The following is a 55705-nucleotide window of genomic DNA, read 5'->3' on the forward strand; positions in this document are numbered from 1 at the left end:
GACGCCGTCGCCCCGGGCAGACCGGTGCACCTGGTGGCGCACGACTGGGGGGCGATCCAGACCTGGCACGCGGTGACCGATCCCCGCGCCGACGACCGGTTCGCCTCGTTCACCTCGATCTCGGGTCCCTGCCTGGACCACGCGGGCCGGTGGATCCGGGACAAGCTCCGCCATCCGACCCCGGCCGGGCTGCGCGCGCTGCTGACCCAGCTCGTCCGCTCCGGCTACATCGGCTTCTTCCAGCTCCCGGCGTTGCCCGAGCTGGCCTGGCGCTCCGGGGCGCTGCCCCGGCTGCTCCGCGCGCTGGAACGGCCCGACCGGCGCGCCGCGGCGCGCCCCGCCCGGCCCGCGCTCGCCGACGGGGTGCGCGGCCTGGCGCTGTACCGGGAGAACATCCGGCCCCGGTCGGGGGCCCGGCCGCCCCGCCGCACCGGGCTGCCGGTGCAGGTCCTCGCCCCGGTCGGCGACCCGTTCGTCTCCGCCCCCGTGCAGACCGAGATCGAGCCGTGGGTGCCGGACCTGCGCATCTCCCGGGTGCCCGGTGGCCACTGGCTGCCTCGCAGCCGCCCGGCGCTGGTCGCCGAGCACGCCGCCGAGCTCATCGACCACGTCGAGACCCACCGCCCGGCCAAGTGAGCCCGGCCGATCAGCCCGGGGCGTCTTCGACGGCCAGCGAGATGAGCATGGCCAGGCGCTTGTCCGGGTCGTCGAGCGGGAGCTCGGTGATCTGGTGCATCCGGCGCATGCGGTAGCGCACGGTGTTCGGGTGCACGTCGAGCAGGCCCGCGGCGGTCGGCAGGTCCCCGTGCGACTGCAGCCAGGCGCGCAGGGTGGGCAGGTACTGGGTGGCGTAGGCCGCGTCGTGGCGGGCGAGGTCGGTGAGCGGGCCCCGGGACGGGGTCCGACCCGACGCGGCCGCGCGGCGCAACCGCTGCAGCAGCACCTGGTCCCAGGATTCGTCGTAGCTGATCGGCGGGCCCGCGTGCCTGCTCGCGTGCAACGCGAGGCACTCGTCGGCTTCGCTCCTGCTCGCGGGCAGTTGGTCGGGCGTGGCCGGAGCACCGATCCCCGCCACCGTCGTGAGGTGGCCGGGGAGGTGCGCGGTGACGTCGTGGAGCCAGTCCCGCGCCGGCCGGGGGTCCTCACCGCACGGCAGGATCGTGTACACCGTGCTGCCGAACAGCGCGCTGCGGCTCAGGCGGGACCAGCCGAACCCGGTGGTGGCGCGTTCGAAGGCGAGCAGGGCGGCGGCGTGCTGATCACCGTCGGCGTGGGCCTGCAGGGCGATCACGCGGTACCGGCTCTGCGCGAGCCCGAGCTTCCCGAGCGTCGCGGCGGAGCCGGGCCCGGCCTCCAGCAGCCGGATGACCAGTTCCGATTCGACGTGGCGCTCCAGGTCGGCGCTGACCCGGGACCGCAGCAGGTGCAGGGCCACCGTGCGCGCGCTGTCCTGCAGGATCCCGGCGCGGTGCCGCGGCAGCGGGGTGTCGCAGGTCGCCCACAGCGAGCCCAGCAGCTCCCGACCCGCGCGAACGGCCACGACGGTGCGCCCGCGCAGGCCGTGCTCCGGTGAGGGGGCGACGAACAACGGCTCGTCGGATTCGGCGAGGTGGGCGAACACGCCGCGCCGGGTGAACAGCGCTCGGATCTCCTCGGGCACCGACCGCGCGAGGATCGTGCTGTGCCGCACCTCGTCGACGTCGTGCTGCCGGCTGGAGTAGGCGACCACCCGCGACCGGCGGTCCTCGATCGTCACCGGCGCCTCGGTGGCGGCGGCCACGGCATCGGCGAGGGCGAACAGGTCGCTCGGGCCGCGCCCGGATTCGGTCTCCCGGCCCTCGAACACCAGCCCGTACACCAGCTCCGCGAGCAGGCTCCACGACAGGGCGCGGTCGGCGGCCAGCACGGCGATCCCCTCGCTGCGCGCCGCGGCCGACCGGACCTCCTCGGCGGCGTCGGCGTGGACCAGGACCGCGACCGCTTCGGCGGCGGCGGCCAGCTCCACGGCGCGGACGGCCGTGGCGACACCGACGGCCAAGAACACATCACCCCGGGTCGGCGTGGCCTCGATCGGATCGTGCATGGCGACGCTGCGCAGCTCGGCATCGCGTCCGGCGGCGACGACCAGCTCGACGCCGTACCCGCCCAGCACGGTGACCAACCTGTCGAGCTTGATCACGCGCCTTCCCCTTCACCGCCCGATTCCGACGGTCCGGACTGTACGCAAGCCCGCCCCCGCGCTCCTCGGCCCTCCGCCGCCGCCCCGCCGCGAGGACCGCGGAGCGCGGGGATTGGCGGGAGCGAACAAAACAGGCCGCCGCGATTGTCCGACATCGATAACCGCTCGTGGCGCCGGACTGGTCATCATCGGGGTGCGGGGTGCGTGCCGGATCGCGGAGGCCGGTCATGCCCCCGGACCCCAGTTCCCACGAGGACGCCGGTCCGCTCCGCGAGCGAGCGGGAGCTCCGCCCCGGCGCGCACCCAGGCAGGACGTCGCCATGAACACCTCTCAGCCCGTCTGGCTCACCCCCAGCGCTTGCGAGCGCCTGCGAGCGGAGCTGGCCGAGCTGCGCGGCGATCCCGGCGCCGGCGCGGACGGCTCGGACACCGCGGTCGCCGATCCGGAGCACTTCGCCGACCACGCTCGCCGACGCGCCCGGATCCAGCAGATCCAGGACCTGCTCGGCCGCGCCGTCGTCGGGGAGGTGCCACCCGACGACGGGGTCGCCGAGCCGGGCATGGTCCTCACCGTCCGGTTCGACGGCGACGGCGACACCGACACGTTCCTGCTCGGCACCCGGTCCGGCAACGATCCGGACGGGGTGGAGGTCTGCTCCCCGGAATCACCGCTGGGCGCCGCGTTGCTGGGGGCGCGGCAAGGGGACCGGCGCAGCTACCTCGGCCCCGATGAGCGGGCGGTGCAGGTGACCCTGCTCCGCGCCGTGCCGTACGACCAGCACGGCTGACGGTGCCCGCGCGGAGCGGGACCCCGAGCGGTGCGCGCGCCGCCGGACGCGGCGGCGGCGTCCGGCGGCCCAGGACCACGTTCCGCCACCGGCGGCGGTGCGGGACCAGCCGAGCCGGCCGGAACGCCCGGCCGGGAGAACACCGTTGTGCGATTCCACGGCGAGGACGCAGATGAACGCGACGCATTCCCCCCGACTCGTGACGCCCGCGATGCTGTTCCTCGGGGGCGCGGGCGTGCTCCTGGGCGACCTGCTGTTCGGCCGAGGTGGTGGCCACGTCTGGGACGAGCTCGGGGTCGGCATGCTCCTGTTCGCCCTGGTGGGGGCGAGCTACGAGCTCGACCGGCGCCGCCGCCGGTAGGCGTCAGCCGGTCCGCTCGGCGAACTCGACGAGCCCGCCGCCGGTCTCGGCCAGCAGCGCCACGAAGATCGCCCGCAGCGGCCGGTCGTCGGTGCGCACCAGCCAGGAGTGGACCGCCGCGCCGAAGCAGGCCATCAGCGTCATCGTCCACGCCGCCGCCCGCGGGTCGTCGGTACCGGTGCCGAGGCGCTCGGCGACGACCTCGGCGATGTCCTGGACCCAGCGCTGCTTGAGCAGCTGGAGCTCGTAGTCGCAGCCGGACTCCAGGTTGTCCAGCAGCCGCGCCCGCATCAGGTGCTGGGCCCGGTCCGGTTCCATCCGGTCGGCGGCGTCGAGCATCGCGGTGGCCACCGCCCGCAGCGGCGGGACCTCGGCGGGCAGCTCGGCGATCACCTCGCGCATCCGCTCGGCCTCGTGGGCCGGGTCGCCGAACAGCACCGCGTCCTTGCTGGGGAAGTGGCGGAAGAACGTGCGCGGCGCGATGTCGGCGGCCTCGGCGATCTGCTCCACCGTGGTCGCCCCGAAGCCCTGCGCGGTGAACAGCTCCAGCGCGGCCGCCTCGATCGCCGCCCGGGTGCGCTGCCTGCGCCGATGCCTGCGGTCGGGTTCGGCGGATGCGGGGCGTTGCGGCGGGGCGGCGGTCATGACGCCAGGTTTCCCCGGTCCCGGGCCCCGGTCAAGCGTGACTGCCGTCATGACTGACAATTGTCAGGACTGACATAACCTGGTCGCGACGATCGTCGAACCGAGGAAGCTGGAGGCGGCCACGTGCCGAGCGGAGTGAACGCACCCGAGCAGTTGACGCCGGGGGAGCAGGCGGCCCTCGACGAGGGCATCGACCCGGGGGTCTACCGGCGGCGGTGGACGACGCTGCTGGTGCTGTGCCTGGCCCTGTCCGCGACGATGCTGGCCAACACGTCGCTGGGCGTGGCGCTGCCCTTCCTCGCGGTCGACCTCGGCGCCTCGATGTCCGAGCAGCAGTGGTTCAACAACGCCTACGCCCTGGTGTTCGCCGGGCTGCTGTTCACCACCTCGGCGATCGCCGACCGCTACGGCCGCAAGGCGATGCTGCAGGCCGGGATGGTGCTGTTCGGCATCGTGTCGGCGTACGTGTGGCTGTTCGTCGGTTCCAGCGCCGAACTGATCGTCGCGCGCGGCCTGCTCGGCCTCGGTGCCGCGATGATCATGCCGGTCACGCTGTCCATCCTGACCAGCGTGTTCCCCAGCTCCGAGCGCACCAAGGCGGTGAGCCTGTGGGCGGCGGTCTCCGGCGGAGGCACCGCGCTCGGCCCGGTGCTCGCCGGGCTGCTGCTGGAGGTGGCGAGCTGGCACTCCGTGTTCGTGATCAACATCCCGGTGGTGGTCGTCGGCGTGCTCGCCGCCATCCGCTACGTCCCCGCCCACCACGGCCGCCGCGACGAGACGCTGGGCGGCATCGACCTCGGCGGGGCCGTGCTGTCCACCGCGGGCATCACGCTGGTGGTGTACGCGCTGATCGAGGCCCAGCACGTCGGCTGGACCGCACCGCGCACCCTGCTGATGGTGGCGCTGGGCCTGGTGCTGGTGGCCGCGTTCGTGCTGTGGGAGCGGCGGGCCAAGAACCCGATGCTCGACGTCTCGCTGTTCACCAACCCGCGCTTCTCGGCCTCGGCGGTGGCGCTGACCCTGGTGTTCTTCGCGATGGTCGGGGTGTTCTTCGCGCTGAGCCAGACGCTGATCCTGGTCTTCGGCTACTCGCCGCTCAACGCCTCGATGTCGATGCTGCCGATGACCGTGGTGATGGTCGCGATCGCCCCGCTGGTGCCCCGGCTGGTGGCCCGCTTCGGGCCCCGCAACACCATCTCGACCGGCCTGGTGCTGTCGGCCGCGGGCATGGCCGTGCTGAGCACGCTGACCGCCGACTCCGGCTACTGGCACCTGCTGGGCGGGCTGTCGCTGACCGCGCTGGGCATGTGCGTCGCGATGGCCCCGGCCACCGATCAGCTCATGGCCTCGGTGCCGAGGGAGCGCGCCGGGATGGGCTCGGCGACCAACGACGTCACCCGCGAGGTCGGCGCCTCGCTCGGCGTCGCGGTGCTGGGCAGCGTCGTGGGCAGCGCCTACGCCGGGCAGCTCGCCGACGCGGTGGCCGGGCTGCCCGCCGAGGTGCGGGAGATCGTCACCGGGTCGCTGGCCGGCGGTGTGCAGGTCGCCACCCAGCTCGGCCAGGCGGGACAGGCGCTGCTGACCGAGGTGACGACCGCCTGGATGGACGGCCTGCAGGTGGCGCACTGGGTCGGCGCCGGGCTGATCCTGCTCGCCGCCCTGATCGCGTGGACCTGGCTGCCCCGCAAGCAGGCGGAGGACCAGGGCTGAGCCGTTCGGGTTTGACGGCTGCGATCACCGGGTAGTGCCTGTACCGCGAACAGCGGTAGGGGAGGAGACCCGATGGTGGAGTGGTTGCGCTGGCCGGTGCTGCGGCAGCTCACCGGCTCGGACCCCCTCGGCCGGGGTGCGGCCGTGCGTTCCCGCAGCACCGACGCGCAGCGGGCCCGCACCGAGGACGCCGACGAGGTGGTGCGCTCGGTGTGCCCGTACTGCGCCGTCGGCTGCGGTCAGCGGGTCTTCGTCCGCGACGGCGCCATCACCCAGATCGAGGGCGACCCGGACTCGCCGATCAGCCGGGGGCGGTTGTGCCCGAAGGGATCGGCGAGCCGGGAGCTGGTCACCTCGCCGCACCGGGAGTCCGCGGTCCGCTACCGGCGCCCGCACGGCACCGAGTGGGAGGACCTCGACCTCGACACCGCGCTGGACATGATCGCCGACCGGGTGCTGGCCACCCGGGACGCCACCTGGGAGGACACCGACGCCGAGGGCAGGGACCTGCGGCGCACGATGGGCATCGCGAGCCTCGGAGGAGCGACCCTCGACAACGAGGAGAACTACCTCATGAAGAAGCTCTACACCGCCCTCGGCGCGGTCCAGGTGGAGAACCAGGCGCGTATTTGACACTCCTCCACGGTTCCCGGTCTGGGAACCTCCTTCGGGCGCGGCGGCGCCACGACCTTCCAGCAGGACCTCGCCGAATCGGACTGCATCGTCATCCAGGGGTCCAACATGGCCGAGGCCCACCCGGTCGGCTTCCAGTGGGTGATGGAGGCCAAGCGGCGCGGGGCGACGGTCATCCACGTCGACCCGCGGTTCACCCGCACCTCGGCGGTCGCCGACCAGCACGTCGCGCTGCGCCCCGGCAGCGACATCGCGTTCCTCGGCGGCCTGATCCACCACGTGCTGTCCCACGACGCCTACTTCCACGACTACGTGCGGGCCTACACCAACGCGGCGTTGATCATCGGCGAGGACTTCGAGGACACCGAGGACCTCGCCGGCGTGTTCTCCGGCTTCGACCCGGTGGAAGGCAGCTACGACACGACGAGCTGGCGCTACGAGAGCAGCGGTACCGGCCCGGCGCCGCGTGAACCCCGGGCGGGCGGCGGTCCGTCGACCGCGCACGGGCGCGAGCGGCAGGCCAGCAGGCCGGAGCGGGCCGGATCCGGCGGGCCCGTGTACCACGGCGAGGCGGCGACCGACCCGACGCTGAGCCACCCGCGGTGCGTGTTCCAGCTCCTCAAGCGGCACTACGCCCGGTACACCCCGGAGATGGTGGAGCGCGTCTGCGGCGTCCCGCGGGCGGAGTTCCTCCGGGTCGCCGAGGCGCTGGTGGCCAACTCCGGCCGGGACCGCACGTCGGCGTTCGCCTACGCCGTCGGCTGGACCCACCACACGGTCGGCGTCCAGTACATCCGGGCGGCGTCGATCCTCCAGCTGCTGCTGGGCAACATCGGCCGCCCCGGCGGCGGCATCCTCGCGTTGCGCGGGCACGCCAGCATCCAGGGCTCCACCGACATCCCGACGCTGTTCAACCTGCTGCCCGGCTACATCCCGATGCCGCACGCGCACACCGACACCGACGTCGACAGCTTCGTGTCCGACGACGAGGAGGCCCACGGCTTCTGGGGCAACATGCGCGCCTACCTGGTCAGCCTGCTCAAGGCGTGGTGGGGCGAGCACGCCACGGCCGACAACGACTACTGCTTCGACCGGCTGCCGCGGCTGACCGGCGACCACGGCAACTTCCAGACCGTGTCCGACCAGATCGACGGCCTGGTCAAGGGCTACTTCGTGATCGGCGAGAACCCGGCGGTGGGCACCGCCAACTCCCGCCAGCAGCGGATGGGCCTGGCCGCCCTGGACTGGCTGGTGATCCGCGACCTCAACCTGGTCGAGACCGCCACGTTCTGGAAGGACGGCCCGGAGGTCGAATCCGGCGAGATGTCCACCGAGGACATCGGCACCGAGGTGTTCTTCCTGCCCGCGGCCTCGCACACCGAGAAGGACGGCACGTTCACCAACACCCAGCGGCTGCTGCAGTGGCACCACAAAGCCGTCGAGCCGGCCGGGGACCGGCGCAGCGACCTGTGGTTCTACTACCACCTCGGCCGCCGGTTGCGGGAGAAGCTGGCCGCCCGCGGGGAGCTCGCCGAACGCGACCGGGCGCTGCTCGAACTGACCTGGGACTACCCGACCGAGGGGCCGCTGGACGAACCGAGCGCGGCCGCGGTGCTGCGGGAGATCAACGGCACCGGCCCGGACGGCGGGCCGCTGTCGGCCTACACGGAGCTGGCCGCCGACGGCTCGACGAGCTGCGGGTGCTGGATCTACTGCGGGGTCTACGCCGAGGACGTCAACCAGTCCGCCCGCCGCCGCCCCGGCGGCGAGCAGAGCCGGGTGGCGCCGGAGTGGGGCTGGGCCTGGCCGGCGAACCGGCGCATCCTCTACAACCGGGCCTCGGCCGACCCCGAGGGCAGGCCGTGGAGCGCGCGGAAGGCCTACGTCTGGTGGGACGAGGACAGCGGGCGCTGGACCGGGCACGACGTCCCGGACTTCGAGGCCACCAAACGCCCCGACCACGTCCCGGAACCGGGCGCGACCGGACCGGCGGGCCTGGCGGGCATCGATCCGTTCGTGATGCAGAGCGACGGGAAGGCGTGGCTCTACGTGCCTTCCGGCCTGGTCGACGGACCGCTGCCCGCGCACTACGAACCGCAGGAATCGCCGCTGGCCAACCAGCTCCACCCGACGCAGCAGCGCAACCCGGCGCGCCAGGTCAACTCGCGGCCGGAGAACCGCTACCAGCCCAGCGGGGACGAGCCGGGGGCCGAGGTCTACCCGTACCTGTTCACCACGTTCCGGCTCACCGAGCACCACACGGCGGGCGGGATGAGCCGCTGGCTGGGGCACCTGTCGGAGCTGGCCCCGGCGATGTTCCTGGAGATCTCGCCCGAGCTGGCCGCCGAGCGCGGGCTGTCCCACCTGGACTGGGCCACCGTGGTGACCGCGCGCAGCGCCATCGAGGGCCAGGTGCTGGTCACCTCGCGGATCCGCCCGCTGCGCCACGGCGACCGCACCGTGCACCAGATCGGCATCCCGTGGCACTGGGGCCCGAACGGGCTGACCACCGGCGACGCGGCCAACGAGCTGGTCGGGGTCGCCCTGGACCCCAACGTGCACATCATGGAGACCAAGGCGGGCACCTGCGACCTGCGGCCCGGCCGCAGACCGCGCGGGGCGGACCTGCTGGAGCTGGTCGAGCAGTACCGCCACCGGGCGGGCATCACCGAGCTGACCGGAACCGAGTTCGCCGATCACCCCCGGCGTTCGGGAGAGGAGGAGAAGTGACCGCCAACCGGCTCAGCGGGCCGCTGCCCGACCCGGCGGGGGAGGCGGGGTACCCGGCCGACCACCCGGAACGCGTCGGGTTCTTCACCGACACCAGCGTGTGCATCGGGTGCAAGGCCTGCGAGGTGGCCTGCAAGCAGTGGAACCTCCTCCCGGAGGACGGCTTCGACCTGACCGGGATGTCCTACGACAACACCGGCGAGCTCAGCGGCACGACGTGGCGGCACGTCGCCTTCATCGAGCAGCGGGTGCCCGCGGTCGACCTCGGGATGCCTTCGGTGGGGCCGCAGGACGAGCAGGAGCAGCCGCCCGAGGACCAGATCCGCTGGCTGATGTCCTCCGACGTCTGCAAGCACTGCACGCACGCGGCCTGCCTGGACGTGTGCCCGACCGGTGCGCTGTTCCGGTCCGAGCACGGCACCGTGGTCGTGCAGGACGACGTGTGCAACGGCTGCGGGTACTGCGTGCCCGCCTGCCCGTACGGGGTGATCGACAAGCGGCCGGACACCGGCGGGGTCGCCAAGTGCACGATGTGCCAGGACCGGCTGGGCGCCGACCTCGCCCCCGCCTGCGCCACGGCCTGCCCGACCGAGTCGATCCAGTACGGCCCGCTCGACGAGCTCCGCGAGCGCGCCGCCCAGCGCGTCGACGAGCTGCACGAGCGCGGCGTCACCAGCGCCCGGCTCTACGGGCACGAACCCGATGACGGCGTCGGCGGCGACGGGGCCTTCTTCCTGCTGCTCGACGAGCCGGAGGTCTACGGGCTGCCGCCGGACCCGGTGGTCACCACCCGGGACCTGCCGTCGATGTGGCGGCACGCGGCGGGCGCGGCGCTGGCCGGCGCGGCGCTGATCGCCGGGTGCTTCGCGGGGAGGACGCGGTGAAGGCGGAGCAGGGGATGGTGCCGGAAGCGGAGTTCCGGTCGTACTACGGCCGGCCGGTGATCAAGGAACCGGTCTGGAAGGTGCCGGACGTGCCCGCCTACCTCTACCTCGGCGGGCTGGCCGGCGCTTCGTCGACGATGGCGCTGCTGGCCGACGCGACCGGGCGGCCGGTGCTGACCCGCACCGGCCGGATCAGCGCCGCCGCCGGGGCGACCGCCAGCGTCGCCTTCCTGATCCACGACCTCGGCAGGCCCGCCCGCTTCCTCAACATGCTGCGGGTGTTCAAGCCGACCTCGCCGCTGAGCGTGGGGTCCTGGATCCTCGCGCCGTTCTCCGCGCTGGCCGGAGCCGGGGCGGCCAGCGACCTGACCGGCCTGCTGCCGGGGCTGGGACGGCTCAGCAGCTCGGTGGCGGGGGTGGTCGCGCCCGCCATGACGACCTACACCGCGGTGCTGCTGTCCGACACCGCCGTGCCGGGCTGGCACGAGCCGTTCCGGGAACTGCCCTACGTGTTCGCCGGGAGCGCCGTGGCCAGCGCGGGAGCGGTCGGGATGCTGGCCGCTCCCGCGCGGGAGGCGGCGCCCGCGCGGCGGATGGCGGTGGCGGGCGCCGCGCTGGAACTGGCCGCGAGCCACCGGATGGAGCACCGCGACGAGGTGATCGGCGAGGTCTACCGCACCGGGCGCGCGGGGACGGTGCTGCGCGCGGCGAAGGCCCTGACCGTCGCGGGAGCGGTCGGCGCGGTGTTCGCCCGCCGCAGCCGGGTCGCCGCGGTGGCGGCCGGGGTGTGCCTGTCGGCGGCCGGAGCGGCGACCCGCTACGGCGTCTTCGAGGCGGGGCGCCAGTCGGCCCGCGACCCGCGCTACACCGTCGTGCCGCAACGCCGCCGCGCCGCGGTCTGAGGGCCGCGCCCGGCTCCGCGGGCGTTCGGGCGCGGGAGGACTCAGCGGTTTTCCCGCTGCTCCTGCTGTCGGCGCACCCGCTCACGGCACGGACGAATGGTAGGTCCGGGCTGAGCTCCGCCCTCCTTGTTTCGTACGCACGATTACTTCAGTGCTGAGTGAAACTTAGGGCTCGGCTTCAGCTTGCGGCTGGTGGCCGTTCGCCACGCTGGCGCGTCCCTCGACGACCCGCTGGACGTGCCGGTCGAGTTGGTCGACTACCTCGCCGAACGGCTCCACATCGCGGACGCGACATGCGTGGAGTCCTGCGGCGAGCGCGCCATGACGCGTCGGGAACACCAGTGGGAGATCCGGGTGCGGCCACGATGTTGAGCCAGCGGTCCGCGGGGTAGGGGCACCACACCCACCCCGGTGGCCAGGCAGCTCGTCCACTCGGCCAGGTCCGGAGTCGGAGAACAGGTGGGCCGAAGTGGACGGCACCAGCTCCGTCGATGGGTCAACGGCGGCTGTCACCCGGGATCGGCGGGCTGGTGCGTGGCACTTTTCGTGATCGTCTGTGGTTTCAGTGTCCAATGAAATCAATCCACGCAAAGCGGACGCGAAGAACCGCCGGGAAGTGTTCGCGAAAGTCCGCTGTGGACGATCGCGAGCACTGATCGAGCACGGCGGGGAACACTCCGTGCTCGCCCGCGAGGAGAGTCGGGTGGTTCAAGTCTCACGCTCAGTGATCATGGGTCCTGCGGGGGAGATCGGTGCCGCGATCCTCTGATCTGCGGAAACATCGACATCGCGCCGATCTTGGTGGTGTTTCTATGGCGAGTGCCACCGTCGCTCGATTTGGTTCCGGGGTTCGTCGCTACGTAGCGTCGCCCGGCGTCGGCCCCCCGAGCCGATGCAGGCAAGACCCCCGGAAGACCATCCGCCGATCCTGCCCCGCGGTCTTCCTTCCCCGAACCCCGAGGGGCAGGAGCACGGGAGCGGCGCCGCGCGCCGGACCGTGCCGGCGCAGCAGGAGGACCATCATGGCTAGCTCCCGAGGCAAGCACCGCAAGACCGGCCGCACCGCGGCCCGCGTGGCCGTCACCGGTGCGGTGATCGCCGCTCCGGTCGTCCTCGCCCTGCCCGCCAACGCCGCGTCGGAGTCCACCTGGGACGCCGTCGCGCAGTGCGAGAGCGGCGGCAACTGGCAGATCAACACCGGCAACGGGTACTCCGGTGGGCTCCAGTTCAGCCCCTCCACCTGGTCGGCCTACGGCGGTGACCAGTACGCCGCCAACGCCGCCGACGCCACCCGCGAGCAGCAGATCGCGGTCGCCGAGCGCGTCCTGCAGGGCCAGGGCCCCGGCGCCTGGCCGGTGTGCTCGCAGGAGGCGGGCCTCACCGCCGGCGGCGGCCTGGCGCACCAGGACGTCTCCGGCGAGGCGCAGTCCTCCGGCGAGACCGGGTCGAGCCAGTCCTCGGAGACCAGCGGCTCCGACCGGTCGCAGCAGGAGCAGCACACGTCGGCCGACGGCAGCAGCTACACCGTGCGCTCCGGCGACACGCTGGGCTCCATCGCCGCCCTGTACGGCGTGGACTGGCAGAAGCTGCACGAGCTCAACACCGGCGAGATCAGCGACCCGAACCTGATCTTCCCCGGGCAGGAGCTCGCCCTGCGGTGACTCGCCCGGTCCGGGTGATCGGGTGAACCGCGCGGGGCCCCGCCTGCCTCTCTCCGGCGGGGCCCCGCGCGGCATCGTCTTTCCCTCACTTCAGCCGCCGTCGCCGCACATCGCTGCGGACGTCCCAGATGGTCCAGCCGATCGCGCCGAGGACCAGGGCGGTCAGCACCACGAGCAGCAGGGCTTGGGTCACGGCGAACTCCCTCCGGATCGTCCGAAACGACGGGTGGACCGCACTTCCGACCCTACTGACGCGAAGGATGATCGCCGAGGGTGCTCTGCGCTTCCGACCTGAACGAGTGAGGTCGGGAGTGGACGGCCCTCCCGGTCCGGTCGAGGTTTTCCGCGCCGTGCGGTCGAATACCGGACTCGTCGTGGCTGACCGGCCGCTGTCCGCAGTGGTCACTCCGCGTGCGCTGAGCATCATGAGGTCGAGTGACTCGTTCCCATCCGGATGATGACCCGGCGTGTTGCGGCCCGGTCCGCCCCGATGACCGGCGCACGATGGACCGGCGTCGGTCCCGGCGCTCCCCGGCAGCGGAGAGGAACCCGCGCGATGCCCCTCGTCCTGGCCGCCACGTCCGCGGACCCCGCCGCGATCTCCGCCCTGCACGGCTGGGTCGGTCCCGGTGCGGTGGTGGGGGGACTGCTCCTCTTGGTCATCGCGCTGTATCGCCGTTCCCGCGCGACACTGGCCAGGAAGCGGGACGCGGCGCAGCCGGGGGATGGATGAGGCGGCGCCGCCCCGCGCCGTGAGCCGCTGCGCGCGGCTCGCCGAGTGGGGGAGTGACGCATGACCGATACCACCCGGGAGAGGACCGGCACGAACCCGGACGCGACCGGTCCGAGAGCCGAGCAGAACTGGCGGCTCGTCCCGCCCCGGCGTCCGCACCGACCCGATCCGCGCACCGCCTTGGCCGTGCGCGTCGGTCGCACCGCCGCCGCGCTGTCGCAGCGGTTCCGCCTCGGCAGCGGCGGGATGATCGGCGGCAGGCTGGCCCTGAGAGTACAGCCCGACGCCCTGCGGCGGTTGGCGCTCGGTCGGCGTGTCGTGATGGTGACCGGAACCAACGGCAAGACCACCACGACCCAGATGGTCGCCGAGGCGCTGCGCTCGCGAGCGCCCGCGGTCAGCAACGCGACCGGCGCGAACATGCTCGACGGCCACGTCGCCGCGCTGCTGTCCGCCCTCGACGCGCCCTACGCCGCCCTCGAGGTCGACGAGCTGCACCTGGCGCAGGTCACCGCCCGGTTCGAGCCGTCGGTGATCGTCCTGCTCAACCTCAGCCGGGACCAGCTCGACCGGGTGGGGGAGATCCGCACCGTCGCCGAGAGCCTGCGCCGGGCGCTCGTGCGCGCCCCCGGCGCCCGGGTGATCGCCAACCGCGACGACCCCAACATCGTCTTCGCCGCGATCGACCACCCGCAGGTGACCTGGGTGTCCGGTGGTGCGCGGTGGAAGGACGACGCGTCGAACTGCCCGCGCTGCGGGGCCTACCTCGGCGAGACCGACGTCGAGTGGACCTGCGCCTGCGGGCTGAGCAGGCCGGCGGCCGACTGGACGGTCACCGGCACCGGGGTGATCGGCCCCGACGGCGCCCACCACGAGCTCGACCTGAGCCTGCCGGGGCACGTCAACCGGGTCAACGCGACCTTCGCGCTGGCGTCCGGTCTCGCGCTGGGCTGCGACGGATCGGCCGCGCTGGCGCGGATCAGCGGGATGGCGCAGGCCAGCGGGCGCTACAGCACCGTGCGGCTGGCCGGTCGGACGGTCCGGTTGCTGCTGGCCAAGAACCCGGCGAGCTGGCTGGAGATGCTCGACCTGGTCTCCGGGCACCAGCGGCCGCTGGTGCTGGTGGTCAACAGCCGGGAGGCCGACGGCTACGACGTGTCGTGGCTGTGGGACGTGGACTTCGAATCGTTGCGGGACCGGACCGTCGTCGTCTCGGGTGACCGGGCGCTGGACCTGGCGGTGCGGTTGCGCTACGCCGGGGTGCGCTGCGCGGTGGTGCCCACCGTGCTGGAGGCCGTCGGTTCGGCGGCGGGGGAGGGGGTCCCGGACGTGATCGCGAACTACACGGCGTTCCGGGACCTGTTCGCGCGGAAGGAGCGGGCATGACCGCCGAACCGGTGCGCATCGCGCTGCTGCTGCCCGACCTGCTGGGCACCTACGGCGATCGCGGCAACGTCCTGGTGCTCGCCCAGCGGCTGTCCTGGCGCGGCATCGCCAGCGAGACGATCACGGTGCTGTCGTCGTCGGCGGCGGTGCCCGATTCCTGCGACCTCTACCTGCTCGGCGGTGGGGAGGACGTCGCGCAGGTCGCGGCGGTGCGGTTCCTGCGCCGCAACCAGGGCCTGCAGCGGGCGGTGGGGCGCGGTGCGCCGGTGCTGGGCATCTGCGGCGGGCTGCAGGTGCTGGGCACGAGCTTCGAGACCGGCGACGGGCAGCGGCACTCCGGGCTCGGGCTGGTCGACGCGGTCACCGAACCGGGACCGGACCGCGCGATCGGGGAGGTGACCACCCATTCCGCGCTGGGCGGGGTGGGCGCCCTGACCGGGTTCGAGAACCACCTCGGCCGGACCCGCCTGGGCGGCCACGCCGAACCGCTGGGCCGGGTGGTGCGCGGTACCGGCAACGGCTACGACCAGGTCGAGGGCGCGGTCTGCGGCCACGTGGTCACCACCTACCTCCACGGGCCGGTGCTGGCGCGCAATCCGAAGCTGGCCGATCTGCTGCTGGAGTGGGCGATCGGCGAGCCGCTGGAGCCGCTGGCCGATCCGCCGGAGCTCACCGCGCTGCGCGCCGAGCGCACCCGCAGCTACGCCCGCACCCGCAAGTAGCCCGGCCGCCGGAGGATGTCCGCAGTGGAGAGGGAGACCGGAGCGACCGCGGCGGTCCTGAGGCTGCCGGGCATCGTGCTGGGGGTGGGGCTCGGCGGGTTCGTCGACGGCATCCTGCTGCACCAGGTCCTGCAGTGGCACCACATGCTGAGCAGCACGGACACCGACAACATCGGGGTGCGGTACTACGACCCGGAGACGGTTTCCGGGCTCGAGATGAACACCCTGTGGGACGGCCTGTTCCACACCGTGTGCTGGCTCGCCGTCCTGATCGGCCTGGCCCTGCTCCACTCGCGGGTCACCCACCACCGCCGCCAGGTGTGGGCTTCGCGCGTGCTGTGGGGCTGGGTCCTGGTCGGGTGGGGCCTGTTCAACCTCGTCGAGGGGATCGTGGACCACCACGTCCTGGGCATCCACCACGTCCACGGCGGCCCCCACCGGCTGTGGTGGGACATCGGTTTCCTCGTCCTGGGGGCGCTGCTGGTCGCGGTCGGGTACTGGGTCCAGCGCAGCGGAGGGCGGTCCGGTCCGGGCGCCGCGGCCGCGCGCCGAGGCGGGCAGCGGTCGTGATGGCCCACGCCGAGCACGCGGTGGGCGGCGGGCTCCTGGGGGTGGTGCTGCCCGCGCTCGCCGTGCTCGTGGTCGCGGGCGGCTACCTGCACCTGGCTCGGCGGGCCCGGTGGCGCAACCCGGTGCGGGGCTGGAGCCGGTGGCGCACTGCGGGCTTCCTCACCGGCCTCGCGCTGCTGGCGGTGGCGTTGCTGCCGCCGGTGGCGGCGTTCGCCCACGCCGATTTCCGCGGTCACATGGTCCAGCACCTGCTCATCGGGATGTACGCGCCGCTCGGCTTGGTGCTGGGCGCCCCGGTCACCCTGCTGCTGCGGACCCTGCCCACCGCGCACGCGCGGCGGCTGACCGGGGTGCTGCACAGCGGCCCGGCCCGGCTGCTGGCCCACCCGGCGACCGCGCTGCTGCTGTCCAGCGGCGGGCTCGTCGTGCTCTACGGCACCCCGCTGCACGAGGCCACCGCGGCGCACCCGGTGGGGCACTGGCTGGTGCACGTCCACTTCGTGCTCTCCGGTTACCTGTTCGCCCACGCCATCGCCGGTCCGGACCCGGACCCGGCGCGTCCCGGGGTGCGCGCCCGCCTGGTCTACCTCGGCTGCGCCATCGCGGTGCACGCGGTGATCGCGCAGCTCATGTACGGCGGTGTCGGGATCGAGGTGCACGCCCCCGCAGCCGAGGTCCGGGGTGGTGCGGAACTGATGTACTACTTCGGCGACATCGCCGAACTGCTCCTCGCCGCGGTGCTGGTCAGCACCTGGCGCCCCGACCGCCGTCCGGGTCGTCGAGCGCTCGCCCGCCCCGCGGTCGGGTAGGGCACTCGGTAGCCATCCCGGCGGCGGCGATCGCGGACACCATCGCCTTCGCCATCACCCAGCCCGCGGACGTCGACCTCAACGAGATCGTGGTTCGTCCCGCCGCCAGCGCCCGGTAACAGCCCAACACGGGCGCGGAACGTGCGCTCAGCCCGAAGCCGTGGTCGAAGGCTGAGCGCACGTCCCCCCACAATGCGGCGAAGCCGGGCGGCAAGCGTCAGGGCACCTCCTCAGCCCTGCTTGGTCGCTCCGCTGCCGCTGAGCGGCAGCACGGGGTGGGCGACCTGGATGCCTTCCTGGTCGAACCGGTTCTTGAGCTGGGCGCGGGCGGCACGTCCGACGGCCCACTGGGAACCGGGCTTGGTCTTGATGATCACGCGCATCGTCACGGCCCCGTTGCCGATGCCGACCACGCCGTTCACGTCCGGCTTCTCCAGGATCTGCGGCTGGAACTCGGGGTCCGCGGCGAACTCCTCCAGGCTGGCCTCCATCACGCGCTTGGCCTCGGGGAGGTCGACCGAGTAGTCGAGCGGGACCTCGACCACGGCGTTGGCCCAGTCCTGGTTCATGTTGCAGACGCGCATGATTTCGCCGTTGCGCACGTGCCAGAGGTTGCCGTCGAGGTCGCGGATCTTGGTGATCCGCATCGTCATCGCCTCCACGGTGCCCACCGCGTCACCGACGTCGACGACGTCGCCGACGCCGAACTGGTCCTCGGTCATCATGAACAGGCCCGACAGGAAGTCCTGCACCAGGCTCTGCGCGCCGAAGCCGACGGCCAGGCCGAGGACACCGGCGCTGGCCAGGACCGGTGCGAGGTTGATCCCGAACTCGGCCAGGACCATCATGAACGCCACCCCGAAGATGACGAACGAGGCGATGCTGCCCAGCACCGAACCGATCGTGTGCGCGCGTTGTTCCTGACGCGCTTGCCGTCCTTCGCCGTTGTTCTCCGCGGACCTCGTCACCACCCGGCTGGTCTTGCTCTTGGCCTGGCTGATCCGCTTGTGCGAACTCACGATCCGCTTGACCAGCTGCATGATCAGCCGACCCGCGATGGCCCGTGCCACGAATGCCACCGCGGCGATGATGGCGATGTTCATCAGACCGCTGATGAGGGTGCCGGTGTTCGAGGTGAACCAGCCGACGATCGGACCAGCCTGCGCGACCACGGTGTGGGAACCGGCTGTTCCGACGAATGCGCCAACCACAGTATCGCCCTTCGAGTTGTTCTCCCGCCGACTCGCCCGGCAGGGATTCGAATTCATCGGCGCGCTCAGCGTCCGAGCGTGCCATCAGATGCGGTCGGCAGCCTCTCAACGCGGAGCGATCGGGAGCAAGCCCCCTGGAGCAGGAGGTGCTGGGCACAGGCGTTTAGGGGTGAGATCCGCGAGGGGCGACCCACCGGTCAGCCCTGGGCAGCGGCGCCCGCGTCGAATGACCGGCGCAACAGCGCGGGGTGCATCACATGGATGGGGGGATATTGCGCGGCGCGTCGAGCACTTCCAGGAAACGCAGCCCACCTGGCTGCCGATCCGCTCATCGACTATGCCCGTCGGAACCGGAATCATGAACCGCGACGTCCGGGCGAATAGTTCGGAACCGGCAACGGGCAGGAACGACCTCATGAATGTCCGGTTGCGCGTCGGCGAGGAATTCTCCGGTGCTGCCCGAGGGAATTGGCACTCACCCGGGTTTTCGAGTCGGGCGCGGAGACGGCCGAGGGGCTCCTCGGCCGTCGGTCAGCCGGGTCCCCGGCGGCGCAGCCGGGCCAGCACCGGAGCGAGTTCGGGGGCGCGGAACAGGGCGAGCAGGCCGTAGCTGACGGCTGGCAGCACGGCGCAGTGCACCAGGAGTTCCAGCCACGCGGTGACGATCTGGTCCTGCGGGGCGACGGCGGCCCGGACGGTGCCGGCCGCGGCGAGGGAGAGACCGCAGCCGACCGCGGTGGCCGCCAGCGCGCGCCCCAGCCCGGCGAGGGTGCGGCCGGTCTCCAGCCCGCCGACCCGCGCCGCCAGCCACACCTGGCCGACGACCGCGCCGAGCGCGAAGCTCAGCGACATCGCCAGCGAGACGCCCACGACCAGGTCTTCCGGGGCGAGCACGGCCAGGCACAGGTAGCACAGCGCGCTGCGGAACACGACCATGATCAGGTTGATCCAGGTGGGCGTGCGGGAGTCCTTCATCGCGTAGAAGGCGCGGAGCTGCAGCATGGTGATCGCGAACGGCACGATGCCGACCGCGGCGGCGGCCAGCGCCACCCCGAGCCGGTCGGCGGCGTCGATCCCGCTGGCGCCCAGCGAGAAGAACGCCACCCCGAGGGAACCGCCCGCCACCACCAGCAGCGCGCTGATCGGCAGCAGCAGCACGGCGCTGGTGCGCGAGCCCAGCGAGAGGTCGGAGACGAACTCGCGGGTGCGCCCGGCGCCCGCGGCCCGGCTGATCCGGGGCATCAGCGCCGTGAGCAGCGAGACCCCCAGCACGCCGTAGGGCACCTGGGAGAGCAGCCACGCGTAGTTGAAGGTCGAGACGCTGCCCGGTGTGCCCTGCCCGGTGACCCGGGTGATGACGATCATGCCGAGCTGGCTGATGGCGGTGTAGAGCACGACCCAGAAGGCGAGGCCGCCGAACTCGGCGAGCCGGTGGTCCCAGCCCCACCGCCACCGCCAGCGGAAGCCGCTGCGCCGCAGCGCCAGCACCATCGCCAGGGCCTGCGCGGTGATGCCCAGCGCGGTCCCGATGCCCAGCACCAGCAGCTTCGGCTGGCCCATCCGCACCGGGTCGAGGGAGATCTCGCCGGGCAGCAGCGCGTAGCCGGCGACGGTGGCGATCACGACCAGGTTGTTGAGCACCGGGGCCCAGGCCGGGATGGCGAACACGCCGCGCACGTTGAGGATCGCCTGCAGCAGCGCCGAGAGGCCGTAGCAGATGATGCCGGGCAGCAGCAGGTAGGCGAAGGCGGTGGTCAGCGCGGAGTTCGCGCGGGTGTCGCTGCCCAGGTAGAGCTGGGTGAGCAGGGGAGCGGCGGCCACCGCCAGCGCGGTGGCGGCCACCAGCAGCACCGCGCCCATGGTGATCATCCACTGCGCGTAGTGCTCGCCCTCGCGCTCGCCCTGCTGCTGGGCGCGCACCAGCAGCGGCACCGCGATGCTGGTCAGCACCCCGCCGAGGAGCAGTTCGTTGACCACCGTCGGCAGCGTGTTGGCCACGGTGTAGGAGTCGTTGACCACGCCCAACCCGAGCACGGCGACCAGCAGCACCTTGGCCAGCAGTCCGCTGACGCGGCTGACCGCGGTCGCCACCGCCATCGCTCCGCTCGCCCGGGCCAGCGAGGTGTCGCGGGGTCGCGACTCGGCCTGGTCGACCACGTCGTTCCTCCCGATCGCCGGTCCGCCTGCGGATCGACCGTGCCACGGAACGTGCGGACCCGCCCCTCGACGGCCGGGTGTGGCAACCTGATCGCAGGCGGGAAGGAGGCGCGAGGTGATCCTGTTCGGTGGTCTGCTGCTGGTCGCCGGGGTGGTCCTGGCCGTGGTGGGCGGTGGTGACGTCGCGGGCGGGTGGCTGCTGCCGGGCGGGTTGATCGCCGGCGGGCTCGGGGTGCTGGTCGCCGGGGTGGTGGCGCGGGTGCGGCGCAGGATCGCGCCGGTGCGGGCGGTCGCCCGGGCGCACCGCACCGCGACGGGCCCGGAGGCGAACCCGCTGCGCCGGGCCCGGGCGGTGCCGGGGATGCTGGGCGCGACCTGGCGGGGCCGGAATCCGGCGCTGCCGCGCTACCAGCTGCTGCTGTGGGGGCTGGCGCTGGTGTACCTGGTCTCGCCGGTGGACGTGCTGCCGGAGTTCCAGCCGCTGCTGGGCATCACCGACGACATCGGAGTCGGGGCGTGGCTGCTCACCAGCGTCTACGCCGAATCGGGCAACTACCTCGCGCAGCGCGCCGACCACCCCGACGAGAGCTGATGCGTCGGGCGGAGGCCTTCAGCGCTCCTGGTCGCGGACGTTGCGGTGCACGTGGAGGGCGTCGGAGCGGTACGTCGCGACATCGCGGGTGGCCACCGCGAGGGTGCGTTGGAGCGCCCGCAGCTGGTCCACGGCGTGATCGATGACCTCGTAGGGGTGGTCGCGCAACGTGCCCCGGTAGAGGCGCTCCCGGTCCAGATCGTCGATCTGCCCGGCGAGCACCCGGGTGAGTTCCATCAGGTTGTCGAGGATCGATTGCAGGGTCCACCCGTAGGACGGCAGGTCCTGCTTCGTCAGGTCGGCCCGGAGTTGGCTCGTCGTGGCCTCGCGCAGCCCATCGCGGACGCGGTACAGCACTTCCAGCGGATGTGATGGCTCCGGTGAGCTGCCCATGCCGCCTCCCCTGCTCTCGTGGACCTGCGGCCAGGATGGCAGGCCGGGCGCGGTAGCACCTGCTGCGGCGGGCGGCCCCGGGTCGCGCACGCACCTCGGGACGCGGTGGCGGCAGCACTCGTCGATCAGCCATGCCGGTCATGCTCCGGCCACGAGACCGGACAGCGCGGCATGGCCCGGCCCGCCTGCCGCCCCGGTCAGCGAAAGGCGTTCCCGGCCGTCGTCGTGGGTCGCCAGGTCATGCTGGGAACACCGGTGTCGACGCGGCCCGCCGTTGCGTACGGATCCGGTCCAGCGGCCGCCGGATTGATCGAAGGTGCGCGGCAACGGTCGGGTATCGCACCGCTCGCGCTCGTTAACGTCGCCGATGAACGAAGGGTGAAGCGATGCTGGACCGGTTGAACGAGGCCCTGGAGCACGTCGAGGAGGACCCGGGCAGCCCGGTGGACGTGGCGGCGATGGCGCGCACCGCGCTGACCTCCGAGCACCACCTGCGCCGGATGTTCGCCGCGCTGGCGGGGATGCCGCTGTCGGAGTACGTGCGGCGGCGTCGGCTCACCCTGGCGGGCGCGGAGGTGATGGGGGGCTGCCGAGCCCTGCTCGACATCGCCGTCGACTACGGATACTCCTCCGCCGAGGCGTTCACCCGGGCCTTCCGCGCCGTCCACGGCGTCACCCCCGGCGAGGCCCGGCGCACCGGGACCGCGCTGGTCTCCCAGTCCCGCTTGGCCTTCCACCTCACCATCGAAGGGAGCACGCTGATGCGCTACCGCATCCTCGACAAGGACGCTTTCGCCCTCGTCGGACTGAGAAAGCGGATTCGCAACGTCGCCGAGGGCCCCAACCCGGACATGATCGCCTTCACCGAGGCCGTTGACGACACCACCTGGGAACTGCTCGAGACCGTCAGCGACCAGGAGCCCCGCGGTGCGCTGTCGGCGACGGTGGCCTTGGAGGACGGTGCGGACTTCGGCGAGGAGATCGACTACTGGATCGCCGCGGCCGTCACGGCCGCCACGCCAGATGGGATGGAGCGCTTGGAGGTTCCCGCGGCCACCTGGGTGGTGTTCCCGTTCGAGCGGGTGGAGTTCCCCCGCGGGCTCCAGGCGCTGTGGCGCGCGGTCTACACCGAGTGGTTCCCGGCCCACCCCGCTTACCGCACCTTCCCCGGCCCGGCGCTGGTCGCCGTGTTCGACGAGGACGAGCCCGACCTCGGCTCGGGGCAACTGTGGGTGGCCGTGGAAAAGCAGGACGAGCAGGGATAGATCGGGGTTTCGTTCCGGTGTTCCTCAGGCCCGGAAGCCTGGTCGAGGGAGGGACTGGCGGGTGCGGCGGCGGGACGGACCGCCGCCGCACCTCGGGCCGCCGGTGGTTCAGGCCTTGAGCAGGGAGCGGGCCATCACCATGCGCTGGATCTGGTTGGTGCCCTCGTAGATCTGGGTGATCTTGGCGTCGCGCATCATGCGCTCCACCGGGAAGTCGCGGGTGTAGCCGGCGCCGCCGAAGAGCTGCACGGCGTCGGTGGTGACCTCCATCGCCACGTCGGAGGCGAAGCACTTGGCGGCGGCGGAGATGAACCCGAGGTTGCCCTCGCCCCGCTCGGCGCGGGCCGCCGAGACGTAGACCATGTGCCGGGCGGCTTCGATCTTCATCGCCATGTCGGCGAGCATGAACTGCACGCCTTGGAAGTCGGCGATGGCCGTGCCGAACTGCTTGCGCTCCTTGACGTAGGCCAGCGAGGCGTCCAGCGCGCCCTGGGCGATGCCGATGGCCTGGGCGCCGATGGTCGGCCGGGTGTGGTCGAGGGTGCGCAGCGCCGTCTTGAAGCCGGTGCCGGGTTCGCCGATGATCCGGTCGGCCGGGATGGTGCAGTCCTCGAAGTACAGTTCGACGGTGGGCGAGCCCTTGATGCCGAGCTTCTTCTCCTTCGGTCCCACCACGAACCCGGGGTCGTCCCGGTGCACCGCGAAGGCGCTGATGCCGTTGCTGCCCTTGTCGGGGTCGGTCACCGCCATCACGGTGTACCAGCTCGACTCGCCGCCGTTGGTGATCCAGCACTTGCTGCCGTTCAGCACCCAGTGGTCGCCGTCGAGGCGGGCGCGGGTCTTCATCGACGCGGCGTCGGAGCCGGCCTCCCGTTCGGACAGCGCGTAGGAGGCGGTGGCCTCGCCGCGGGCGATCGAGGGGAGGACGAGCTGCTTGAGCTCCTCGGAGCCGGACAGCAGGATCGGCATGGTGCCGAGCTTGTTCACCGCCGGGATGAGGGACGAGGAGGCGCAGACGCGGGCGACCTCCTCGATCACGATGCAGGTGGCGACGGAATCGGCGCCCTCGCCCTGGTACTCCTCGGGCACGTGGACCGCCGCGAACCCGGCCTTGACCAGGGCGTCGCGCGCTTCGCGCGGGTAGCGCTCCTCCTCGTCGACCGCCGCCGCGTGCGGGGCGATCTCCTTGTCGGCCAGGGTCCGCACCGCTTCGCGCAGCGCGTCGTGCTCCTCGGCCAGTTGGTAGGTGCCGAAGCTCGGGTCCACCGCTCTGCCTCCCGTTCCCGGTCCGCGGGCCGTCGTCGTCGCACGGCCCCGCCTCCGCCCATCGTAACGGCACTGAGTGCCACCATCAACGGCTTTCGATGCTATATTCCGCCCATGTCCGAGTCCCCGACGCCCAAACCCCGCGCGGGGCGCACCGCGCAGGGCCGCCGCCGGGTGCGGGGGGAGCTCGCCCTGGCCGCGCTGGACCTGTTCGCCGAGCAGGGTTTCGAGGCGACCACCGTCGACCACATCGCCGAGGCCGCCGGGATCAGCAGGCGCACCTTCTTCCGGTACTTCCGGTCGAAGGAGGACGTGGTGTTCCCCAGCCACGACGAGCGGCTCGGCGAGGTCGTCGACCTGCTCGACGGCGCGGACCCGACTGCGGACCCGCTGCGCGTGCTGGCCGGAACCGCCGAGGTGGTGCTCGACATGTACCTCGCCGAACCCGCCGTGTCGCTGAAGCGGTTCGCCCTGACCCGCCAGGTGCCGTCGCTGCGGGACAAGGAGATCACCAGCATCGACCGCTACCAGCGCGTCTTCGCCCGGTTCCTGCGCGCCCGCTACGCCGACCGGCCCGGCGGGGAGCTGCACGCGGCCGTCGCCGCCGCGGCGGTGGTCGCCGCGCACAACCACGTCCTGCGGCAGTGGCTCAAGAGCGGGGGAGCGTTCGACGCCAAGGCCGAGCTGCGCACCGCGCTCGACTCCGTGCAGGCCGCCCTGTCGGCACCGCGACCGGCGGGGGAGGGCAACGTCGTGGTCGGCGTCCTGCGGACCGCGGCGCCGACCGACGCGGTGCTCGCGCAGCTCGAACACGCCCTCCGCGACCTCCCGCAGCACTAGGCACTCGGTGCCACGAGACGGCCGCTCGACTCTCCTCTTGGTTTAAGAACATCTATCACTTCAGTGTTGAATGAAATTAATACCTCCCAACAACCCCGAAAAGACCTGCCACGAACAACACCGCCCAAGCTCATGACCTGGTTCGACACGACGGAGGAGCGGGGTGGCCCGCTAGCCTGGAGGCCCACGGCGCCCACCGGGAGCGAGGGATCGGATGCCCCAGGAGAACCCGCTGCGGCGGGTCGTGCTGACCGTGGTGGGCAGCGTGCTGCTGCTCGCGGGAGTGGCGTTGCTGGTGCTGCCCGGCCCCGGCCTGCTGCTTGTGCTCGCGGGGCTGATCACGCTCGCGGAGACGTTCCCGACCTTGGAGCGCTACATCGAGCCGGTCCGGCGGCGGGCGCTGAAGGCCGCCGAGGACAGCGTGGCGACTCCGCCGCGGATCGCCGGGTCCGTGCTGGCCGGGCTGGCGCTCATCGGCGCCGGGATCGTGTGGGGTGTCGTGCCGCAGGTGCCGCTGGCGGGGTGGAGCACCGGCGCGAGCCTGATCCTTTCCGGGCTGGCGCTGCTCGGCCTGCTCCACTACAGCCACCGGCACGTGCGGGGCGGTGGAGCCCGGGCGGAGTGACCGCCGCGGATGTCGGGAACCACCCGCGGTCGCGCGTCCGCTGCGGGATGATCCTCGGAGATCCAACGAGCGGGAGGAGGCGCGGTGATCGCTGTGCTGGCGGCCCCGACGAACCTGGGGCTCCGGCCCCCTCAGCCGGGTAGTGTGCCGGGTTGTGCGAAGGCGCCGGAGGCGTTGCGCGAGGCCGGCCTGCATGCTCGTTTGGCCAGTTCGGGGGCGATCGACGCGGGCGTCGTGCTGCCCGGCCGGTACCTCGACGATGCGGCCTCGGCGACCGGCCGGGTGCGCAACCAGGACGCGCTGGTCGAGCATTCCCGCCGGGTCGCGGACCGGATCACCGGGGTGCTCGCCGAGGGCCACGTGCCGCTCGTCCTGGGCGGCGACTGCAGCCTGCTCATCGGCGCGGGGTTGGCCTTGGCCCGGTCCGGGTCCTACGGCCTGGTGCACCTCGACGGGCACACAGACTTCCGCCATCCCGGCAACAGCGACGATTGCCTGAACTTGGCCGGGGAGGATCTGGCGGCCGCGGTCGGCCGGCACTGGCCCGCGGTGGCCGACGTGGATGGCCAGGGCCCGTACTTCGACCCGCGGCACGTCGCCCACATCGGTTGCCGGGACGACGACGAGCACCTGACCGAGGTTCGGCACGCGCTCGGCGCGGTCATCCCGGGCAGCCTGGTGCGGGCTGACGGCGTCGAGCGGGCCGCGCGTCGCGCCCGGGAGGTTGCCGACTCGGCGAGCGGCTATTGGCTGCACCTGGACGTCGACATCCTCGACCCGGCGCACATGCCGGCCGTCGACAGCCCGGCCCCGGCAGGTCTGCGCCCCGAGGAGGTGTCCGCGCTGCTGGCGGCCCTCGCGCCCGGCGCCGTCGGCGTGCAGGTCACCGTCTTCGATCCTGACCTCGATCCCGAGCAGCGCTACGCGCGCCTGCTCACCGAGGTCCTCGCCACCGGCCTCGCCGGTCTCGGCTGACGATCCCCTCGCGGACACCCGGCGACGCGGCGCTCCGCGGCTCGTTGCCCTGCGCGGAGTGCGGTGTCGTCTACTCGGCGGCGTGTTCGTCGGGGGTCGGGGTGAGCAGCATCTGCCGGACCACGCCGACGACCCAGATCATGTAGAAGGCGATGACCGTGGGGTTCTTCGCCGCGAGCACGACGGCCAAGTAGAGGTGCTCGTGCTCGGTCGGTACGAGCGCGGCCGCCCACTCCGGGATGCTGAAGACGACGTAACCGCAGGCGAACAGCCCCAGTTGGAGGGCGAAGGCGGTGCGGTGGGTGTGCAGGAACGACTCCGGGCGTGCCTTGCGGGTCCGCGGGTCCAGCTCCCGCAGCCGTTGGTCCGTGCTGATCGCCGCCCGGTAGATCAGCACGACCAGGAGTGCCCGGAGCGCCCAGACGAGGACCTCGAGAAGGGTGCCGAGTCCGTCCGGCAGGTCGTCCCACAGCAGGAGCGCCACCCGTTCGAGGGCGGGCAGCAGCGAGAGGCCGACGATCCAGGGCAGGTGGCGCAGGTAGAACCCGAGTGCCCAGCGGGGGACCTCGAGCGCGGTGGTGAACGGCGACGTGGCGGCGGTGGCGGTCATGGCGGTCGCTCCCCCGGTTCGGGCCAATAAGATTCACTGTACTAAAATGTTCGGCACACTGAAATGGTTTGGGGAGCGGCAGGATGGCGGCCATGGAAGGTGACCGGATCCCGGACGGGGCGGAGTTGGGGCGTGAGCTGAGCACGGCGGTCGTGCTGTTCCACGAGGCGATCGCCCACCGGCTCGGGCTGACCGCGCCGGACAACCGGGCGCTCGGCATCATCACCCGCGAAGGGCCGGTGACCGCGGGCGCGCTGGCCGAGCGGACGGGGCTGACGCCGGGCGCGGTGACGGGTCTGGTCGACCGGCTCGAGCGGGCCGGTTACGTGCGGCGCGCCGCCGATCCCGCCGACCGGCGGCGGGTGCTGATCAGCGCCGTGCCGGGCCTGCCCGAGGTGCAGGGCAGGGCGTTCGCCGCGCTCGGGGAGGCGATGGGCGGGTTCATGGCGCGCTACGACGCCGAGCAGGTCGCGACGGTCGTGGACTTCTGCACGAACACGATCGAGGTGCTGCGCGAGCAGACCCGTCGGCTGGGCGATCCCGGTGCTTCGTGACCGGTCGGTGCGCGGTGGTCAGCCGGTGGCGGGGCGGGCGCGCACGTGGATCCGTTCGCCTTGGGCGCCGAAGAGGCTGAGGAACTCGACGGGTTGGTCTCCGGCGTTGCCGAAGCCGTGGGGGGTGCGGGTGTCGAATTCGGCGGCTTCGCCGGGGGTCAGGACGACGTCGTGGTCGCCGAGCAGCAGCCGGAGGCGGCCGGAGAGCACGTACAGCCACTCGTAGCCTTCGTGGCTGCGCTGTTCCGGGGCGGCGCTGGTGCGGGCGACGGGCATGATCTGCTTGAAGGCGCGCAGGCCGCCGATGTCCCGGGTGAGCGGGATGAACGTCATGCCGTGGCGGGTGAACGGGCGCGGGTGGACGCGGGGGTCGCCGGTCTGGGGTGCGCCGACCAGTTCGTCGAGGGGGACGCCGTAGGCGCGGGCCAGCGGCAGCATGAGTTCCAGGGTCGGTTTGCGGTTGCCGGATTCCAGGCGGGACAGCGTGCTGGTGGAGATGCCGGTCGTGTCGCTGAGTTGGGTCAGGGTGATGCCGCGGTGCTTGCGCAGGGCGTGCAGGCGGGGTCCGACCTCGCTGAGCACGGCGGTGAAGTCGTCGTTCATCCTTCCATTGCCGGTCTGGCAAAGAAATTTGTCAAGCGGGGCGGTGGTCCGGAGTATCGCCGGTGTGGACGAGATGAGGAGGAGCGGGATGGCGACCGAGCGGTATTTCGACGTGGTGGTCGTGGGCGGTGGAGCGGCCGGGCTCGGCGGGGCGTTGACCTTGGCGCGGGCGCGGCGGTCGGTCCTGGTGGTCGATGCCGGGGAGCCGCGCAACGCTCCGGCCGCCGGGGTGCACGGGTACCTGGGGCATGACGGGTTGCCGCCCGCGGAGCTGCTGGCCCGGGGGCGCGCGGAGGTGCGCGGTGCCGGTGGGGAGATCGTGCGGGGCGAGGTGGTCGGGCTGCGGCGGCGGGACACCGGGGATTTCGAGGTGTCGCTGGCCGACGGTTCGTCGGTGTCGGCGGCTCGTTTGCTGGTGGCCACCGGGTTGGTCGACGAGTTGCCGGAGGTGCCGGGGCTGGCGCGGCGGTGGGGTGCGGATGTGTTGCACTGCCCGTACTGCCACGGTTGGGAGGTCCGGGATGAGCCGATCGGTGTGCTGGCGACCGGGCCGATGGCGGTGCACCAGGCGTTGCTGTGGCGGCAGTGGAGCGAGGACGTGACGCTGCTGGAGCACACGGCGCCGGGGCCGGATGACGCGGAGCGGGAGCGGTTGGCGGCGCGGGGTGTCGCGGTGGTGCCGGGTGAGGTGACCGGGGTGGAGGTCTCCGGCGACCGGCTCAGCGGGGTGCGGCTGGCTGATGGCCGGGTGGTGCCGTGCCGGGCGCTGGTCGTGGCGCCGAGGTTCACCGCTCGTGCGGAGGTGCTGGCGGGGCTGGGTCTGGAGCCGGTCGCGCAGGAGCGCGGTGGTGTGGTCCTGGGCAGCGGCGTGGAGCCCGGTGCTGCGGGGGCGACGGGGGTGCCGGGGGTCCGGGTGGCGGGCAACGTGTCCGACATCGTCGGCCAGGTGGTCGGGTCGGTGGCGGCCGGGGTGCAGGCCGCGGCGGCGCTGAACGCGGAGCTGGTCGAGGCGGACACCGAGCGGGCGGTCGCGGCGCAGCGGGCGGCGGTGCGGGCCTACTGGGAGGACCGCTACGGCGGTGGGGACCGGATCTGGACCGGTGATCCGAACGCGACGCTGGTGCGGGAGGTCGCGGAGCTGGTGCCGGGGTCGGCGTTGGACCTGGGCTGCGGGGAGGGCGGTGATGCGGTGTGGCTGGCCGCGCGGGGCTGGCGGGTCACGGCGGTCGACGTCTCGGAGAACGCGGTGGCGCGGGTGGCCGGGGCGGCGGCGGAGGCCGGTGTCGCGGGGCGCGTCGAGGGGCAGCGGCACGATCTGGCGGAGTCGTTCCCGGAGGGCGAGTTCGATCTGGTGTCGGCGCATTTCCTGCACACGTGGGGCGGGATGCCGCGGGAGCGGATCCTGCGGCGTGCGGCGGAGGCGGTGGCGCCGGGTGGTGTGCTGCTGGTCGTCGGGCACCAGGGGCCGCCGCCGTGGGATCCGGAGGCGCACGCGGAGGTGCACCTGCCGACTGCGGAGGAGGTGCTGGGGTCGTTGGAGTTGGCGCCGGGCCGGTGGGAGGTGCTGCGCTGCGGTCCGCACGAGCGCGAGCAGCGGGCGCCGGACGGTGCGGTGGTCACGCGCACGGACAACGCGGTGAAGGTGCGGCGGGTGCGGTGAGGGGCGGCTGGGGCCGCCCGGTGGTCGGCCCCAGCCTGTCGGGCCACCAGGTCGCGCCGCTGTCGACGCTGCTCCGCGGAGAACTCCGCTTGGGGCGGGCGGGGCCGATTACGATGCTGGGCCAGCATCCGACCTACCCGCCGGAGTGACGTTGTCGTGCAGCTCGATACCGCTGTCTTCCACCTCTTGCGCCGCGCGATGCAGGAGCACAGCGCGCGGTGGCAGGCGCGCCTGCCGCAGCTGACCAAGCCCCAGTACGCGGTGCTGCGGGTGATCGGGGCGCGGCCGGGCATCGAGCAGAGCGCGCTCGGTGTCCAGGCGGCGATCGACAAGGCGACGTTGGCGGCGATGCTGCTGCGCATGGAGGAGCGCGGGTTGCTCCGGCGTTCCGTCGATCCGGGGGACCGGCGGCGTCGGCTGCTCGAGCTCACCGCTGCGGGGCACGCCGAGTTGCGGTCGGCGGCGCCGGTGGCCGATCGGGTCGATGCGGAGATGCTGGACCGGTTGTCGCCGGAGGAGCGGGCGCAGCTCCACGACCTGCTGGTCAAGCTGTCCCCGGTGGGGTGAGTGCGGGGCTTGCGATGAGTTCGCGGCCCGGTGCTGGTCCACCCTCGGGAAGGACCGTGGGGAGGAGAGGGCCGTGCGCACACTTGCGATCACGCAGAACGTCACCGTCGACGGGTCGATCGAGCTGTTGGGGGATTGGTTCGACCCGCAGGGTCAGGCCGATACCGAGGATCTGCTGGCGGAGCTGCACCGCCAGGACGAGCGCGCCGACGGGTTCCTCGTCGGGCGCCGCACCTTCGAGGATCTGCGCGGGTACTGGCCGGGGCGCACCGACGATCCGACGGGCATCAGCGCCTACCTGGACCGGGTGCAGAAGTACGTGGTGTCGTCGACCTTGGGGGATCCGGGGTGGCAGCGCACCGAGGTGCTCGCCGGTGATGCGGTGGCGCGGGTGCGCGAGGTGAAGGAGCGGGCGGGCCGGGACGTCGTGGTCACCGGCAGCATCGCGCTGTGCCACGCGTTGATCGAGGCGGGCTTGGTGGATGAGTTCCGGCTGTTCGTCTACCCGGTGGTGCAGGGGCGTGGCCGGAGGTTGTTCCCGGACGGGGTGCCGTTGTCGCTGCGGTTGCTGGAGTCGAGGTCCTTCCGCAGCGGTGTCACCTTGTCGCGTTACGCCACGGGGTGAGGCCGGGAGCGGATCGCGTCCGCGCTGTCCCGTGGCGTCGGGGCGGGGTGTCCGCCGGTGTCGCGGGGCGGGGGTGGCGCCCGGTGGTTCAGTCGTAGCCGCGGATCAGGTGGCTTTCGTCGTCGTGGTCGCCGCGGGTCTCGGTGGGTTCTCGGTCGGCGACCGGGACATCACCGACCAGGGCGGAGGTGTCCTCCGGGCTGGTGCGGAGGTCGAAGGTCGTCATGGGGCGGCTCCTCTCCTGGCTCTGGCGCCGATGGTGCTCGCACTTCCGGGTGATCGCACCTTCGGGTGATCACCGGTGCGATCCGGGGGGCCGGGTGCTGACCTCGGCGAATGATCCAGATCACAGTACAACGTTTCGATCACGCCGCGCACCTCGGGTGACGTTGCACGATGGTGCCTCCCGTCGGTTCAGCACGAACCGAGAACACCACCACCACCGGCTCACCCACCCGGGAAATCCCCCGGGCGCCGCCCGCGCCGAGGGGAAACCTTCCGGTGGCTCCGTTCGCCGGGGGCCGCGGCACCGGCCGCGGCCGGTGGTGCTGTGCTGGAGGCCGGAAGGAGGTGCGCGGTGCACGGTGAGTACAAGGTTCCGGGCGGCAAGCTCGTGGTGGTCGACCTCGACGTGGTCGACGACCGGCTGTCCGGAGTGCGGTTGAGCGGGGATTTCTTCCTGGAGCCCGACGAGGCGCTGGAGGAGATCAACGGGGCGCTGGCGGGCGCGTCGGTGGAGGCCGACGCCGCGGAGCTGGCGGCGCTGGTGCGCGCGGCGCTGCCTGCCGGGGCGCGGCTGGGCGGTTTCAGCGCCGAAGCGGTGGCCGTGGCGGTGCGCCGGGCGGTGGCGCGGGCCTCGGAGTGGACCGACCACCGGTGGGCGCTGGTGCGGGAGGGCCCGCGCGCGCCGCTGATGCACATGGCGCTGGACCAGGCGCTGGCCGAGGAGGTCGCGGCGGGTCGCCGGCCGCCGACCCTGCGGTTGTGGGAGTGGGCCTCGCCCGCGGTGATCATCGGCAGCTTCCAGTCGGTGCGCAACGAGGTCGACGAGGCCGGGGCGCGGCGGCACGGGGTGGAGGTGGTGCGCCGGGTCACCGGCGGCGGGGCGATGTTCGTGGAGCCCGGCAACACCGTGACCTACTCGCTGTACGCGCCGTCGTCGCTGGTGGCGGGCATGTCCTTCGCCGATTCCTACGCGTTCCTCGACGACTGGGTGCTGGGCGTGCTCGGTGAGCTGGGGCTCAACGTGTGGTACCAGCCGCTCAACGACATCGCCTCCGACGGCGGCAAGATCGGGGGCGCGGCGCAGAAGCGGGTGGCCGCGGGCGCGGTGCTGCACCACGTGACGATGTCCTACGACGTCGACGCGGCGAAGCTGGGCGAGGTGCTGCGGGTCGGGCAGGAGAAGCTGTCGGACAAGGGGGTGACCAGCGCGGTCAGGCGGGTCGACCCGCTGCGGCGGCAGACCGGCCTGGCCCGGGAGGTCGTCATCGAGCGCCTGGTGGAGGGGTTCCGGGCGCGGTTCGGCCTGGTGGACGGCCCGGTGACCGATCCGGAGCTGGCTCGGGCGCAGGAGCTGATCGACACCAAGTTCGCCACCCCGGAGTGGCTCCACCGGGTGCCGTGATCAGGTCGGCAGGCCGGGCAGGCCGGGGGTGGTGCGGCGGCGCCGCAGCCACACCTGGCGGGTGCCGTCGGCGTAGAGCAGCACGCGGGAGAGCTCCCAGCCGGAGAACTCCGCGTGGATGCTGAGCTGGGTGGCGGCGCTGAGGCGGGTGACACCGGGCGGCAGGCGCAGCGGCCGGTACTCCCAGTCGCGGTCGTCGGTGGCCGTCACGGCGTCACCACCTGGATGCCGCCGCCGGTGGCGGACCCGATGTGGACGGCGCCGGTGGCGGGGTCCACGGCCACCGAGTCGGGCTGGCCGAGGGTGGGCAGGCGGTGGACCTCGCGGGGTTGCCCGCCGGCGACGTCGTAGGCGACGACCTCGTTGGTGGCGGTGAGGGTGATCCAGGCGAGGTCGCGGGCGGGGTCGTAGGCGATGCCGTAGGGGGCGCCGGGCACGGGGTAGCGCTGCTTCATGATCAGCGGGTCGGTGGAGAAGGCGAGCAGTTCCCCGCCGCGGGTGTCCACGGCGAGGATGCGGCCGTAGCGGTCGGTGGTGGCCTGGGTGGCGCCTTCCCCGGCGCGCAGCCCGGGGCCCTTGCTGCCGTCGGCGGTGTCGACGGGGGTCAGCGAGGTGGTGAGGGCGTCGAGCAGGTGGAGGGTTCCGCCGGTGGCGATGAGCTGGTCGGGCCCGGTGAAGCCGTCGGAGGTGACCGGGGGGCGCCCGTCCTGGCGGATGGTGACGGCGCGGGTGTCGCGGTGGGCCACGGCCAGCCGCTGCGCGTCGAGGTCGAGGGCGTCGACGGGGGCGCCGGGCACGTCGGTGATCTCGGTGCGGGCGGTGGTCAGGTCGGTGCGCACGACCTGGTCGGTGTCGGGCAGCGCGGTCAGGGCGTGCCCGTCGGTGACGCGGAGGCTGGCGGGGGCGCTGGGCAGTGCGACGGTGCGGTCGGGCCGCCCGTCGGTGCGCAGCAGCAGGGCGTTGCCGGTCGCGGCGACGAGGGTGCGCGTGGCCGGGTCGTAGGCCAGGTGCTGCACCGGGGGCGCGGGGGTGGTGGTGCCCGCGGGCTCGGCGGTCACCGGTGGCGAGGTGGCCGGGGTGGCGGCCACGAGCGTGTCGGTGACCTGGAGCGGGTCGCCGCCGCCGTCCATGCCGCAGCCGGTGAGCAGGGTCGCGGCCAGACAGGTGACGACCAGGCGACGCAACGGGGGACCTCCTTGGCGCGGTGCTCGCGGGGTGCGGGGCAGCTCTCCCCAGCATCCCCGATGGCTTCGCGGCCCCGGTCGGGTGGTTGCTCGCGGCGGGTGGTGCGGGTTGGCGGGGCTAGTCGGCGCCGGGGTCGCTGACGTCGTCGAGGGCGGCGCGGATGGCGGCGGGCAGGGTGAGGTCGTCGCTGGCCAGCGCGGTGCCGAGCTGGTGGCCGGTGCGGGCGCCGAGGACCGGGGCGGTGACGCCGGGGCGGTCGCGGATCCAGGCGAGGGCGACGTGGGCGGGGGCGGTGCCGAGCCCGTCGGCGGCGGTGAGCACGGCGTGCACGATGCGGGCGGCGCGTTCGGTGCGGTGGTGTTCGACGTAGCTGGCCAGGTGCGGGGTGGCGGCGCGGGAGTCGGCCGGGGTGCTGTTGCGGTACTTGCCGGTGAGCACGCCGCGGCCCAGCGGTGCCCAGGCCAGCACGCCGAGGCCGTGGTGGGCGGCGGCGGGCAGCACTTCGCGTTCGGCGTCGCGTTCGAGCAGGGAGTACTCGACCTGGGTGGCGATGAGGGGGGCGCGGCCGGGGGCGGCGCGCTGGTGGGCGGCGGCGGTGGCGGTCTGCCAGCCGGTGTAGTTGGCGACGCCCGCGTAGCGGACCTTGCCGCTGGTGACGGCGGTGTCGACGGCGGCGAGGGTTTCGTCGAGGGGCACGGTGGCGTCCCAGCCGTGCAGCTGCCACAGGTCGATGTGGTCGGTGCGCAGTCGGCGCAGGGAGCCGTCGAGGGCGGTGAGCAGGGCACCGCGGGAGGCGCCGCCGCCGACGGGGCCGGGGGCGCGGCGGGCGGCGGCGGTGGTGGCGATGACGAGTTCGTCGCGGGGGACGTGGTCGTGCAGCAGGCCGCCGAGGATCCGCTCGGCGTGCCCGTCCTGGTAGACGTCGGCGGTGTCGACGAGGGTGCCGCCGGCGTCGTGGAAGGCGGTGAGCTGCTCGGCGGCGTGCTCGGCGTCGGTGTCCTGCCCCCAGGTCATGGTGCCGAGGGCGAGGCGGGAGACGCGCAGTCCGCTGCGCCCGAGCTGTCGGTGTTCCACGAGTGGTGAGCGTATTCGGTGCGGGCGTGGCGGGCGGTGAGGTCGGTGGGGTGTCGCTGCCACGAACGGATCGTGTGCCGGATCACAACCGGGTCGCCCTGCAGCGTGCGGCGGTCGCTGTCGGTGATCGAGCGCGGGTGACCTGCGGTGAGGGTTCCGGCGGGGTGCGGCCCGGCCGGTGGGGGCGATGCTGCAAGATTCGGCGCGGGGTTGGGGCATCGGCGCAGGTCCGGTGGTCAGGTTTCTTTCGATCGTGGGAGTGGATTCGTGTCGTGGTTGCAGGCCATGGTGCTGGCCGTGGTCCAGGGGCTCACCGAGTTCTTGCCGATCTCCTCGTCAGGTCATCTGGCGATCGTGTCGGAGTTGTTCTTCGGTGCTGATGCGGGCGCGTCGTTCACGGCGGTGACGCAGATCGGCACGGAGCTGGCGGTGGTGATCTTCTTCGCCAAGGACATCGTGCGGCTGGTGGTGACGTGGTTCCGCGGCATGGTGGACGCGGAGGTGCGCAAGACGCAGGACTACCGGCTGGCGTGGTACGTGATCGTGGGCAGCATCCCGATCGGGGTCTTGGGGCTGCTGTTCCAGGACTACATCCGGTCGGCGCTGCGGAGCCTGTGGATCACCGGGGCGATGCTGATCGTGTTCGGCGTGCTGATGGGGCTGGCCGAGCGGTACGGCAAGCAGCGCCGCGGCCAGGACCAGCTGACGTTGCGCGACGGTGCGGTGATGGGTGTGGCGCAGGCGATGGCGCTGGTGCCGGGCGTGTCGCGGTCGGGCGGCACGATCACCGCGGGCCTCACGCTGGGGCTGGACCGGCCGACGGCGGTGCGGTTCTCCTTCCTGCTGGCGATCCCGGCGGTGTTCGCGGCGGGCCTGTCGGAACTGCCGCACGTGTTCGACGAGGGCGGTCCGGGGCTGCAGCCCACCGGGGCGCAGATGATCGTGGCGACGCTGGTGGCCGGCCTGATCGGGTACGCGTGCATCGCCTGGCTGCTGCGGTACGTGGAGCGGCACAGCGTGTACCTGTTCGTGTGGTACCGGATCGGGTTGGGTCTGCTGGTGTTCGCGCTGCTGGGCTTCGGCGTCATGCAGCCCTGACCGCGGCGCTCGGACAACGCGGCCCGGTCCCCGCTCGGGGGGCCGGGCCGTCGTGTTCGCGCGGTGACTACCCTCGGCGACGTGGCGACTCTCATCCTGGTGCGACATGCCCGGTCGGCGGCCAACGGCGCGGGAACCCTGGCGGGCCGCACGCCCGGCGTGGGTCTCGACGAGACGGGGCGGGGGCAGGCCGCCGGGTTGCCGGAACGGCTGTCCGGGCTCGGGGTGCGCCGGGTGGTGGTGTCCCCGCTGCAGCGCTGCCAGGAGACCGCCGCCGGGGTGGCCGCCGCGCACGGGATCGAACCGGTCGAGGAACCCGGGCTGGCCGAGGTCGACTACGGCGACTGGACCGGGCGCCGCATCGCCGACCTGACCGAGGAACCGCTGTGGAAGGTGGTGCAGCAGCACCCGTCGGCGGCGGTGTTCCCGGGCGGTGAAGGGCTGGCGCAGATGCAGGCGCGGGCGGTGGCCGCGCTGCGCGAGCACGACCGCGCCGTGGAGCGCGAGTTCGGGGAACGGGCGGTGTGGGTGGCCTGCTCCCACGGCGACGTGATCAAGTCGGTGCTCGCCGACGCGCTGGGCACCCACCTGGACGCGTTCCAGCGCATCGTCGTCGAGCCCTGCTCGGTGAGCGTGGTGCGCTTCACCGAGACCCGCCCGTTCGTGCTCAAGGTCAACGACACCGGCACGGACCTGTCGGGGCTGGTGCCGCCGGAGCACCCCGCGTCGGACGCGGTGGTGGGCGGCTCGACCGGCACCCCGGAGTGACCCGGTGCCGCGGCCGGTACCGGACCTGCCGCAGTTCCTGACCGGCCGGTGGGAGCTGCGGCGCCGCATCACCGACCCCGCCGGGCGGCTGCTGGGCACCTTCACCGGGCACGGCTGCTTCACCGCCGCCGAAGCGGGGTGGCTGGACTACCGGGAACGCGGCGCACTGCGGCTGGGCCAGCACGAGGGCCCGGCGTCGCGCCACCTCCGCTACGAGCTCACCGGCCCCGGGCAGGCGCGGGTGCACTTCGGGTACGGCGGGTTCTTCCACGACCTGGACCTGCGTCCCGGGCGGTGCGGCGCCGAACACCCGTGCCGCGCCGACCGCTACCGGGGGGAGTTCGAGGTGGTCGACGCCGACCGCTGGTGGCAGCGGTGGACCGTGACCGGCCCGGCGAAGGACCACGTGCTCACCACCTGGCTGCACCGCTGCCCGCACGACGAGAGCTGACCACCCGGCGGCGGCCCCGAGCAGCACCCGCCGCCGGTCGCCCGGCGCCGGGGGGCGGGGTGGAACGGCGCTGGGACGGTCAGTCCGCCGCGCGCCGGCGGGTGTAGGCGCGGGCGGCGCGGGCGCGGTCGCCGCAGCGGGTGGAGCACCAGTGGCGGCGGCCGTGCCGGAGCAGGAACCGGTTGCAGGGGCTGGAGCCGCAGGCGGTGAGGCGTTCGGCGTCGGGGCCGGTGAGCAGGTCGGCCGCGTCGGCGGCCAGCGTCGCCAGGGCGTGCTCGACGACCTGCGTGGTGGGGTGCGGCGCCGCCCGGTAAGGACCGGTCGTGTCGTCCCAGTGCAGCAGCGGAGCGCTCGGCACCCTGGTCAGCGCGTCGTTGAGCGCGGACACGGCGGCAGGCAGCGCGGGCAGACCGGCCGCGCGGGAGGCGAACAGCGCCCGCACCTGCTCGCGCAGGACGCGCAGCTGGCCGGCGCACATCTCCCGCAGGTCCGTCCCGGCCGGCGCGAGGTCGCGTTCGGACAACCACTCGTTGGCCGCGGCGGGACTGCCGAGCAGGTCGACGGAGTGCCCGCCGGGCAGCGCGACGGAGCTGTTGGCCAGTGCGAGGGAGAGGTATCGCTGCGCCCCCGGGGCGGGCGGCAAGCCGGTCTCGACGGACGCGATCTCCTCCATGCCACTCATGGTACACCCACCTCCATCCATGAGTATCACGCTTCATTTGCGTTCATACGTGACGCTGGCTAGCGTGGCTCTCACGTTTTCAACTTGTGCATCCGTGAGAGGTTCTTCCATGTCTTCATCCGGCGCCCCGCAGTTCCCCGTCCGCGTCTTCGGCGGCCCGACCGCCCTGTTCGAGTACGGCGGCCTGCGCTTCCTGACCGACCCGACCTTCGACGCCCCCGGCGACTACCCGGCACCGGACGGGCCGTCGCTGACCAAGACGGCCCCGCCGGAAAGCGGCCCGGCCGACCTCGGCCGGGTGGACGTGGTCCTGCTCTCCCACGACGAGCACACCGACAACCTCGACGACTCCGGCCGTGCGCTGCTGGCCGAGGTCCCGCTCACCCTCACCACCCCCGGCGGCGGGCAACGCCTCGGGGACCGGGCCCGCGGGCTGGCCGACTGGGAGTCCGTCGAACTGGACCGCCCCGGCGGCGGCACGATCACGGCGACGGGCGTGCCCGCCATCCACGGTCCCGGCGACCGCGAGGACGTCGAGCCGATCGCCGGGCAGGTCGTCGGCTTCGTCCTGACCGGGGAGGGCCTGCCGACGGTCTACATCAGCGGGGACAACGCCTCGCTCGACGCGGTTCGCCAGATCGCCGAGCGCTTCGGCCCGGTGGACACCGCCCTCCTGTTCGCCGGGGCACCGCGCTCCGCCGCCCTCTTCGGCGGTGAGCCGCTCGTCCTCGACAGCGCCCAGGCCGCCGAGGCCGCCCAGCTCCTCGGGGCCCGCCGCGTCGTGCCCGTCCACTACGACGGCTGGGCCCACTTCACCGAAGGCCGCGACGAACTGGAGTCCACCTTCACCGCGGCCGGCCTCGCCGCCCGCCTCGACTGGGGCCGCGACAGCTGACCACCCGCGCCGCGCCCGCCCGGAGCGGGACGAGCGTCAGTCGCGGAGGTCGACGACGTGGCAGCGGGTGCCGGTGGGCAGGAACCGCTGGGTGCCGCCGGTGAAGCGCACCAGCACCTGGTCGTAGCGGGTGGGGGTGACCTGGTCGACGACACCGACGGGCCCGATCGGGCCGAACAGGCGCACCTCGGTGCCCGGTTCGAGGTCTTCGGCGGGGACCCGGTCGACGTTGACGGCGGTGGAGGACGGCCACACCCAGCGGGTCGCCACCCGCCAGCAGGTCCAGCCCGCCAGCGCCAGCACCGGAACCGCCCACGGGGTGAAGCCGCTCAGCGCCAGCCCCGCGGCCAGGCCGCCGAGCAGCGCCCACCACCCGGAACTCACCGGCCAGCGGCCCAGTTGCAGCCAGCCGGTGGTGCGGATGGTGCCGTCGCGGCGGGTGCCGCGGGCGCGGGGGCGGGTGGTGTCGTGCTCGCCGTAGTCGTCCCCACCGGTGTCGTCGACCAGGCCCCGGCCCCCGTCGACGTCCTCGTCCTCGAGGAGCCGGATCTCGGTGGTGTCGGCGACGGCGTCGGCGCGGGCGCGGGCCGCCGCCGGTGGCTCGTCCGCGAGGCGCTCCGGCGGCGGGCCGGGGAGGCGGGGGATCTCGGTGGTGCGGGCGGTCGAGGGGTTGTCCGGGGGCACGGCCAGCGGCACGTCGAGCCGCTCGCGGGCCGCGTCGGGGTCGAGCAGGTTGCTGAGCATGGTCAGCCGCAGGTCACCGGCGGCGTCGGGTCGCGGCTCGTCGGCCAGCAGCGCGCTCACCGGCAGCCGGTCGGTGGGCAGTTCGTCATCGCGGTTCACCATCGTCCGGTCCACTCCAGGTCGCCGTCGTCGTCGCGCTGGCAGCTCGCGGCCGCCCCGGAACGCAGCACGGCGCTGTCGCCTTCGCGGTCGCAGCGCTGGCCTTCGCGGACCACCCGCACCCCCTCGTCCTCGTCGTCGTCGCCGCTGGACGTCGTGGTCGTCGTCGAGGTCTCCGGGGTGTCGTCCTCGCGCGGCGGCAGCGGCGCCGGTGGGGGAGCCGGGGCGGGCGGGGACGGCGGCGGTGGGGTCGTGGTCGGTTCGGACGAGTCGTCGCCGGTCGTCGACGGCACCTCGCTGGTGGAGGTGTCCTCGGTGCTGGTGGCCGGGGCCGGCGGTGCGGTGCTGCTCGGCGCGCCGGTGGTCGTGGTCCCCGCGACCGGGCCCGGGGCGGGCGCCGGTGCCGGGACGGCCGGCGCCGCGGTGGGGCGGGGGCTGTCGGGCAGGGCCACCAGCGCGCTGGCGCCGGTGGCGGTCAGCAGCGCCACCGCGGGCAGCAGGCGCGCGGCCAGCGGTGTCCTCCACCACCAGCGGCGGAGCTGATCGGGATGGTCGGCGGGCAACTCGTTCTCCTCGTTCGGCGATGCCGATGTGCGTTTCGCGTTGTCCCCGACCTGGCCGGTGGATCGTAACGAATCCGAGTCCTCCCCGTCACCGCCGCGACAGCCGCACCAGGGGCCGGCGGCGGCGTGCCCGGCGGGAACGGCGCCGCTGTGAACCCGCCCACCCGCGGCGGCATCCACAGTGCACAGCGAGCCGGACACGCCGCGTGCGCGGCCGCCGCGGGCACCGTCCACAGCGGAGCGCACCGGGCGCGGGGGCAGCGGGCGTTGAGCCGGGCATGAGGCCGACTTGAGGTCGCCGACGTCCCGGCGCGGCCCCGGGGGCGGCTCGGTAGGGTCCGTGGCGGGGGTGGCACGTTGATCGAACTCAAGAGCTCCGGGGAGCTCGACGTGATGCGCGAAGCGGGGCGCGTCGTGGCCCGCGCGCTGCACGCGGTCCGCGAGCACGCCGCGCCGGGGATCAGCACCGGCGAGCTCGACGCCGTGGCCCGCGCGGTCATCGACGACGCCGGGGCGCAGCCGCTGTTCCTCGGCTACCAGCCCCGGTGGGCGCCGAGCCCGTTCCCGGGGGTGATCTGCGCGTCGGTCAACGACGCGGTCGTGCACGGCATCCCGGGTCCGCTGCGGCTGGCCGACGGCGACCTGGTGAGCATCGACTGCGGGGCCCGGCTGGAGGGCTGGTGCGCCGACGCGGCGATCACCTTCACCACCGGCACCCCCGACCCCCGCGACGAGGTGCTGCTGGCCACGGCCGAGCAGGCGCTGACCGACGGCATCGCCGCCGCCCAGCCCGGCGGGCGCGTCGGGGACATCTCGCACGCCGTCGGCATCGTCGGGCGCAGCGCCGGGTACGGCATCCCCGCCCCGGTCGGCGGGCACGGGGTGGGCCGGGAGATGCACGAGGCGCCGTTCGTGCCCAACGACGGCGCCCCCGGGGCCGGTCCGCCGCTGCGGCCGGGCCTGGTGCTGGCGCTCGAACCGATCTTCCTGGCCGGGGGTGCCGACGCGCTGCGCGACGGGGCCGACGGGTGGACGTTGTTCACCGACGACGAGTCCCGCGCCGCGCACGTCGAGCACACCGTGGCGATCACCGCCGAAGGGCCCCGGGTGCTGACGCTGCCCTGACCTGCTGTGCGGCCCGGACGTGCTGCGCGGCCCGGCAGGTGGGGTGACGATGGCCTGGCCCGCGGTTCCCGCCCGACAGGAGGCGCCGAGCATGACCGGCACCCGCAGCAGCGTCACCAGCACCGGCGTGGACTGGCCGGTGCTGCGCGTGGACGACTGGGCCGAGACCCGCCGGACGCTGCACATGTGGATGCAGGTCATCGGCAAGGTCCGGCTGGCGCTCGGCCCGATGGTCAACCACTGGTGGCAGGTCCCCCTCTACGTCTCCGCGCGGGGCCTGACGACCTCGCCGATGCCGCACCGGGGCAGGCTGCTGGAGATCGAGTTCGACTTCTGGGACCACGAGCTGCACCTGCGTTCCAGCGCGGGCACGACCCGGCACCTGGTGCTGGAGTCGCAGCCGGTCGCGGCGTTCTACCAGCGGGTGCTGGACGTGCTGGCCGAACTGGACATGCCGGTGCGCATCGACACCACCCCCACCGAGGTCACCGAGGCGATCCCGTTCCCGCGCGACACCCAGCACGGCACCTACGACGCCGGGCAGGCGCACCTGTTCTGGAAGCAGCTCGTGGCGGTGCAGCAGGTCTTCACCGAGTTCCGGGCCCGGTTCATCGGCAAGGTCAGCCCGGTGCACTTCTTCTGGGGAGCGATGGACCTGGCCACCACGCGGTTCTCCGGCCGCCCGGCGCCGCGGCACCCGGGCGGGGCGCCGCACTGCGCGGACTGGGTGCTGGTGGAGGGCTACTCCCACGAGCTCAGCAGCGCCGGGTTCTGGCCCGGCGGCAGCGCGGAAGGCACCTTCTACTCCTACGCCTACCCGGAGCCGCCCGGCTACGCCGAACGGCCCGTGGAACCGGCCGCGGCCGGCTACGACCAGCAGGTCGGGGAGTTCCTCCTGCCCTACCAGGCGGTGCGGTCGGCGACCGACCCGCGGAGCGCGCTGCTGGAGTTCCTGCAGACCACCTACGCGGCGGTCGCCGAGGCCGGGCGGTGGGACCGGCAGGCGCTGGAGGACGACCCGCTGCGGCGCGCTTCGCCGCGCTGATCAGCTCGCCCGCGCCCGCGCGGCCGCCCAGTAGCGGTGCACCTGGTGCGGGGCGAACGTGCCGCGGTCGGTGGCGATGGTGGTGACGAACTCCGGGTCGGTGACGTCGAAGGCCGGGTAGCGGCCGGTGACGCGGTCGCTGGCGGTGCGGGCGCCGAGGGTGTGCAGCACCTCGTCGCCGTCGCGGTACTCGATGGGCACGTCGGCGCCGGTGGCGGCGTCGGGGTCGGGGGCGTGGCACAGGGCGTGGAAGGGCACGTCGAAGGCGCGGGCCGCCACCGCCAGCCCCAGGGTGCCGACCTTGTTGATGACGTGACCGTCCATCGTGACGCGGTCGCTGGCGGTGACCACCGCGTCGATCTCCCCGGCGCGCAGCAGCGCGGCGGGCATCCCGTCGGTGACCAGCGTGGTCGGCACGCCCATCTCGGCGAGCGTTTCCGCGGTGAGCCGGGCGCCTTGCAGGTAGGGGCGGGTTTCGGTGCACACGAACGACACGTCCGCGCCGCGCCGCAGCAGCGCCCGCACCAGCCCGACGAGGTAGAGGTCGCCGAAGCAGTGGGTGAGCACCCGCGCCCGGTCCCCGAACAGGGCGGCCGCCGCGGTGCCCATGTCGGTGCTGCGGCGGCGGTAGTCGGTGTCGGCGGCGCGGGCCCCGCGTTCGGCGGCGGCGGCCACCTCGGTGTCCCCGGCGTCGAGGGCCTCGTCGACGGCCGCCAGCACCTTCGCCACGGCGCGGCGCGGCTGGTCGTTGGTGGGGCGCGTGGCGATGAACCGCTCACCGGCGCGTTCCAGGGCGCGGCGGGCGGTGGCCGGGTCGGTGCCGCCGGTGTCGCGGGCGGCCAGCACCATGCCCCACAGCACAGCGAAGTAGGGCCCGGAGGACTGGGTGACCATGTCGCGGATGGCCTCGGCGACCTCATCGGGGGTGCGGGCGAGCACCCAGGTCCGCTGGAACGGGAACACCCGGCGGTCCAGCAGGTGCACGCCGTCGTCGGCCAGGCGGACGCTGTCGGCCAGCACGGGCAGTTCGGGGTGGGCGGAAGCAGGCACCATCGGTCGTCCTCGTCCGGGTGAGGGGGTGGTGCTCAGCGTACGGGGGCGGGGAGCGGGGCCGACGTGGCCCTGGGACCGGCGCAGGATGCAGGTCTGCGCCGGAGCCAGGGCCACCCGGTCACCGCTTCTTCTTCGGCGGGTCCTTGCGCAGCAGGTCGGGGCCGATGATGCGGCGCACGACCCGGCGCATCAGGCTGCGCCGCCGCGGCGGGGCAGCGGGGGCGGGCTGGGGCGCCGGGCGGGGCTGGGTGACCGTCGGCTGCTCCCCCGTAGTCGGTGCGGGGGTGGTCGGTGCGGCAACGGCCGGGGCGGCCGGCGGTGGGGTGCCGGTCAGCGCGGTCGGCGCGGGGGACGGCGTCGGGGTGGGGGCAGGGGAGGGTGCCGGGGGCGGGTCCGGGTTGAGCCGCTTGGCGAACTCGGGTTGTTCGTCGCGGATCGCCGGGATGTAGGGCTGGGTGACCTCGACCCGGGGCACGTCCGGCCACAGCGACGGGCGGGCGCTGCCCCGGGCGGGCAGCGCGTCCAGCGGGAGTTCACCGCTGATGCGGGTCGTCGGCCGACCCGGCTCCGGTCGTACCTGGTTCTGCTGCACATCCGAGGGGACCACGGGCTGGAACCACGGTCGCGCAAGATCGTCTTGAATGGTCATCCGTATCGACTCTGCGGGGGAACGGCCAGGGTCACCGGAACGGGGGCGCTCCGGCTGATCAGACCCTACCGGTAACGGACCGATAAAGCACACCCCTGTGTGCGCTCGCTCTCCGGGACGCGCCCGGTGCGTCCGGTTTCGCCCGGTGACCAGGTGATCACGGCTGGTCGGATTCCACCGCCCGGCGCAACCGCGCGAACTCCGCGGCGAGGCTGGCGGCGCTCCAGTGCGCGTTGAGGCCGCTGGGGTTGGGCAGCACCCACACCCGGGCGTCGCCGATGCCCCGGTCGTGCGGGCCGACCATCGCGTTGCGGACCCCGAAGGCGGTGCGGAACGCGGTCAGCCCCACCACCGCGACCCACCCCGGCCGGTACTGCCGCACCTTGTGCTCCAGCGCCGCACCACCGGCGGCCAGTTCTTCGTTGGACAGCTCCGCGGCGCGGGAGCTGGCCCGGGCCACCAGGTTGGTCAGCCCGAGGCCGTGGTCGAGCAGCGCGTGCTGCTCGTCGGGCCGCAACTGGCGCGGGGTGAACCCCGAGGAGTGCAGAGCGGGCCAGAACCGGTTTCCCGGGCGGGCGAAGTGGTGCCCGGTGGCGCCCGACCACAGGCCGGGGTTGATCCCGCAGAACAGCACCCGCAGCCCGGTGTCGAGCACGTCGGGGATCACCGCGCCTTCGGCCGCGGCCAGCTCCTCCGCGCTGGGTCGGGTTCCGCTCACCGTCGCCACCTCCACTGCTCGCCGGACCGTCGCGGCAGACCGTATCTGGCGGCCCGGCGGACCCCGACGGCCGCACCGTTCTCCACTGTGGAGTGGTGCTGGGGCCTGCCGGGTTCCGCCGAACCACGCGGAAATCAGCCTTGTTGCGACCACAGTGGACCCGGCGTGAATTGTCACGGTGACGGATCGGGTGGCCGGCGGGCACCGGGTCAGGCGCGGGCCTGCTCCCGGCAGAACCGCAGCGCATCGCGCCCGTCGTAGGAGCCGCGGGCCGGATCGGCGAACACCGCGCCGCGGCGCAGGGCGGCGAACAGGTCCCGGCGCAGCACCGCCCCGGCGGCCAGCACACCGCTGGTGGTGGCACCGAGCACGCCCGGACCGGCCCGGGTGCCCGCCCCGGCGAGGTACAGGCCGCCGATCGCGGTGGTGGCCCCCGGCCGGTGCCTGCCGAACTGGTCCGGCGCGGCCGCCAGCCCCAGCGCCGCGCCCCCGCTGGCCAGCGTGTAGCGCTGCTGGGTGAGGGGAGTGGAGGCCTCCTGCCACACGACGTGCTCGCGCAGATCGGGCACCACCTCGGTGGCCAGCCGCAGCATCTCCTCGACCACGGCGGCCTTGCGGCTGCGGTAACCGGGGTCGCGGCGGTAGCGGTCGCCGCCGCGCACACCCCAGGACTCCGGGTGCGGCGGCGCGAACCCCATCAGCTCCAAGGTGCTGCGCCCCGGCGGTGCGTGGTGCGCGGAGTCCGGGTCCTTCACCGCGGCGGAGCTGACGAACAGCCCGCCGACCGGGTGCGCGCCGTCCACGCCCCGGTAGAACCCGGCGGGATCGGTGTCGCGGTGCAGCCAGTAGTTCGTGTTCGGCATCCGGGTGGACAGGTCGATGTCGAGTCCGAGGTAGACGGTGCAGAACGGCGGGGACATCCGGTAGCGCCCGGCGGTGCGCGCGGTGCGGTCCGGGACCCGCTCCAGCAGTTCCAGCAAGGTGCGCGGCAGGTCGGCGCCGGAGACCACCACCGGGGCGTGCAGGTGCTCACCGCCGCGCAGCGCGACACCGCGGACCCGGCCGCCGTCGAGCAGGATGCGTTCCACCCGCTGCCCGGTGCGCAGCCGCCCGCCGTGCCCGGTGAGCACGTCCACCAGGTGCGCGACCAGCTCCTGCCCGCCGCCGCGCGGGAAGTAGGTGCCCGACTTCAGGAAGTGGTGCAGCAGGGCCGCGTGCAGCGCGGCGGGCGCCTGGTCCGGCGGCGCGCCGTAGTCGCCCGATTGAGCGCAGAGCACCGCGCGGGCCGCCGGGCTCAGGCCGCAGTCGTCGAGCAGCCGCGACAGCGGCCGGGCCGACCAGTAGGCGGTGCGCGGGCAGCGCACCGGGAACAGGGCCGTCTGCGCGGCGGTGGTGGGGATCGTGGTGCGCTCGGTCTCCCGCCCGATGCGGCGCAGCACCCCGACGCAGGCCCGCAGCCCCCGCTCCTCGCGGGGGAACGCCTCGATCAGCGCCTCCAGGTAGCGGTCCCAACCGCGCGGCACCCGGAACTCCCGGCCGGGCAGCAGCAGCGTGTCGAACCCGTCGGGGTCCATCGGCCGGAACTCGACGCGGCCGTCGAGCCCCACCCCGCGCAGGATCGTCGGGATCACCCCACCGGGCCCGCAGTCACCGAGGTAGTGCACGCCCACGTCGAACTGGAAACCCTTGCGGCGGAACGCCTGGGCGCACCCGCCGGCGACGGCGGCCTGCTCCAGCACCACGGTGCGCAGCCCGTGGGCGGCCAGGTAGGCCGCGGCGGTCAGGCCGCCCAAGCCCGAACCGATGACGATGGCGTCCCAGGACGCCGCTCCCCGAACCGCTGCGGATCTCACGTGGTCCTCCTCGATGTGCCGCCCGCAGCACACCAGCCCCCGACCCCAGCGACAATGATCTTCACCTGGTCGTGGCCGGTGTCGCGTCGTCCCCGCACCCGGTGGTCTGGACGGGCCAACTCCCACGGCGCTGAGGCCCCTCACCTCGCGCTGCGCGAGGGATCCTCCGTCGCGAGCAGGCTGGCGAGCACGCGCAACCGCTCGGCGTCCGCGGACCCGGGGACCGCGGTGTAGGCGATCAGCGCGGGGCCTGGCCTGCCGGGCAGCGGGTAGGCGTCCCAGTCGAGCGTGACGGCCCCGACCTCGGGGTGCTCGAACCGCTTGCGCCCCCGGGTCTTCTCCCGCACGTCATGCCTGGCCCACAGCTCGCGGAAGTCGGAGCTGCGCACGCTCAGTTCGCCGACCAGCTCCTGGAGCCGCGGGTGGTCCGGGTCGGCGGCCGCGGCGGCGCGCAGCATGCCGATGTACTCGACGGCGCTGGCTTCCCAATCGGGGCAGACGTAGCGGGCGTCGGGGTTCAGCACGATCGCGCGCAGCACGTTGCGCTCCCGGGCGGGGACCGCGTCCAGTCCGCCGAAGAGGCTGCCGGCCAGCGGATTCCACGCCAGCACGTCGAGATGGCTGCTGAGCACCATCGCCGGTCCGGTGATGGTGCGCAACAGCCGGTGGGTCGTTTCCGGCACCCGCTCCGGGGCGCGGCGCCGGGGCCCGGCCGGATGCCGCGCGGCGTGGCCCAGCACGCGCAGGTGCCGGAACTCCTCCTCGGTCAGGTCCAGCGCCCGGCCCAAGGCGTCGAGCACCCGGTCCGACGGCCGGACACCCCGGCCCTGTTCGATGCGCTGGTAGTAGTCCGTGCTGACGCCCGCGAGCATCGCCAGCTCCTCGCGCCGCAACCCGGCGACCTTGCGGCGGCTGCCGGACTCGAGGCCGAGATCGGCCGGGAGCACCCGGCCGCGACGGATGCGCAGGAACTCGGCGAGCCGCTGTGCCGGGGTGGTGGCCATGCCGCCATTCTCCCGCAGCCGGGCGAACCACGGTGGGACTGCGAATCCCAGGCACATCGTGACGCCCCAGCCGCCACCGGGCTCGGCGAAGCTCGCCCCGTCCGGCAGTTCGCCTCTTCGAAAGGACATCCCGTGTCCACCGACACCATCACCCGTCCCCGCCCCGCGCTGCTCGACGCCGGCGTGCTCGGCTTCTACGTCGATGGGCGCTGGCAGCGGCCGCGCTCGCCCGAAACCGTCGCCACCGCCGACCCGACCACCGAGCAGGTGCTCACCCGGATCGGTGTGGCCGGCCCGGACGACGTCGACGCCGCGGTGCGGGCGGCTCGCCGGGCCTTCGACGGCTGGGCGGCGCTGCCCCCGCAGCACCGGTCGAGGGCGCTGCTGCGGATCGCCGACGTGCTCGAGGCCCACCGCGACGAACTGGCCGCGCTGGACTCGCTGGACATGGGAGCGCCGCTGCCGCTGTCGCGCGGCATGGTCGACCACGCCGTGGAGATCTACCGGCACTACGCCGGGTGGCCGACCAAGCTGACCGGGCACACCACCCCCGCCGAGCCGGGCCAGTTGCACTACACGCTGCGCCGGCCGATCGGGGTGGTCGCGGCCCTCGTCGCCTGGAACGGGCCGATGCTGCAGGCCGCGTGGAAGCTGGCCCCGGCCCTGGCCGCCGGCAACACCGTGGTGCTCAAACCGTCCGAGCACAGCTCCCTGTCCGCGCTGCGGCTGGCGCAGCTCCTCGGCGGGACCGACCTGCCGGCCGGTGTGGTCAACGTGATCACCGGGCTCGGCGGGAGCACGGGGCAGGCCCTGATCAGCCACCCCGGCGTGGACAAGGTCTCCTTCACCGGGTCCGGACCGGTGGGCAAGCACGTGCTGCGCACCTCGGCCGACACGCTCAAGCGGGTCACCCTGGAGCTGGGCGGGAAGACCCCGCTCATCGTGTTCCCGGGCGCCGACCTGGACGTGGCCGCCGCCGGTGCCGCCGCCGCGTTCTGCATGGGCACCGGGCAGGGCTGCGTCGCGGGCACCCGCATCCTGGTGCACCGCGACATCCGCGAGGAGTTCGGCGGGCTGCTGCGCCGGGCGATGGCCGAGTACGTACCGGGGGACCCGTTCGACCCGGCGACCACGATGGGGCCGCTGGCCTTCCCCGCGCACCTGGACCGGGTCACCGGCTACGTCGACCTCGCCCGATCCGAGGGCGCCACGATCAGCACCGGGGGGCACCGCCTGGACCGGCCGGGACTGTTCCTCGCGCCCACCCTGCTGGACGACGTGCGCAACGACATGCGGGTGGCCCAGGAGGAGATCTTCGGCCCCGTCGCGGCACTGATCGGCTTCACCGACACCGCGGAAGCCGTGCGGCTGGCCAACGACACCAGCTACGGCCTGGCCGCCTCGGTGTGGACCCGGGACCTGTCCGCCGCGCACCGGGTCAGCGCGGAGCTGCGCGCGGGCACGGTCTGGGTCAACAGCTGGGGCGCGATGGCGCCCGGCACGCTGCCGTTCGGCGGGTTCAAGCAGTCCGGCATCGGCCGCGAGCACGGCCCGGACGCGCTGCTGGCCTACACGGAGACCACGAGCGTCATGGTCGCCCTCTGACCCGCGGCCCACCCGGGAGGCGCAGCGGTCGCCTTCCCGGGGGGCGCCACCGGACACCGCGACGTGCTCGCGCCCGGCTCCCGGTAGCGGCTCGGCGCCGGACCGGCAGCGGCGACCTGCCGGTCCGCCCGGTGACGGCTTCGATCAAGGCGACCGGGACGGCCTCTGCGACAATGATCCGCACCTGGTCGCGTGACCGATGTCGCGCCGCTTCCTCACCCGGTGGTCTGGACGGGGCAACTCCGAAGGGATAAGGAAGACGCGTGCACTCGCTTCCTGCCCACGACACCCTCCGCCGAGCCGGGAGGTGCGCGTGAACGCGCCGCTGGCCCGACGGCTGGGCACCGCCGACGCCACCGCGATCGGCCTCGGCTCGATGCTGGGCGCCGGGGTGTTCGCCGCGTTCGCCCCCGCCGCCGCGGCCGCCGGGACCGGACTGCTGCTGTCGCTGGGCATCGCCGGGCTGATCGCCTACTGCAACGCGGCGAGCTCGGCGCAGCTGGCCGCCGTGTACCCGGTGTCCGGCGGCACCTACATCTACGGCCGCGAACGGCTCGGGCACTGGTGGGGGTTCACCGCCGGGTGGGGGTTCGTGGTCGGCAAGACCGCGAGCTGCGCGGCGATGGCGATGACCTTCGCCGCCTACACCGCACCCGGCTACGAACGCCCCGCCGCGATCGCCGCCGTCGTGCTGCTGGTGGCGGTCAACCGGGCCGGGATCACCCGCACCGCCGCGCTGACCCGGGTGCTGCTGGCGGTGGTCCTCGTCGTGCTGCTGCTCGTGGTGGGCCTGGCGGCCACCGCCGCCGACCCGGCGCGGGCGGTGACCGGCGGCGGGTGGTTCCCGCACGGCGCCGCCGGGGTGCTGCAAGCGGCCGGACTGCTGTTCTTCGCCTTCGCCGGGTACGCCCGCATCGCCACCCTCGGCGAGGAGGTCCGCGACCCGGGCCGGACCCTGCCCCGCGCGATCCTCGCCGCCCTGGCCCTGGCGGTGGTCGTCTACGCCGCGGTGGCCGCGGCGCTGCTGCTGGTCCTCGGCCCGGACCGGCTCGCCGAGTCCACCGCGCCGGTGGCCGAGGCGGTCACCGCCGCCGGGCACGGGCCGCTGGCGGTGCTGGCCCGCGTCGGCGCGGCCGCCGCCAGCCTCGGGGCGCTGCTCGCGCTGATCGCCGGGGTAGGCCGCACCGGGCTGGCGATGGCCCGGCACGGCGACCTGCCCGGGTCGCTGGCCGCCGTGCACCCGCGCCACCACGTCCCGCACCGCGCCGAACTCGTCGTCGGCGCGGTGGTGATCGCCCTGGTGCTGTTCGCCGACCTGCGGGAGGCGATCGGCTTCTCCAGCTTCGGGGTGCTGATCTACTACGCCATCGCCAACGCCGCGGCCTTCACCCAGCCCGCCGAGCACCGCCGGTGGCCGCGCGCGGTGCCCGTCGTGGGCCTGGCCGGGTGCCTCGTGCTGGTCGTCACGCTGCCCGCGGTCTCGGTGATCGCCGGGGCCGCGGTGTTCGCCGCCGGACTGCTCGGACGGCTGGTCCTGCGCCGGCGCCGAAGCTCACCCTGACGCCGGTTCCCCCGCCGCGCCGCGCTGGCTACGGTGTCGACGCTGAGCGATCTCGCCGGGCAGGAGGACCATGCAGCCGCTCCGGATCGGCATCCTCGGTGCCGCCCGCATCACCGAACGCGCCCTCTTGGCCCCGGCCCGCGACGCCGGGCACCGCCTGGTCGCGGTGGCCGCGCGCGACCCGCACCGCGCCGCCGACGTCGCGCACCGGCACGGCATCGAGCGAGTCCACGACCACTACGCCGACGTCTTGGCCGACCCCGACGTCGAGGTCGTCTACAACCCGCTGCCCAACGGGCTGCACGGGCCGTGGAACCTGGCCGCGGTGCGGGCGGGCAAGCACGTGCTCACCGAGAAGCCCTTCGCCAGCAACGCCGACGAAGCCCGCGAGGTCCGCGCCGCGGCCACCGCGGCGGGCGTGACCGTCGTGGAAGCGTTCCACTACCGGCACCACCCGCTCACCCACCGGCTGCGCGCCCTGCTCGCCGACGGGGAGCTGGGTGAGCTGCGCACCGTCGAAGCGGAGATGAGCACGCCCGCCCCGGCCGACGACGACCCGCGCTGGTCGGCGGCGCTGGCCGGGGGCGCGCTGATGGACCTCGGCTGCTACAGCCTGCACCTGCACCGCGCACTGGCGCCTTGGGCGGGCGGAGCACCACGGGTGCGCACCGCGACCGCCGCGGAGTGGTCACCGGGCGTGGACCGGTGGCTGGAGGCGGAGCTGGCGTTCCCCGGCGGTGCCACCGGGCGGGCGCGCTGCGACATGGCCGCCGCGCACCGCCGGTTCACCTGCCGGATCACCGGCAGCCGCGGCAGCGCGGAGGCCGCCGACTTCGTCCTGCCGCACACCGACGACCGCCTCACCGTCACCACCGGCGCCGGCACCCGCGTCGAACACCTCGGACGGCGCTCGTCCTACGCCTACCAGCTGGACGCCCTCGCCGCCCACCTGCGCGACGGCGCCCCGATCGCCACCGACGTCGACGACGCGGTCGACACGATGCAGCTCATCGACGACTGCTACCGCGCCGCCGGACTCGGCCCGCGCTCCCGCGCCGAGCGGCCCTGACCGACGGCGCTGAGCGATATCGCCGCGCCGCGGGCCTGTACGGCGGGCGGCCGGGTCGGGCAAGGTGGCCGATCATGAGCGCCTCGACCGACGCACCGGCCCCCTCCCGGCGGTGGCCGGCCCTTCTCGGCCTCGCCGCGCTGGTGCTGCTCGCGGTGCTCACCGTGCTCGCCGGCCGCCCGGCCGCACCCGTGGCCGCCGACGCCCCGGCGTCGGTGTTCAGCTCCGGGCGGGCGATGGGCCACATCGAGCGGATCGCCGCCGCGCCGCGAACCCCCGGCTCCGCCCACCACGCCGCGACCCGCGAGCACCTGGTCGACCTGCTCACCTCGTGGGGGTGGCGCACCGAGGTGCGGCGCGAGGTCGGCGCGGCGGCCGGTGACGGCGGCACGCAGCGGCTCGCCGCGGTGTCCAACATCGTCGCCACCCTGCCCGGCACCGACCCGACCGGCACCGTGCTGCTCGCCGCGCACTACGACTCGGTCCCGAATTCGCCCGGTGCCGCCGACGACGGCATCGGCGTGGGCACCCTGCTGGAAACCGCCCGGGCGATCGGTGCCGGCGGCGCCGCACCGCGCAACGACCTCACCCTGCTCATCACCGACGCCGAGGAGGTCGGGCTGCTCGGCGCCGAGGCCTTCGTGCGCCACCACGCCGACGAGCTCGGCACCGCAGTGCTGCTCAACCACGAGGCGCGCGGCAACGCGGGCACCCCGACGACCTTCCGCACCACCTCGCCCAACGGGGCGCTGCTGGAGGTGCTGTCGCACGCCCCGGGGACGGTGGCGAACTCCGCGTTCGAGGCGGCGTTCGAGGCGCTGCCCAACGACACCGACGTCACCCGCTTCACCGAGGGCGGCCTGCACTCCTACGACACCGCCATCACCGGCGGCGGCGCCTACTACCACACCCCGCTGGACACCCCGGAACGGCTCAGCGAGTCCTCGGTGCAGCACATGGGCCGCGCCAGCCTGGCGATGACGCGGGAACTCGCCGCCGCCGACCTGGCCGCCGTGCCCGCGGCGGACGAGGACCTGGTCATCACCCTGCCGTGGGGGCCGGTGCCCTACCCGCAGGCCGCCGAAGGGCCGCTGGCCTGGGCGATGCTGGGGCTGGCCGCGGTCGCGGTCGGGCTGGCCCGCCGCCGGGAACTGACCCTGCCGCGCACCGCGCTCGCCACCGCGGGCACCGCCGTGGCCCTGGTCGCCGCCGGGGCCGCCGCGGTCGCGGTGTGGCAGGTGGCGGTGGCGCTCGACCCGGGCCAGGCCTCGGCGTTCGTGGGCGTGCCGTACCGGCCCGAGCCGTACTCGGCGGCGATGCTGCTGGCCGCACTCGGCGCCGTCCTGGCCGTGCCCGCGCTGCTGCGCCGACCGCTGGGCACCGCGGCGCTGGCCGCGGGCGGCTGGATCGTCTTCGCGGTGCTGGGCGTGGTGGCGGCCACGACGATGCCGGGGACGTCGGCGCTGCTGGTGCCGCCCGTGCTGCCGGTGGTGGCCGGTGCCGTGCTCCTCGGCCTGCTGCCCCGCGGGTGGGAACCGGCCCGGGTGGTCGTGCTGGTGCTCAGCCTGGTGCCCGCGGTGCTGCTGCTCGCCCCGAACGTGATCAACTCGTTCCGCGTCGACCTGGAATTCGGCGGGGTGCTCGGCGCGCTGCTGCTGGCGGTGCTGGTGTGGTCGGCGCTGCCGCTGCTCGGCCGGCTCCGGTCCGGGCGGGCCCGCAGCCCGCTGCGCGCCGCCGGTGCCCCGGTGCTGGGGATCGCGCTGGTCGCGGCGGTCACCGCCGCCGGGCTGGTCGCCAACCGCCCGGAATTCACCCCGCCCCGCCAGGAACGGGTCTTCTACTCCGTCGACGCCGACACCGGGACCGCCCGCTGGGCCTCGCCGATCACCCCGCGCACCGACTGGGGGCGGTCGCTGCTGCCCGAGCCGCCCGCGGTGCTCGCCGAGGGGTTCCCGTGGCTGGACGACGAACCGCTCGCGCACGGGCCCGCACCGGCGGCGGACCTGCCCGCACCCGAGCTCCACGTGGTCGCCGACCGTCCCTTGCCCGACGGCACCCGGGAACTCGCCCTGCGGCTGTCCTCGCCGCGCGGCGCCACCGCGCTCGGGTTGTGGATCGACGGCGACCAGGCCGCGGTGCGGGCCGCGACCGTCGCGGGCCGGGACCTGGACCTCGGCGCGGGCGAGGACTTCGGGTTCCTCTTCGCCGGCGCGCCCCGGCGGGGACTGGACGTGCGGCTGGTCGTCGACCCGCACCACGAGGGCCTCACCGTCCGCGTCGCCGACCGCGGCCACGACACGGGCGCGGTCCCGGGCTTCCGCGCCCCCGACGACGTGGCGCTGGTGACCCCGGCGGTCGCGGTCACCCGGACCCGGACGCTGTGACGGAGGAGTCCGGGGCGCCTCACCGCGGGAGGCGGAGCACGACTAGAGCTGTGCGGCGCCGCCGTCGACGAGCAGTTCCGCGCCGGTGGTGAAGGTGCTCTGGTCACCGGCCAGGTAGAGGGCGGTGGCGGCGACCTCGTCGGGGCGGCCGGTGCGGCCGAGCGGGGTCGGTGGGGCGGGTTCGCCCGCGGTGGGCCGGTCGCCGTGCGGGAAAGCGGCGCGGAGCTCGTCCCCGCCCGGGGTTGCGACAGGGCCGGGGGTGAGGGCGTTGACGCGGATGCCGCGGTCGGCCAGCTCGGCGGCCCAGGTGCGGGCGAGGCTGCGGATCGCGGCCTTGGTGGCGGCGTAGACGCCCAGGCCCGGGGTGGCCCGCAGGGCCGCGCTGGAGGAGAGCAGCAGCACCGAGGCGCCGGCCGTCAGCAGCGGCAGCGCCTGCTGGACGGTGAAGACCGTGCCCTTGAGGTTGATCGTGGTGGTGCGGTCGTACTCCTCCTCGGTGATCGCGCCGAGCGGGCCGTAGTCCCCGACCCCGGCGTTGGCCACCACGACGTCCAGGTGGCCGCTGCGGTCCGCGATCTCGGCGAAGAGCCGGTCGAGGTCGCCGAGGTCCGAGACATCGCCCCGGAGAGCGATGCCGCGGGCGCCGACCTGCGCGACGGCGGTGTCCAGCTCGGCCTCGCGGCGGCCGGTGAGGTACACGGTCGCGCCCTCGGCGGCGAAACGGCGGGCGATCGCCAGGCCGATGCCGCTGGAGGCGCCGGTGACGAGGGCGCTCTTGCCGTCCAGCTGTCCCATGGGGTTCTCCGATCCCTTGTCGTAACCATTCTTGTTACATCGATGGGCGCAGTAAGCGATCCCCCCGTTGCGGGGGAGTCGGCATCCGAGGTCAGGCGGCGTTCAAGACGTCCCGCAGCACGTCCTCCAGCGTGGTCCCGGCCAGCTCCCTGCGCAGGGCGGCCTCCACCTCGTCGTACACGGCGGTCATCGCCGGCCCGATACCGCGGCCCACGACGCACTCGGGGTCCGGTGTTGCGCGGTGCAGGGCGAAGACCGGTCCCGGCTCGATCGCTTCGTAGACGTCGAGCAGGGTGATCGCCGCCAGGTCCCGCACGAGCATCCAGCCCGCTCCCGCCCCCCGCTGCGAATCGGCCAGGCCCGCCTTGCGCAGTTCGGCCAGCAGGCGGCGGATCACCACCGGGTTGGTGTTGACGCTCGTGGCGATCTGCTCGGAGGTGGCGACCTCGTGGCCGCGCCGCTGGTACAGCCCGATCCACGTCAGGGCGTGCGCCGCGATGGTCAGCCTGCTGTTGGCGCTCACGCCGGAATCCCACCTCTCGTCCCTCGGCCTTGGTCGTAACAGTAATTGTTACGACGAAGTGCCGCAAGGACCGCGTGGACCCCGGCGCAGCCGTGGCCCCGGGGTGCGGGTGACCGGTCAGCCCGCGCCCAAGCGGGCGTCCAGCGCGTCGAGATCCGGGAGGAACCACACCTGCCGGGACCGGTTCGACTCCCGGACCAGGGCGCGCAGGGCGGAGCTCGCCTCCAGGTGGCGGGAGATGTCGCCGAGGACCACCAGGCGCAGCCGGTAGTTGGCGAACTTCTGCAGCACCTCCCCGGCGAAGCGGTTGCCCAGCGAGAAGAAGCGCTCGTCGAGGCGGCTCGCGGGCACGGCCACCACCTCGGCGCCGAGGAACGCCGCGCCGATCAGGTCCAGCGCGTCCTGCTCGGTGGTCACCGCGGGCCCGTCCGGGTCGCACACCAGCACCGGCACCCCGGCCCGTTCCTGCAGCACGTCAG

Annotated in this window: 57 protein-coding genes (3 of these 57 cut by a window edge); 33 read left to right on the top strand and 24 right to left on the bottom strand. The window is 73.8% G+C overall.

The genetic code is table 11. The annotated features are described in order from the left end of the window. A protein-coding gene (locus ABD976_RS21715; RefSeq protein ID WP_345366091.1) for an alpha/beta fold hydrolase crosses the window boundary here: on the top strand, positions 1-636 show its 3' portion. The gene continues 303 nt to the left of window position 1, outside the view; only the last 636 of its 939 coding nucleotides appear in the window; the start codon falls outside the window, past its left edge; the stop codon is at positions 634-636. Between the two features lie 10 nt (positions 637-646). Here ABD976_RS21715 and ABD976_RS21720 read toward each other — a convergent pair whose 3' ends face one another. Then, the gene (locus tag ABD976_RS21720) at positions 647-2179 is read right to left on the bottom strand and encodes a PucR family transcriptional regulator (RefSeq protein ID WP_345366093.1); all 1533 of its coding nucleotides are present in this window, start codon (positions 2177-2179) and stop codon (positions 647-649) included. A gap of 320 nt (positions 2180-2499) precedes the next feature. Here ABD976_RS21720 and ABD976_RS21725 point away from each other — a divergent pair, with 320 nt between their 5' ends. Continuing rightward, complete coding sequence (locus tag ABD976_RS21725; protein ID WP_345366095.1) at positions 2500-2967, top strand: GreA/GreB family elongation factor; 468 nt, start codon at positions 2500-2502, stop codon at positions 2965-2967. Positions 2968-3139: 172 nt separating this feature from the next. After that, positions 3140-3328: a hypothetical protein gene (locus ABD976_RS21730; protein ID WP_345366097.1), complete on the top strand. Its 189-nt coding sequence runs from the start codon at positions 3140-3142 to the stop codon at positions 3326-3328. Positions 3329-3331: 3 nt separating this feature from the next. Here ABD976_RS21730 and ABD976_RS21735 read toward each other — a convergent pair whose 3' ends face one another. Next, positions 3332-3973: a TetR/AcrR family transcriptional regulator gene (locus ABD976_RS21735; RefSeq protein ID WP_345366099.1), complete on the bottom strand. Its 642-nt coding sequence runs from the start codon at positions 3971-3973 to the stop codon at positions 3332-3334. A 123-nt stretch (positions 3974-4096) separates the two neighbouring features. On the opposite strand from ABD976_RS21735, the gene ABD976_RS21740 reads away from it, so the two are divergent. The 10 genes from ABD976_RS21740 (at position 4097) to ABD976_RS21785 (ending at position 16713) form a co-directional block, all read left to right on the top strand. Further along, the gene (locus ABD976_RS21740) at positions 4097-5683 is read left to right on the top strand and encodes an MFS transporter (RefSeq protein WP_345366101.1); all 1587 of its coding nucleotides are present in this window, start codon (positions 4097-4099) and stop codon (positions 5681-5683) included. A 72-nt stretch (positions 5684-5755) separates the two neighbouring features. Continuing rightward, positions 5756-9046: a formate dehydrogenase gene (fdh, locus tag ABD976_RS21745; RefSeq protein WP_345366103.1), complete on the top strand. Its 3291-nt coding sequence runs from the start codon at positions 5756-5758 to the stop codon at positions 9044-9046. Beyond that, positions 9043-9930 carry a 4Fe-4S dicluster domain-containing protein gene (locus tag ABD976_RS21750; RefSeq protein ID WP_345366105.1) on the top strand — a complete coding sequence of 296 codons (888 nt, stop codon included), beginning with the start codon at positions 9043-9045 and terminating at the stop codon, positions 9928-9930. Before fdh ends, ABD976_RS21750 begins: the two co-directional genes overlap by 4 nt. A gap of 14 nt (positions 9931-9944) precedes the next feature. Further along, positions 9945-10832: an NrfD/PsrC family molybdoenzyme membrane anchor subunit gene (gene nrfD / locus ABD976_RS21755; RefSeq protein ID WP_369774495.1), complete on the top strand. Its 888-nt coding sequence runs from the start codon at positions 9945-9947 to the stop codon at positions 10830-10832. Between the two features lie 183 nt (positions 10833-11015). Beyond that, complete coding sequence (locus ABD976_RS21760; protein WP_345366109.1) at positions 11016-11204, top strand: DUF4158 domain-containing protein; 189 nt, start codon at positions 11016-11018, stop codon at positions 11202-11204. Between the two features lie 650 nt (positions 11205-11854). Beyond that, positions 11855-12493, top strand: coding sequence for a transglycosylase family protein (locus ABD976_RS21765; protein WP_345366111.1), 639 nt, complete (start codon positions 11855-11857; stop codon positions 12491-12493). A 793-nt stretch (positions 12494-13286) separates the two neighbouring features. Further along, positions 13287-14612 (top strand): Mur ligase family protein, encoded by a 1326-nt coding sequence (locus ABD976_RS21770; protein ID WP_345366113.1) that lies wholly within the window; start codon positions 13287-13289, stop codon positions 14610-14612. Next, the gene (locus tag ABD976_RS21775; RefSeq protein WP_345366115.1) at positions 14609-15334 is read left to right on the top strand and encodes a type 1 glutamine amidotransferase; all 726 of its coding nucleotides are present in this window, start codon (positions 14609-14611) and stop codon (positions 15332-15334) included. The genes ABD976_RS21770 and ABD976_RS21775 overlap by 4 nt, the downstream gene beginning before the upstream one ends. Positions 15335-15358: 24 nt before the next feature. Further along, a complete protein-coding gene (locus tag ABD976_RS21780) occupies positions 15359-15904 on the top strand; it encodes a DUF2243 domain-containing protein (protein ID WP_345366117.1) in 546 nt (181 codons plus the stop codon). Further along, complete coding sequence (locus ABD976_RS21785) at positions 15904-16713, top strand: cytochrome c oxidase assembly protein (protein ID WP_345366850.1); 810 nt, start codon at positions 15904-15906, stop codon at positions 16711-16713. Before ABD976_RS21780 ends, ABD976_RS21785 begins: the two co-directional genes overlap by 1 nt. 230 nt (positions 16714-16943) lie before the next feature. On the opposite strand, the gene ABD976_RS21795 is transcribed toward ABD976_RS21785, so the two are convergent. After that, on the bottom strand, positions 16944-17885 hold the full coding sequence (locus ABD976_RS21795; protein ID WP_345366120.1) for a mechanosensitive ion channel family protein: 942 nt from the start codon (positions 17883-17885) through the stop codon (positions 16944-16946). Positions 17886-18455: 570 nt separating this feature from the next. Then, positions 18456-20081 carry a murein biosynthesis integral membrane protein MurJ gene (murJ, locus tag ABD976_RS21800; RefSeq protein WP_345366122.1) on the bottom strand — a complete coding sequence of 542 codons (1626 nt, stop codon included), beginning with the start codon at positions 20079-20081 and terminating at the stop codon, positions 18456-18458. 115 nt (positions 20082-20196) lie between these two features. Here murJ and ABD976_RS21805 point away from each other — a divergent pair, with 115 nt between their 5' ends. Next, complete coding sequence (locus ABD976_RS21805) at positions 20197-20673, top strand: YkvA family protein (RefSeq protein ID WP_345366124.1); 477 nt, start codon at positions 20197-20199, stop codon at positions 20671-20673. Between the two features lie 18 nt (positions 20674-20691). Here ABD976_RS21805 and ABD976_RS21810 read toward each other — a convergent pair whose 3' ends face one another. Then, positions 20692-21066 carry a hypothetical protein gene (locus ABD976_RS21810; RefSeq protein ID WP_345366126.1) on the bottom strand — a complete coding sequence of 125 codons (375 nt, stop codon included), beginning with the start codon at positions 21064-21066 and terminating at the stop codon, positions 20692-20694. Between the two features lie 386 nt (positions 21067-21452). On the opposite strand from ABD976_RS21810, the gene ABD976_RS21815 reads away from it, so the two are divergent. Continuing rightward, positions 21453-22331, top strand: coding sequence for an AraC family transcriptional regulator (locus ABD976_RS21815; protein WP_345366128.1), 879 nt, complete (start codon positions 21453-21455; stop codon positions 22329-22331). A gap of 108 nt (positions 22332-22439) precedes the next feature. Here ABD976_RS21815 and ABD976_RS21820 read toward each other — a convergent pair whose 3' ends face one another. Further along, positions 22440-23597 carry an acyl-CoA dehydrogenase gene (locus ABD976_RS21820; protein ID WP_345366130.1) on the bottom strand — a complete coding sequence of 386 codons (1158 nt, stop codon included), beginning with the start codon at positions 23595-23597 and terminating at the stop codon, positions 22440-22442. Positions 23598-23711: 114 nt separating this feature from the next. On the opposite strand from ABD976_RS21820, the gene ABD976_RS21825 reads away from it, so the two are divergent. The 3 genes from ABD976_RS21825 (at position 23712) to ABD976_RS21835 (ending at position 26037) form a co-directional block, all read left to right on the top strand. Beyond that, on the top strand, positions 23712-24437 hold the full coding sequence (locus ABD976_RS21825; RefSeq protein WP_345366133.1) for a TetR family transcriptional regulator: 726 nt from the start codon (positions 23712-23714) through the stop codon (positions 24435-24437). Between the two features lie 214 nt (positions 24438-24651). Further along, entirely contained in the window at positions 24652-25062 is a 411-nt protein-coding gene (locus ABD976_RS21830) for a PGPGW domain-containing protein (protein WP_345366135.1), read from the top strand. 84 nt (positions 25063-25146) lie between these two features. Continuing rightward, positions 25147-26037, top strand: coding sequence for an arginase family protein (locus tag ABD976_RS21835; RefSeq protein ID WP_345366137.1), 891 nt, complete (start codon positions 25147-25149; stop codon positions 26035-26037). Between the two features lie 70 nt (positions 26038-26107). On the opposite strand, the gene ABD976_RS21840 is transcribed toward ABD976_RS21835, so the two are convergent. Beyond that, the gene (locus ABD976_RS21840) at positions 26108-26647 is read right to left on the bottom strand and encodes a hypothetical protein (RefSeq protein WP_345366139.1); all 540 of its coding nucleotides are present in this window, start codon (positions 26645-26647) and stop codon (positions 26108-26110) included. Between the two features lie 92 nt (positions 26648-26739). Between ABD976_RS21840 and ABD976_RS21845 the strand changes: the two genes are divergently transcribed. Continuing rightward, entirely contained in the window at positions 26740-27201 is a 462-nt protein-coding gene (locus ABD976_RS21845; RefSeq protein WP_345366141.1) for a MarR family winged helix-turn-helix transcriptional regulator, read from the top strand. 18 nt (positions 27202-27219) lie between these two features. On the opposite strand, the gene ABD976_RS21850 is transcribed toward ABD976_RS21845, so the two are convergent. Then, positions 27220-27804 carry a helix-turn-helix domain-containing protein gene (locus tag ABD976_RS21850; RefSeq protein WP_345366143.1) on the bottom strand — a complete coding sequence of 195 codons (585 nt, stop codon included), beginning with the start codon at positions 27802-27804 and terminating at the stop codon, positions 27220-27222. An 88-nt stretch (positions 27805-27892) separates the two neighbouring features. On the opposite strand from ABD976_RS21850, the gene ABD976_RS21855 reads away from it, so the two are divergent. The 3 genes from ABD976_RS21855 to ABD976_RS21865 all read left to right on the top strand — a co-directional run bounded on the left by ABD976_RS21855 (position 27893) and on the right by ABD976_RS21865 (position 30656). Next, complete coding sequence (locus tag ABD976_RS21855) at positions 27893-29464, top strand: FAD-dependent oxidoreductase (RefSeq protein WP_345366145.1); 1572 nt, start codon at positions 27893-27895, stop codon at positions 29462-29464. A gap of 156 nt (positions 29465-29620) precedes the next feature. Beyond that, positions 29621-30031, top strand: a complete 411-nt coding sequence (locus tag ABD976_RS21860; RefSeq protein ID WP_345366147.1) for a MarR family winged helix-turn-helix transcriptional regulator — start codon at positions 29621-29623, stop codon at positions 30029-30031. A gap of 73 nt (positions 30032-30104) precedes the next feature. Further along, the gene (locus ABD976_RS21865) at positions 30105-30656 is read left to right on the top strand and encodes a dihydrofolate reductase family protein (protein WP_345366149.1); all 552 of its coding nucleotides are present in this window, start codon (positions 30105-30107) and stop codon (positions 30654-30656) included. An 88-nt stretch (positions 30657-30744) separates the two neighbouring features. Here the strand turns inward: ABD976_RS21865 and ABD976_RS21870 are convergent, their stop codons facing one another. Beyond that, positions 30745-30882, bottom strand: a complete 138-nt coding sequence (locus tag ABD976_RS21870) for a hypothetical protein (protein WP_345366151.1) — start codon at positions 30880-30882, stop codon at positions 30745-30747. Between the two features lie 351 nt (positions 30883-31233). Here ABD976_RS21870 and lplAB point away from each other — a divergent pair, with 351 nt between their 5' ends. Then, on the top strand, positions 31234-32283 hold the full coding sequence (gene lplAB, locus ABD976_RS21875; RefSeq protein WP_345366153.1) for a lipoate-protein ligase LplAB: 1050 nt from the start codon (positions 31234-31236) through the stop codon (positions 32281-32283). Here the strand turns inward: lplAB and ABD976_RS21880 are convergent, their stop codons facing one another. The 3 genes from ABD976_RS21880 to ABD976_RS21890 form a co-directional block, all read right to left on the bottom strand. Beyond that, a complete protein-coding gene (locus tag ABD976_RS21880) occupies positions 32284-32493 on the bottom strand; it encodes a DUF5703 family protein (protein ID WP_345366155.1) in 210 nt (69 codons plus the stop codon). Continuing rightward, positions 32490-33467, bottom strand: coding sequence for a YncE family protein (locus tag ABD976_RS21885; RefSeq protein ID WP_345366157.1), 978 nt, complete (start codon positions 33465-33467; stop codon positions 32490-32492). Before ABD976_RS21885 ends, ABD976_RS21880 begins: the two co-directional genes overlap by 4 nt. A gap of 118 nt (positions 33468-33585) precedes the next feature. After that, positions 33586-34542, bottom strand: coding sequence for an aldo/keto reductase (locus ABD976_RS21890; RefSeq protein ID WP_345366159.1), 957 nt, complete (start codon positions 34540-34542; stop codon positions 33586-33588). A gap of 267 nt (positions 34543-34809) precedes the next feature. Here ABD976_RS21890 and ABD976_RS21895 point away from each other — a divergent pair, with 267 nt between their 5' ends. From ABD976_RS21895 to ABD976_RS21905, 3 genes are all read left to right on the top strand, one after another. After that, positions 34810-35640, top strand: coding sequence for an undecaprenyl-diphosphate phosphatase (locus tag ABD976_RS21895; protein WP_345366161.1), 831 nt, complete (start codon positions 34810-34812; stop codon positions 35638-35640). Positions 35641-35721: 81 nt separating this feature from the next. Beyond that, positions 35722-36408: a histidine phosphatase family protein gene (locus ABD976_RS21900; protein ID WP_345366163.1), complete on the top strand. Its 687-nt coding sequence runs from the start codon at positions 35722-35724 to the stop codon at positions 36406-36408. Between the two features lie 4 nt (positions 36409-36412). Beyond that, a complete protein-coding gene (locus ABD976_RS21905; protein ID WP_345366165.1) occupies positions 36413-36859 on the top strand; it encodes a DUF6314 family protein in 447 nt (148 codons plus the stop codon). 79 nt (positions 36860-36938) lie between these two features. On the opposite strand, the gene ABD976_RS21910 is transcribed toward ABD976_RS21905, so the two are convergent. After that, the gene (locus ABD976_RS21910; protein ID WP_345366167.1) at positions 36939-37532 is read right to left on the bottom strand and encodes an ABATE domain-containing protein; all 594 of its coding nucleotides are present in this window, start codon (positions 37530-37532) and stop codon (positions 36939-36941) included. Positions 37533-37650: 118 nt separating this feature from the next. Between ABD976_RS21910 and ABD976_RS21915 the strand changes: the two genes are divergently transcribed. Continuing rightward, complete coding sequence (locus ABD976_RS21915) at positions 37651-38436, top strand: MBL fold metallo-hydrolase (protein ID WP_345366169.1); 786 nt, start codon at positions 37651-37653, stop codon at positions 38434-38436. Between the two features lie 36 nt (positions 38437-38472). On the opposite strand, the gene ABD976_RS21920 is transcribed toward ABD976_RS21915, so the two are convergent. Both ABD976_RS21920 and ABD976_RS21925 read right to left on the bottom strand, forming a co-directional pair. Further along, entirely contained in the window at positions 38473-39282 is an 810-nt protein-coding gene (locus tag ABD976_RS21920; protein WP_345366171.1) for a hypothetical protein, read from the bottom strand. After that, positions 39276-39842 carry a hypothetical protein gene (locus ABD976_RS21925; RefSeq protein ID WP_345366173.1) on the bottom strand — a complete coding sequence of 189 codons (567 nt, stop codon included), beginning with the start codon at positions 39840-39842 and terminating at the stop codon, positions 39276-39278. The genes ABD976_RS21920 and ABD976_RS21925 overlap by 7 nt, the downstream gene beginning before the upstream one ends. A gap of 357 nt (positions 39843-40199) precedes the next feature. Here ABD976_RS21925 and map point away from each other — a divergent pair, with 357 nt between their 5' ends. Together map and ABD976_RS21935 are read left to right on the top strand one after the other, a co-directional pair. Further along, the gene (map, locus tag ABD976_RS21930; RefSeq protein ID WP_345366175.1) at positions 40200-40967 is read left to right on the top strand and encodes a type I methionyl aminopeptidase; all 768 of its coding nucleotides are present in this window, start codon (positions 40200-40202) and stop codon (positions 40965-40967) included. Positions 40968-41058: 91 nt separating this feature from the next. Continuing rightward, the gene (locus ABD976_RS21935) at positions 41059-42012 is read left to right on the top strand and encodes a DUF5996 family protein (RefSeq protein ID WP_345366177.1); all 954 of its coding nucleotides are present in this window, start codon (positions 41059-41061) and stop codon (positions 42010-42012) included. Here ABD976_RS21935 and ABD976_RS21940 read toward each other — a convergent pair whose 3' ends face one another. The 5 genes from ABD976_RS21940 to ABD976_RS21960 form a co-directional block, all read right to left on the bottom strand. Next, positions 42013-43065 carry a s-methyl-5-thioribose-1-phosphate isomerase gene (locus tag ABD976_RS21940; protein WP_345366179.1) on the bottom strand — a complete coding sequence of 351 codons (1053 nt, stop codon included), beginning with the start codon at positions 43063-43065 and terminating at the stop codon, positions 42013-42015. Positions 43066-43183: 118 nt separating this feature from the next. Then, positions 43184-43672 (bottom strand): hypothetical protein, encoded by a 489-nt coding sequence (locus ABD976_RS21945; protein WP_345366181.1) that lies wholly within the window; start codon positions 43670-43672, stop codon positions 43184-43186. 199 nt (positions 43673-43871) lie between these two features. Next, positions 43872-44432, bottom strand: a complete 561-nt coding sequence (gene mug, locus ABD976_RS21950; protein WP_345366183.1) for a G/U mismatch-specific DNA glycosylase — start codon at positions 44430-44432, stop codon at positions 43872-43874. A 209-nt stretch (positions 44433-44641) separates the two neighbouring features. Beyond that, complete coding sequence (locus ABD976_RS21955; RefSeq protein WP_345366185.1) at positions 44642-46285, bottom strand: phytoene desaturase family protein; 1644 nt, start codon at positions 46283-46285, stop codon at positions 44642-44644. Between the two features lie 140 nt (positions 46286-46425). After that, entirely contained in the window at positions 46426-47418 is a 993-nt protein-coding gene (locus tag ABD976_RS21960) for a helix-turn-helix domain-containing protein (protein WP_345366187.1), read from the bottom strand. A gap of 3 nt (positions 47419-47421) precedes the next feature. Between ABD976_RS21960 and ABD976_RS21965 the strand changes: the two genes are divergently transcribed. The 4 genes from ABD976_RS21965 to ABD976_RS21980 all read left to right on the top strand — a co-directional run bounded on the left by ABD976_RS21965 (position 47422) and on the right by ABD976_RS21980 (position 53908). Further along, positions 47422-48894: an aldehyde dehydrogenase family protein gene (locus ABD976_RS21965; protein WP_345366189.1), complete on the top strand. Its 1473-nt coding sequence runs from the start codon at positions 47422-47424 to the stop codon at positions 48892-48894. 313 nt (positions 48895-49207) lie between these two features. After that, on the top strand, positions 49208-50455 hold the full coding sequence (locus tag ABD976_RS21970; protein ID WP_369774471.1) for an APC family permease: 1248 nt from the start codon (positions 49208-49210) through the stop codon (positions 50453-50455). A 70-nt stretch (positions 50456-50525) separates the two neighbouring features. Beyond that, positions 50526-51524, top strand: coding sequence for a Gfo/Idh/MocA family protein (locus ABD976_RS21975; protein ID WP_345366191.1), 999 nt, complete (start codon positions 50526-50528; stop codon positions 51522-51524). Between the two features lie 74 nt (positions 51525-51598). Then, complete coding sequence (locus tag ABD976_RS21980) at positions 51599-53908, top strand: M28 family peptidase (protein WP_345366193.1); 2310 nt, start codon at positions 51599-51601, stop codon at positions 53906-53908. A 42-nt stretch (positions 53909-53950) separates the two neighbouring features. Here the strand turns inward: ABD976_RS21980 and ABD976_RS21985 are convergent, their stop codons facing one another. Continuing rightward, positions 53951-54703, bottom strand: a complete 753-nt coding sequence (locus ABD976_RS21985) for an SDR family NAD(P)-dependent oxidoreductase (RefSeq protein ID WP_345366195.1) — start codon at positions 54701-54703, stop codon at positions 53951-53953. 91 nt (positions 54704-54794) lie between these two features. Then, the gene (locus ABD976_RS21990; protein ID WP_345366197.1) at positions 54795-55226 is read right to left on the bottom strand and encodes an Rrf2 family transcriptional regulator; all 432 of its coding nucleotides are present in this window, start codon (positions 55224-55226) and stop codon (positions 54795-54797) included. 117 nt (positions 55227-55343) lie between these two features. Further along, positions 55344-55705 carry the 3' portion of a DUF4180 domain-containing protein gene (locus ABD976_RS21995; protein WP_345366199.1) on the bottom strand. The gene runs 4 nt beyond the window's last position, so 362 of the gene's 366 nt are visible here — the last part of the coding sequence; its start codon lies beyond the right edge, outside the window — the gene reads right to left on this strand; it ends in the stop codon at positions 55344-55346. Continuing rightward, positions 55702-55705, bottom strand: partial view of a helix-turn-helix domain-containing protein gene (locus ABD976_RS22000; protein WP_345366201.1) — the end only. 446 nt of this gene lie beyond the right edge of the window; only the last 4 of its 450 coding nucleotides appear in the window; the start codon falls outside the window, past its right edge; the stop codon is at positions 55702-55704. Before ABD976_RS22000 ends, ABD976_RS21995 begins: the two co-directional genes overlap by 8 nt.

The organism is Saccharopolyspora cebuensis, from assembly GCF_039542665.1.
Lineage (GTDB): Bacteria > Actinomycetota > Actinomycetes > Mycobacteriales > Pseudonocardiaceae > Saccharopolyspora > Saccharopolyspora cebuensis.

Bases quoted from the DNA above. Each gene is read 5' to 3' on its own strand.
- ABD976_RS21725 (WP_345366095.1), top strand. From the start codon at position 2,500: ATGAACACCTCTCAGCCCGTCTGGCTCACCCCCAGCGCTTGCGAGCGC.
- ABD976_RS21730 (WP_345366097.1), top strand. From the start codon at position 3,140: ATGAACGCGACGCATTCCCCCCGACTCGTGACGCCCGCGATGCTGTTC.
- ABD976_RS21735 (WP_345366099.1), bottom strand. From the start codon at position 3,973: ATGACCGCCGCCCCGCCGCAACGCCCCGCATCCGCCGAACCCGACCGC.
- nrfD (WP_369774495.1), top strand. From the start codon at position 9,945: ATGGTGCCGGAAGCGGAGTTCCGGTCGTACTACGGCCGGCCGGTGATC.
- ABD976_RS21765 (WP_345366111.1), top strand. From the start codon at position 11,855: ATGGCTAGCTCCCGAGGCAAGCACCGCAAGACCGGCCGCACCGCGGCC.
- ABD976_RS21770 (WP_345366113.1), top strand. From the start codon at position 13,287: ATGACCGATACCACCCGGGAGAGGACCGGCACGAACCCGGACGCGACC.
- ABD976_RS21775 (WP_345366115.1), top strand. From the start codon at position 14,609: ATGACCGCCGAACCGGTGCGCATCGCGCTGCTGCTGCCCGACCTGCTG.
- ABD976_RS21785 (WP_345366850.1), top strand. From the start codon at position 15,904: ATGGCCCACGCCGAGCACGCGGTGGGCGGCGGGCTCCTGGGGGTGGTG.
- ABD976_RS21810 (WP_345366126.1), bottom strand. From the start codon at position 21,066: ATGGGCAGCTCACCGGAGCCATCACATCCGCTGGAAGTGCTGTACCGC.
- ABD976_RS21815 (WP_345366128.1), top strand. From the start codon at position 21,453: ATGCTGGACCGGTTGAACGAGGCCCTGGAGCACGTCGAGGAGGACCCG.
- ABD976_RS21825 (WP_345366133.1), top strand. From the start codon at position 23,712: ATGTCCGAGTCCCCGACGCCCAAACCCCGCGCGGGGCGCACCGCGCAG.
- ABD976_RS21830 (WP_345366135.1), top strand. From the start codon at position 24,652: ATGCCCCAGGAGAACCCGCTGCGGCGGGTCGTGCTGACCGTGGTGGGC.
- ABD976_RS21840 (WP_345366139.1), bottom strand. From the start codon at position 26,647: ATGACCGCCACCGCCGCCACGTCGCCGTTCACCACCGCGCTCGAGGTC.
- ABD976_RS21845 (WP_345366141.1), top strand. From the start codon at position 26,740: ATGGAAGGTGACCGGATCCCGGACGGGGCGGAGTTGGGGCGTGAGCTG.
- ABD976_RS21850 (WP_345366143.1), bottom strand. From the start codon at position 27,804: ATGAACGACGACTTCACCGCCGTGCTCAGCGAGGTCGGACCCCGCCTG.
- ABD976_RS21855 (WP_345366145.1), top strand. From the start codon at position 27,893: ATGGCGACCGAGCGGTATTTCGACGTGGTGGTCGTGGGCGGTGGAGCG.
- ABD976_RS21870 (WP_345366151.1), bottom strand. From the start codon at position 30,882: ATGACGACCTTCGACCTCCGCACCAGCCCGGAGGACACCTCCGCCCTG.
- ABD976_RS21910 (WP_345366167.1), bottom strand. From the start codon at position 37,532: ATGGAGGAGATCGCGTCCGTCGAGACCGGCTTGCCGCCCGCCCCGGGG.
- ABD976_RS21915 (WP_345366169.1), top strand. From the start codon at position 37,651: ATGTCTTCATCCGGCGCCCCGCAGTTCCCCGTCCGCGTCTTCGGCGGC.
- ABD976_RS21920 (WP_345366171.1), bottom strand. From the start codon at position 39,282: ATGGTGAACCGCGATGACGAACTGCCCACCGACCGGCTGCCGGTGAGC.
- ABD976_RS21935 (WP_345366177.1), top strand. From the start codon at position 41,059: ATGACCGGCACCCGCAGCAGCGTCACCAGCACCGGCGTGGACTGGCCG.
- ABD976_RS21940 (WP_345366179.1), bottom strand. From the start codon at position 43,065: ATGGTGCCTGCTTCCGCCCACCCCGAACTGCCCGTGCTGGCCGACAGC.
- ABD976_RS21960 (WP_345366187.1), bottom strand. From the start codon at position 47,418: ATGTCCTTTCGAAGAGGCGAACTGCCGGACGGGGCGAGCTTCGCCGAG.
- ABD976_RS21975 (WP_345366191.1), top strand. From the start codon at position 50,526: ATGCAGCCGCTCCGGATCGGCATCCTCGGTGCCGCCCGCATCACCGAA.
- ABD976_RS21980 (WP_345366193.1), top strand. From the start codon at position 51,599: ATGAGCGCCTCGACCGACGCACCGGCCCCCTCCCGGCGGTGGCCGGCC.
- ABD976_RS21985 (WP_345366195.1), bottom strand. From the start codon at position 54,703: ATGGGACAGCTGGACGGCAAGAGCGCCCTCGTCACCGGCGCCTCCAGC.